The 42,606-nt window shown below is 67.4% G+C and carries 37 protein-coding genes; 21 read left to right on the top strand and 16 right to left on the bottom strand.

Annotated features, from left to right (window positions below; genetic code table 11):
• Positions 1-273: 273 nt before the first annotated feature.
• Positions 274-2,316 (bottom strand): PhoX family protein, encoded by a 2,043-nt coding sequence (locus QH196_RS25155; protein WP_280418301.1) that lies wholly within the window; start codon positions 2,314-2,316, stop codon positions 274-276.
• 125 nt (positions 2,317-2,441) lie between these two features.
• Positions 2,442-5,333: a leucine--tRNA ligase gene (leuS, locus tag QH196_RS25150; protein WP_280418300.1), complete on the bottom strand. Its 2,892-nt coding sequence runs from the start codon at positions 5,331-5,333 to the stop codon at positions 2,442-2,444.
• Between the two features lie 629 nt (positions 5,334-5,962).
• On the opposite strand from leuS, the gene QH196_RS25145 reads away from it, so the two are divergent.
• The gene (locus QH196_RS25145) at positions 5,963-6,385 is read left to right on the top strand and encodes an SdpI family protein (RefSeq protein WP_280418299.1); all 423 of its coding nucleotides are present in this window, start codon (positions 5,963-5,965) and stop codon (positions 6,383-6,385) included.
• A 3-nt stretch (positions 6,386-6,388) separates the two neighbouring features.
• On the opposite strand, the gene ggh is transcribed toward QH196_RS25145, so the two are convergent.
• Positions 6,389-7,729, bottom strand: a complete 1,341-nt coding sequence (gene ggh / locus QH196_RS25140; protein WP_280418298.1) for a glucosylglycerate hydrolase — start codon at positions 7,727-7,729, stop codon at positions 6,389-6,391.
• Positions 7,730-7,973: 244 nt separating this feature from the next.
• Between ggh and QH196_RS25135 the strand changes: the two genes are divergently transcribed.
• The gene (locus tag QH196_RS25135; RefSeq protein WP_280418297.1) at positions 7,974-8,675 is read left to right on the top strand and encodes an SDR family oxidoreductase; all 702 of its coding nucleotides are present in this window, start codon (positions 7,974-7,976) and stop codon (positions 8,673-8,675) included.
• A gap of 251 nt (positions 8,676-8,926) precedes the next feature.
• On the top strand, positions 8,927-9,577 hold the full coding sequence (locus QH196_RS25130) for an ammonium transporter (protein ID WP_280418296.1): 651 nt from the start codon (positions 8,927-8,929) through the stop codon (positions 9,575-9,577).
• A 273-nt stretch (positions 9,578-9,850) separates the two neighbouring features.
• Here the strand turns inward: QH196_RS25130 and QH196_RS25125 are convergent, their stop codons facing one another.
• Positions 9,851-10,147, bottom strand: coding sequence for a hypothetical protein (locus tag QH196_RS25125; protein ID WP_280418295.1), 297 nt, complete (start codon positions 10,145-10,147; stop codon positions 9,851-9,853).
• Between the two features lie 458 nt (positions 10,148-10,605).
• On the opposite strand from QH196_RS25125, the gene QH196_RS25120 reads away from it, so the two are divergent.
• Complete coding sequence (locus tag QH196_RS25120) at positions 10,606-11,238, top strand: ammonium transporter (protein ID WP_280418294.1); 633 nt, start codon at positions 10,606-10,608, stop codon at positions 11,236-11,238.
• A gap of 84 nt (positions 11,239-11,322) precedes the next feature.
• Here the strand turns inward: QH196_RS25120 and QH196_RS25115 are convergent, their stop codons facing one another.
• A complete protein-coding gene (locus QH196_RS25115; RefSeq protein WP_280418293.1) occupies positions 11,323-12,117 on the bottom strand; it encodes an LLM class F420-dependent oxidoreductase in 795 nt (264 codons plus the stop codon).
• Between the two features lie 399 nt (positions 12,118-12,516).
• Between QH196_RS25115 and QH196_RS25110 the strand changes: the two genes are divergently transcribed.
• A complete protein-coding gene (locus QH196_RS25110) occupies positions 12,517-12,765 on the top strand; it encodes a hypothetical protein (RefSeq protein ID WP_280418292.1) in 249 nt (82 codons plus the stop codon).
• 33 nt (positions 12,766-12,798) lie between these two features.
• Here QH196_RS25110 and QH196_RS25105 read toward each other — a convergent pair whose 3' ends face one another.
• The 4 genes from QH196_RS25105 to QH196_RS25090 are packed head-to-tail and all read right to left on the bottom strand — an operon-like array spanning position 12,799 to position 16,668.
• A complete protein-coding gene (locus QH196_RS25105; protein WP_280418291.1) occupies positions 12,799-14,223 on the bottom strand; it encodes an MmgE/PrpD family protein in 1,425 nt (474 codons plus the stop codon).
• Complete coding sequence (locus QH196_RS25100) at positions 14,220-15,053, bottom strand: cyclase family protein (RefSeq protein WP_280418290.1); 834 nt, start codon at positions 15,051-15,053, stop codon at positions 14,220-14,222. The genes QH196_RS25105 and QH196_RS25100 overlap by 4 nt, the downstream gene beginning before the upstream one ends.
• Positions 15,050-15,889, bottom strand: a complete 840-nt coding sequence (locus QH196_RS25095) for an HpcH/HpaI aldolase/citrate lyase family protein (RefSeq protein ID WP_280418289.1) — start codon at positions 15,887-15,889, stop codon at positions 15,050-15,052. Before QH196_RS25095 ends, QH196_RS25100 begins: the two co-directional genes overlap by 4 nt.
• Complete coding sequence (locus QH196_RS25090; RefSeq protein WP_280418288.1) at positions 15,886-16,668, bottom strand: IclR family transcriptional regulator; 783 nt, start codon at positions 16,666-16,668, stop codon at positions 15,886-15,888. Before QH196_RS25090 ends, QH196_RS25095 begins: the two co-directional genes overlap by 4 nt.
• A 253-nt stretch (positions 16,669-16,921) precedes the next feature.
• Between QH196_RS25090 and QH196_RS25085 the strand changes: the two genes are divergently transcribed.
• The 5 genes from QH196_RS25085 (at position 16,922) to pip (ending at position 23,508) form a co-directional block, all read left to right on the top strand.
• Positions 16,922-18,289 carry an FAD-dependent oxidoreductase gene (locus QH196_RS25085; protein WP_280418287.1) on the top strand — a complete coding sequence of 456 codons (1,368 nt, stop codon included), beginning with the start codon at positions 16,922-16,924 and terminating at the stop codon, positions 18,287-18,289.
• 60 nt (positions 18,290-18,349) lie between these two features.
• Positions 18,350-19,810, top strand: a complete 1,461-nt coding sequence (locus QH196_RS25080; RefSeq protein ID WP_280418286.1) for a dihydroorotase — start codon at positions 18,350-18,352, stop codon at positions 19,808-19,810.
• Between the two features lie 11 nt (positions 19,811-19,821).
• The gene (locus QH196_RS25075; RefSeq protein ID WP_280418285.1) at positions 19,822-21,030 is read left to right on the top strand and encodes a CaiB/BaiF CoA transferase family protein; all 1,209 of its coding nucleotides are present in this window, start codon (positions 19,822-19,824) and stop codon (positions 21,028-21,030) included.
• A 31-nt stretch (positions 21,031-21,061) separates the two neighbouring features.
• The gene (locus QH196_RS25070) at positions 21,062-22,354 is read left to right on the top strand and encodes an MFS transporter (protein ID WP_280418284.1); all 1,293 of its coding nucleotides are present in this window, start codon (positions 21,062-21,064) and stop codon (positions 22,352-22,354) included.
• 182 nt (positions 22,355-22,536) lie between these two features.
• A complete protein-coding gene (gene pip, locus QH196_RS25065) occupies positions 22,537-23,508 on the top strand; it encodes a prolyl aminopeptidase (protein WP_280418283.1) in 972 nt (323 codons plus the stop codon).
• Between the two features lie 127 nt (positions 23,509-23,635).
• On the opposite strand, the gene QH196_RS25060 is transcribed toward pip, so the two are convergent.
• A complete protein-coding gene (locus QH196_RS25060) occupies positions 23,636-24,064 on the bottom strand; it encodes a hypothetical protein (protein WP_280418282.1) in 429 nt (142 codons plus the stop codon).
• Between the two features lie 354 nt (positions 24,065-24,418).
• On the opposite strand from QH196_RS25060, the gene QH196_RS25055 reads away from it, so the two are divergent.
• Positions 24,419-25,123, top strand: a complete 705-nt coding sequence (locus QH196_RS25055) for a TetR family transcriptional regulator (protein ID WP_280418281.1) — start codon at positions 24,419-24,421, stop codon at positions 25,121-25,123.
• Positions 25,124-25,150: 27 nt separating this feature from the next.
• Here QH196_RS25055 and QH196_RS25050 read toward each other — a convergent pair whose 3' ends face one another.
• Complete coding sequence (locus QH196_RS25050) at positions 25,151-25,717, bottom strand: hypothetical protein (RefSeq protein ID WP_280418280.1); 567 nt, start codon at positions 25,715-25,717, stop codon at positions 25,151-25,153.
• A 530-nt stretch (positions 25,718-26,247) separates the two neighbouring features.
• Between QH196_RS25050 and QH196_RS25045 the strand changes: the two genes are divergently transcribed.
• Positions 26,248-27,321 carry an ABC transporter ATP-binding protein gene (locus QH196_RS25045; RefSeq protein WP_280418279.1) on the top strand — a complete coding sequence of 358 codons (1,074 nt, stop codon included), beginning with the start codon at positions 26,248-26,250 and terminating at the stop codon, positions 27,319-27,321.
• Positions 27,322-27,434: 113 nt separating this feature from the next.
• Here QH196_RS25045 and QH196_RS25040 read toward each other — a convergent pair whose 3' ends face one another.
• On the bottom strand, positions 27,435-27,932 hold the full coding sequence (locus tag QH196_RS25040) for a winged helix-turn-helix transcriptional regulator (RefSeq protein ID WP_280418278.1): 498 nt from the start codon (positions 27,930-27,932) through the stop codon (positions 27,435-27,437).
• A 105-nt stretch (positions 27,933-28,037) separates the two neighbouring features.
• On the opposite strand from QH196_RS25040, the gene QH196_RS25035 reads away from it, so the two are divergent.
• On the top strand, positions 28,038-29,207 hold the full coding sequence (locus QH196_RS25035) for a thiolase family protein (RefSeq protein WP_280418277.1): 1,170 nt from the start codon (positions 28,038-28,040) through the stop codon (positions 29,205-29,207).
• 10 nt (positions 29,208-29,217) lie between these two features.
• Here the strand turns inward: QH196_RS25035 and QH196_RS25030 are convergent, their stop codons facing one another.
• Complete coding sequence (locus tag QH196_RS25030; protein WP_280418276.1) at positions 29,218-30,492, bottom strand: SGNH/GDSL hydrolase family protein; 1,275 nt, start codon at positions 30,490-30,492, stop codon at positions 29,218-29,220.
• Positions 30,492-31,526 carry a saccharopine dehydrogenase NADP-binding domain-containing protein gene (locus QH196_RS25025; protein WP_280418275.1) on the bottom strand — a complete coding sequence of 345 codons (1,035 nt, stop codon included), beginning with the start codon at positions 31,524-31,526 and terminating at the stop codon, positions 30,492-30,494. The genes QH196_RS25030 and QH196_RS25025 overlap by 1 nt, the downstream gene beginning before the upstream one ends.
• A 127-nt stretch (positions 31,527-31,653) precedes the next feature.
• Here QH196_RS25025 and QH196_RS25020 point away from each other — a divergent pair, with 127 nt between their 5' ends.
• Complete coding sequence (locus QH196_RS25020; RefSeq protein WP_280418274.1) at positions 31,654-32,571, top strand: AraC family transcriptional regulator; 918 nt, start codon at positions 31,654-31,656, stop codon at positions 32,569-32,571.
• A 96-nt stretch (positions 32,572-32,667) separates the two neighbouring features.
• Positions 32,668-33,648, top strand: a complete 981-nt coding sequence (locus QH196_RS25015; RefSeq protein ID WP_280418303.1) for an o-succinylbenzoate synthase — start codon at positions 32,668-32,670, stop codon at positions 33,646-33,648.
• A 61-nt stretch (positions 33,649-33,709) separates the two neighbouring features.
• Here the strand turns inward: QH196_RS25015 and QH196_RS25010 are convergent, their stop codons facing one another.
• Together QH196_RS25010 and QH196_RS25005 are read right to left on the bottom strand one after the other, a co-directional pair.
• Positions 33,710-34,240: a TIGR04338 family metallohydrolase gene (locus tag QH196_RS25010; RefSeq protein ID WP_280418273.1), complete on the bottom strand. Its 531-nt coding sequence runs from the start codon at positions 34,238-34,240 to the stop codon at positions 33,710-33,712.
• Positions 34,241-34,373: 133 nt separating this feature from the next.
• Positions 34,374-35,243, bottom strand: a complete 870-nt coding sequence (locus tag QH196_RS25005; RefSeq protein ID WP_280418272.1) for a DUF2786 domain-containing protein — start codon at positions 35,241-35,243, stop codon at positions 34,374-34,376.
• 241 nt (positions 35,244-35,484) lie between these two features.
• Between QH196_RS25005 and QH196_RS25000 the strand changes: the two genes are divergently transcribed.
• From QH196_RS25000 to QH196_RS24975, 6 genes are all read left to right on the top strand, one after another.
• Entirely contained in the window at positions 35,485-36,768 is a 1,284-nt protein-coding gene (locus QH196_RS25000) for an ABC transporter substrate-binding protein (protein ID WP_280418271.1), read from the top strand.
• Positions 36,769-36,917: 149 nt separating this feature from the next.
• Positions 36,918-37,844, top strand: a complete 927-nt coding sequence (locus QH196_RS24995; protein ID WP_280418302.1) for a carbohydrate ABC transporter permease — start codon at positions 36,918-36,920, stop codon at positions 37,842-37,844.
• Positions 37,841-38,728 (top strand): carbohydrate ABC transporter permease, encoded by an 888-nt coding sequence (locus QH196_RS24990; protein ID WP_280418270.1) that lies wholly within the window; start codon positions 37,841-37,843, stop codon positions 38,726-38,728. Before QH196_RS24995 ends, QH196_RS24990 begins: the two co-directional genes overlap by 4 nt.
• 62 nt (positions 38,729-38,790) lie before the next feature.
• A complete protein-coding gene (locus QH196_RS24985; RefSeq protein WP_280418269.1) occupies positions 38,791-41,130 on the top strand; it encodes a transglycosylase domain-containing protein in 2,340 nt (779 codons plus the stop codon).
• Positions 41,131-41,309: 179 nt separating this feature from the next.
• A complete protein-coding gene (locus tag QH196_RS24980) occupies positions 41,310-41,771 on the top strand; it encodes a GyrI-like domain-containing protein (protein WP_280418268.1) in 462 nt (153 codons plus the stop codon).
• A gap of 6 nt (positions 41,772-41,777) precedes the next feature.
• A complete protein-coding gene (locus QH196_RS24975) occupies positions 41,778-42,203 on the top strand; it encodes a GyrI-like domain-containing protein (RefSeq protein WP_033246556.1) in 426 nt (141 codons plus the stop codon).
• Positions 42,204-42,606 lie beyond the last annotated feature (403 nt).

Genomic DNA, 42,606 nt, shown 5'->3' with positions numbered 1-42,606 from the left:
AGAGCGCGACGAGAAAACGGTCCGCGTGGATCACCGCGCCGTCTGCGGTCACCAGTTCGACGGGGCCGTCGACCAGCGCAGGCCCGTCCTCGGTGAAAACGATCCGGGTCGGTTCGGCTCCCGCCGTGGGCGCCGTGCCGGGTTTTCCCCGCCTGGGCCAAACCCCCCGGGGGGCCACCCCCGCTCACCCCCCCCCCCGGCGGCAACCCGCCGGGGGCGGGCAGGTCTCGGCCGGAACCAGGTGGCCCGGCCGGAACCGTTGCGGCGCAATGCTTACTCGACGCCGATCCGTCCGCCGCCGACCTTCCAGACCGCGACCACGGACGGGCGCGGCTGCGAGGTGCCGCCATCCGGCCAGTGCGAGGCCGGTGCCTCCACCGAGGCGTCATCGGTTTCGCCCGGATGCTGCACGCAGACGATGACCCGGTCCTCGGTGATCACCGGACCGCAGGTTTCGCCGCCGACGGGGACCGACAGGAACTGTTTGGTCTCGCCGCGGCGGTCGCCGTCGAGGACCACCGCGAACAGTCCGTCGTTGGCGTCCAAGGCGTTGCCGTCGGTGCTGATCCAGAGGTTGCCGTACGGGTCGAAGGCGAGGTTGTCCGGGCAGGAGATGGGGCTGACCTTCGTCTTGTCGTAACCCGCGAAGTAGGTGTCGGCGGCCGCCGGGTCACCGCAGACCAGCAGTAGCGACCAGGTGAATTCGGTGCCCGCGTGATCGTCGGTGAGCTCGAGGACCTGCCCGTTCTTGTTCTCGTTGCGCGGGTTGGCCTCGTCGGCGGCGGCCTCGCCGTCGGTGCCGCGTTTGCTGTTGTTGGTCAGCGCCACGTACACCTTGCCGGTTTTCGGGCTGGCCTCGAAATCCTCGGGCCGGTCCATCTTGGTGGCGCCCACCTTGTCGCCGGCGAGGCGGGTGAACACCGCGACCTCTTCGGCGGTCATCCCGTCCACCAGCGATTCCCCGTGGCCGTCTTCCCCGGTGCGCAGGATCGGGATCCACTGCCCCTTACCGGTGAAGCCCTGATCCGAGGGGACGGTGCCCGAACCGTCGATCCGGTCGGGGTGATCGCCGGTGAGTTTCGCGACGTACAGGGTTCCGGCGTCCAGGATGGTGCGGTTGTGGCGGCGGCTCGCGGCGCCGGTGCCGGGTTCGATCTTGCGAGTGGAGACGAACTTGTACATGTAGTCGAAGCGTTCGTCGTCGCCGCTGTAGGCGACCACGGTGCCGTCGGCGGTGACGTGGATATTCGCCGCCTCGTGCTTGAACCGGCCCAGCGCGGTGTGCTTGACCGGCGTGGACTGTGGATCCCACGGATCCACCTCGACCACCCAGCCGAAACGGTTGGCCTCGTTGGGTTCGGCCGCGATATCGAAACGTTTGTCGAACTTCTCCCAGAAATGCGGGGAATCGGATTCGCCGATGCCGTAGCGGTCCAGCCGTTCGGCGGTCACCGGATCGGCGGCCTTGCCGATGAAATAGGCGTTGAAGTTCTCTTCCCCGGAAAGCACGGTACCCCAAGGGGTTACGCCTCCGGAGCAGTTGTTGATCGTGCCCAGCACCTTGGTGCCGGTGGGGTCGGCGGTGGTTTTCAGCAGCGCGCTACCCGCGGCAGGGCCGGTCAGCTCGAACTCCGTTGTCGCGGTGATACGCCGGTTGTATTTGCCGAAAACCGGTTTCAGCTGCCCGGTTCCGGGCTCGCCGTGCACCTCGACCACCGACAGGCCGTGCGCGGCCATGGCGATTTCGACCTGCTCCTTACTGATGGTCTCGGGCTTGTACCCGGGGAACATGAACACCTCGGTGGAGTATTCGTGATTCACCACCAGCAGGTATTTGCCGGGCTCCCCTTCGATCGGCAGCAGTCCCGCGAAATCGTTGTTGTAACCGAACTGCCTGGCCTGGGCGGCGGGAGTCTGGCCGTAGAAATCGAATTCGGGCGCATCCTCGAACAGCGGATCCCCCCAGCGGATGACCACGCCCTGTTCGTAGCCGTCCGGGATGACGACCGCATCCTCGGTGTTCGGCGCGACCGGCGCGAACCCGGTCCCCATTCCCTGCCCGCTTTCGGCGCTACCGGCCCCGGCGTCGTCACCGCAGGCCGCGAGGGTGCCGGCGGCGCCGATCGCGACCACCGCGGCCGCGCCGCCCTGCAGTACCCGACGGCGGGAGATCCCGGCCACGATATCCCCGAAGTAGGTGTTCGACGAGGTGTTGGGTACCTCGTGGAAGCAGGCGTTACCGCATTTGTACTGGCAGGTCACGCGCGACCGGGAGCCGGCGGGTTGGTGTGCGACGAAGAGCGCAAGAGGTTTCACAGTGGACTCCTGTTCCGGGCTGAACGCACGCACGCTAGCCGACGCAGGCAAGTCCGAGGAGTCTCGCAGATTAACTACCGGCCAACACGGTAACCCGGGGATTGCCGGGTCACCGTGTCGCCCGATCACGCGACGATATTGACCAGCCGGCCCGGCACCACGATCAGTTTGCGCGGCGCCTTCCCGCCCAGCAGCGCGGCGATCTTCTCATCGGCCAGCGCGGCCGCCTCGATCGCGGCCTGATCGGCCTCCGGATCCACCTGGATACGGCTGCGGACCTTACCGTTCACCTGGATCGGGTACTCCACGGTTTCCGCCGTCAGCAATGCCGGATCGGCCACCGGGAACGGGCCGTGTGCCAGCGAACCGGTGTGGCCCAGGCGTTCCCACAGTTCTTCGGTCATATGCGGGGCCAGCGGCGCCAGCATCAGCACCACCGGTTCCACGGCCGAACGGGGCGCGCCCTTCGGGTAGGCCTTGGTCAGGTGGTTGGTCAGCTCGATCAGTTTGGCGCCGGCGGTGTTGTCCCGCATGGCCGCCAGATCCTCGTCGACCCCGGCGATGGTCCGGTGCAGCAACCGCAACGTCTCATCGGACGGATTGTCCTCGGTGACGCGGGTCGCGCCGGTCTCCTCGTCCACCACCAGCCGCCACACCCGCTGCAGGAAGCGGTGCGCGCCGATGACGTCCTTGGTGGCCCAGGGGCGGGATGTATCCAGCGGGCCCATCGACATCTCGTAGAACCGGAACGTATCCGCCCCGTACTGTTCGCAGATCTCGTCGGGGGAGATGGCGTTCTTGAGCGATTTGCCGATCTTGCCGTACTCCTGGTTCACCACGATCTCGGTGCCGGCGGCGTCGGTCCAGTAGAACGTGCCATCGCGTTCGACGACCTCGGCCGCCGGAACATACGCGCCACGTGCGTCGGTGTAGGCGAAAGCCTGGATATAGCCCTGGTTGAACAGGCGCCGATACGGTTCGCTACTGCTCACTTCTCCCAGATCGAACAGCACCTTCTGCCAGAACCGGGCGTACAGCAGGTGCAGGACGGCGTGCTCCACACCGCCGACATACAGATCTACGCCACCCGGATCGTCCGCGCCGTGCTCGGCCGGGCGCGGACCCAGCCAGTAGTTCTCGTTCTCTTTCGCACAGAACGCCGCGGAATTGGTGGGATCGGCGTAACGCAGTTGGTACCAGGAGCTACCTGCCCAGTTGGGCATGACATTGGTATCGCGGCGGTAGGTGCGCGGTCCGTCACCCAGATCCAGTTCCACCTCCACCCAGTCGGTGGCCTTGGCCAGCGGCGGGGAAGGTTCGGAATTCATATCGTCAGAGTCGAAGGTGACCGGGGCGAAATCGTCCAGTTCGGGCAGCCGCACCGGCAGCATGGATTCCGGCAGGGCGTGCGGGGCGCCGGATTCGTCGTAGACGATCGGGAACGGTTCACCCCAGTACCGCTGCCGCGCGAACAGCCAGTCCCGCAGCTTGTACTGCACCGTGCCGGCGCCGCGGCCGTCGGCCTCCAGCCGGGCGATCACGGCGGCCTTGGCGTCGGCGATGGACAGCCCGTTCAGGTAGTCGGAGTTGATCGCCGGGCCGTCACCGGCGTAGGCCTCACCGTCGAAATCTTGCGGCGGCTCCACGGTCCGGATGATCGGCAGGCCGAATACGGTCGCGAAATCCCAGTCGCGCTGATCCTGCCCCGGCACGGCCATGATCGCGCCGGTCCCGTACCCACTCAGCACATAGTCGGCGATGAAAATAGGCACCTGTGCGCCGTTCACCGGGTTGGTGGCGAAGGCCCCCAGGAAGACGCCGGTCTTCTCCTTGCTCTCCTGCCGCTCCAGATCCGATTTCGCCGCGATGGCCTTACGGTAGGCGGCAACGGCGTCGGCCGGTGTCGCGCTGCCGCCGGTCCAGCGGGTATCGGTATCGGCCGGCCAAGCGGCCGCGGTCAGCGCATCGACCATCTCGTGCTCCGGCGCCAGCACCATGTATGTGGCGCCGAACAGCGTGTCGGGGCGGGTGGTGAACACCTCCACATCGCCTGCCGCCGTGGCGAACTCCACCCGGGCGCCCCGCGAACGCCCGATCCAGTTGCGCTGCATGGCCTTGACGTTCTCCGGCCAATCCACATGGTCCAGATCGTCGATCAGCCGGTCGGAGTAGGCGGTGATCCGCATCATCCACTGCCACAGCTGCTTACGGAACACCGGGAAGTTACCGCGTTCGCTGCGGCCGTCCGCGGTGACCTCCTCGTTGGACAGCACGGTCCCCAGACCGGGGCACCAGTTGACCATCGAATCGCTTTGGTACACCAGCCGGTACGAGTCGATCAGCGCCCGCCGCTCGGCGGCGGACATACTCGCCCAGTCCTTGTCGCCGGGCGCCGGGCGGGCACCCGAGGCGAACTGCCGCTCCAGTTCCTCGATCGGCCGGGCCCGGCCGGCCTCCTGGTCGTACCAGGCGTTGTAGATCCGCAGGAAGATCCACTGCGTCCACTTGTAGTACTCCGGGTCGGTGGTGGCGAAGGACCGCCGCCGATCGTGCCCCAGGCCCAGCCGGTCCAGCTGCCGCTGCATGGTCACGATATTGGCCTCGGTGGTGGCGCGTGGATGCGCGCCGGTCTGCACGGCGTACTGCTCGGCGGGCAGGCCGAACGCGTCGTAGCCCAGCGCGTGCAGCACATTGCGCCCGTGCATCCGATGGTACCGCGCGAACACATCGGTGGCGATATAGCCGAGGGGATGCCCCACGTGCAGCCCCGCCCCCGACGGGTACGGGAACATGTCCTGCACGAACAGCTTGTCCGCCGGCACCTCCCCCGCCAGCGGACCCACCGGGTTCGGCGCATGGAACGTGCCGCGCTCGTTCCAGCGCTCCTGCCACCGGCGTTCGATCTCCCCGGCGAGCGCAGCGGTGTACCGATGGGCGGGCGTATCGTCACCCCGGACCGGGGTGCCGTTGTCTACCGAGCTCTGCCCGGCCGTCTCGGTTGCGCGGGAGTCCTGCACGGTCCTGCCTTCTCTAGCTGCTGATGGGGAGAAATCCGTCGTCGACAGCCTAAGACTTGCCCCCTGACAAGCCCAAAAGGGTGGGTGTACAGATCGTGCCCGGCCACCGGGCCGAATGCGAGACGGCCCGCGCCGCGGCCCCGCGTACTGCGCACAGACAGGAAGTCGGATACCCACGACCGATCGCGCCGCCGGCGCGGCGGCAGTGCAGCCCTCTGCCAGGTAGCCCCCGTGTTCGTGCACGGTTCACCGCGGCCGGGGCGCTGCACGCGGTCAGGCCGCGGCCGGCCGGCGCCTGCGGCAGCACCAGCCGGCCGTGACCGCTGTTCTCGTCCACGGCGACCTCCACATGGCAACCGATCTGAGTGAGCCGGCACGCGGATGCCCCGGCGGGTAGTGGACACCGCCCGCGGAATCACCGATGGAAGCGGCGAAGCAAGCTCGCATCTTCCTTCCTCGCCCTCTCACGATCGATCACGACCGGAACGGCGCGGCACTTACCCGGCATACGATGGGCTGATCCCGGCCGACAGCCGCGCCCTTGCACGAAGGTGTGACCTGGGTCTACTCCCTGCGAGTGCCCCCGGCCGAGGCGCGGCCCGCCGAACCCCCTGCGGTATTCTCGGCTGGTGCTTGTCGTCGCGATTCTGCTGTTCGTCCTGGCCCTCGTTGCCCTGACGACGGGCGTACTCGGCTTCTTCGGCCGGCTGCCCGGCAACCGCTACATCGGTGTGCACACCGAAGCCGCGCTGCGCGACGAGACCGCGTTCCGCACCGCGAACCGGATCGCCGCCCCCACCTCGGTGGTTTCCGGCGCACTGCTCGCCGCGGGCGGGCTGGTGGTGCTGGCCGCGACAACGCTCACCGGCATCCTCGTAACCGTGGGCGTACTGGTCATCGCGCTGTTCACCCTCGGCGCGGGCGCCAATGCGGGCGCGCGGGCCGCCGAGGCCATCGCCCCGCCGCCGGAGACCGGCGGCTGCGGCGGATCCTGCGGGGGATGTTCGCTGAAGAACACGTGCGAATCGGCCGCCAGCTCACAACCCGCCTGATCCTCAGCCCAGCCAGTCCAGCACGCTGGCCGCCGTCCACGACTGCTGCATACTGCCCAGCGGTTCCCCGGTGAAGGGTTCGTAATACTCCGCGAAGCTGCCGTCGCTGGCCTGGCGCAACGCTTCGGCGCGTAGCAAGAAGGAACGCTCCGCCCAGCCGCGATGGGCGAAAACCCAGGAGAAAAGCCAGCTCATCACCGGCCACACCGGGCCACGCCAGTACTCCCGGGGACGGAAATCCTTCGATACCGGTGACGTGGAGGGCGGTAGCGCGTAACGCAGGTCGGGGTGGCCGCAAAACCGTGGGCCCTCGAAGATCCGCAGCAGGCTGCGCTCGGTGGCCCGCGGCAACCCGCCACTGATGAGGGGCGCGAACATCGCCAGGGTTTCGGTGGTGATCCAGCGGCCCAGCCGGGTGTCGTAATCGCGGGCGGCGCCGGTGCGGGTATCGGTGGTGGCGATCACGCCGGCGCGGAACCGGTCGGCCCACGCGAAAAGCTCCCGGGTATCGGCCTTCGGCTGGTGGTATTCCTCGCCGATCTGCCCCAGCACCTCGCAGGCCATAGCGAAAATCGCGGTGACGAACACATCCTCCACGGCGAAATGCATCACCGAACTCAGTTCGGCGTCGTCGTAGCGGGCACGCCGCATCTGCTCCACCAGCCACAGGTACCGGTCGTATTCGCGGTCGGTCGGGCGCTGGGTGGGGTCATCGATGACGAGCACATCCTCGCGCCGATACGGCGGCAGATCCGCGCCGGGCAGAACATTGTCGTAAGCGCGGTCCCAGCGCGGCGAATTGTCCATCCCCGATTCCCAGCCGTGATACAGGGTGATCCGGCCGTTGCCGAGCGGGTCGCGGGCATGCGCCAGCCAGCGATGCCAGCGCACCAGATCGGACCAGCGGCGATTCAAGAACTCCTCGGCCACGGCACGCGTGCTGCGCCCGTGCCGGCGCGAATGGTCCAGAATCCGCTGCACCGCGATGGCATGCACCGGCGGCTGGGTGATCCCGGAGGTATCCGGACCGTCGGGCGCCTGCACCGCCAGCAACCGGCATTCCCAGCGGGCCGGCCCCGGGAAATAACCGTCCACACCGTTGGCGAACACTATGTGCGGGATCATCCCGTTCTTCCACTGCGCGGAAAGCAGCGTATCGAGTTCCATCACCGCGCGTTCCACGCTCAACGGCGCCAGACCCACCGCGACGAAGGCCGCGTCCCAGCTCCACATATGCGGATACAGTCGCGGGGCGGCGCTGGTCATGGTTCCCAAATCGTTGCCACGCAGCAGATATGCCGCGCGGGCGGCGAGCTGCGTCGGGGTGAAGCCGGGATGTGCCATCTCTATATCTTGCTCGCTGTCTCCTGGGCGCCTTCGGTGCCGCGAGGTTCGAGGGGGCGCAGATCAGGGCATGCCTGGAGCAATTGCTCGCCGGTGATTCTGCTGTGTCGGGGTCGGTGGTGCTCGAGGCCGGCCATAGTTGTTTTACTCGGGTGGGGTTTCACCTGGATGTTGGCTCTGTTAATCCGCGCGGCGGGGGTGGGGCCTGGGCGCGCGCAGATCTGTGCGGCAATAGACTTCTGCTGTGCAACGTGGAGCTGAAGGGACCGGCCGGGAGCAGGCCGTGGCATTGGTCACCGGGGCGGCGCGCGGGCTGGGGGCGGCGATTGCGCGGGAGCTGGCGCCCGACCACGAGCTGCTGCTCGGGGCACGGACCGCCGCGAGCCTGGAACCGATCCTGACCGAGCTGCCCGGCGCGACGGGCTGGCCGGCCGAGCTCACCGATTATCCGGCCGTCGCTGCCGCGGCGGCGCCGATCGAGCGGCTCGATGTCCTCGTGCACAATGCCGGTATCGCCGACCTGGGCACTATCGCCGACACCTCGGTACACCAGTGGCGCGAAACGCTCGAAGCCAACCTGATCGCGGTGGTGGAGCTGACCAGGCTGTTGCTCCCCGCCCTGCGCGCGGCGCACGGTCACGTAGTGCTGATCAATTCGGGGGCGGGGCTGCGCGCGAACGCCGGATGGTCCTCGTATGCGGCCAGCAAGTTCGGTCTTCGGGCATTCGGGGACGCGCTGCGGCTGGAGGAACCGTCGATCCGGGTGACCTCCGTCCACCCCGGACGGATCGATACCGATATGCAGCGTGAGATCGTGGCCGGGGAGGGGCGGGCCTATGATCCGGCCCAGTTCCTGCGTCCGGAAACGGTCGCCCGCGCGGTGCGGACCGCGATCGACACCCCTCGCGACGGTCATCCCACCGAGATCGTGCTGCGCCCACGCTGATCCGCCCGAAACCGATTCGCAGCGGATAGCTGGACATTCACCGATTCGCCGATATACAGTGCGGCCCACTGCGCTTGGTACCACCGGATTTCCGCGAAATCCGGCCACCCGGAAGCCCTCCGGGGCGTAGTGTCCCGAATGTTCGATTACGCCGGTGAGCAGGTAATTCCTCCCGGCTACCCGGACAGCGTGCTCGTACCGGCTGTAAACCATCCTTTGCGACGAAGTGATCAGATCGGACGTGTGAACTCATGAGGATCCGCATGTTTGCCGCGGCCATCGTGCCGCTGATAGCCACCGCGACCTTCGGCGCCGCCACCGCCTACGCGGCGCCCGCCACCACCCCGGATATCGGTTACCGCACCGAACTGGCCGGCAAAACCGTTGTCACCACCCTCACCCACGGCACCTTCGAAGTGGACGGTGAAAACGTCGATATCGTCGACGAATCCGGCGCCACCGTGGTCACCCTGCCGCTGGCGGTCCGCGAGGGCGGCACCGAATACCCGCTACCGCACGCGGTCCGGGACGACGGCCGGGTCCTTGAACTCGCCGCGGTCAAGGATCCGGCGACGGCGCGACCTGCCGCCGAATTCGTGGCCTCACCTCAGGAGAATCTGGCAGCCCAGAACAATTTCGCGTCGCAGTTCGGGATCGCCACCGCCATCGGCGGATTCGTCGGTACCGCGATCGGCGCGCTCGTGGGTCTCACCGGAATCGTCACCGGGCCGGGCGTTGTCGCCAGCGTTATCGCCGGCGCCACCATCGGTGGAATCATCGGCACGATCGCCGTCGGTGGTCCCACCCTGGTCATCGCGGCAGTGGAGCTGGTCAACACCCTCAATGCGCCACCGGGCACCACACAGTGGGCGCCGAAGAAACAGGCGGCTCCGCAGAACTGACACCCGGATCGACCGCGGGACGCACGACGTATTCATCGGGACCCACCGTTGCGGCAGGTCCCGATGGATACAATCGAATCCTGATATGCCGGGAACAGTTGTTCGCCAAGCAATTCCATTGTTACCGGCCGCCGATACGAGAGGGTCGGGGCGTTACCGGACCCGAAGGCCGTGACCATTACGCCGGTGCGGCCGCGACCGGCGCCGCCCGGCGTGCACGGGCCCACGACAGCGATCTTGGTGACCGGTTCCGGAGGCCCGGTGGCGTCGGGGTCAGTGTTCGTCGTAGTGGCCGTCGTGCGGGGCGTGGCGATGGCCGTCGTGGATGTAGTCGACATGGTCGCCGTGCGGGACGGCCACATGGCCGCAGCCCTCACCGTGCACATGGTCGTGGCCGCCGTGTTCGGTATGCGCCGCGGGCTCGCATTCGTCGTAGTGGCCGGCATGCTCGCGGTGCAGATGGCCGTCGTGGACGTAGTCCACGTGGTCGCCGTGCGGTACCGCGACATGGCCGCAGTCCGGTCCGTGTTCGTGCTCGTGTTCGGTGTGCTGAGCATGTGCCGTTGTCATGAGCGTTCCTTCTTTCCTCGAAACGGTCAGCTGGAACTACGCACACAGTTACATTATCAAGTGCGCATCAGTGCAGATAGCCACATGTTCGCCGATCTCATGGCCCCGGCCGCGTACGACACGCATACGGAGGGGGATTCCGGGCTGGCGCGGGTGGTGGGCCCACTTTCCGGAGTGCGATACGGAGACCGCCACGCCGGGACCACCGGCGCTGCACCGAGGCCTGGTCAACTCGATCCCGCAGGCACTGCTGAGTAGCCGATTCATCCCACCTTTAAACTTTTTCGGAGAGAATTCCCCTAAAATATGTCGCACTTGCGCCCTCGGCGGCGTAGTGTCTCAAACGTTCGAAACCGCCGGGACCCAGCCGTTTCGGTCCGGCGGAACTCGGTCGGCGCGGTCGTCCCGACGGTCAACCACCCTTGGCGATACCGTGATCAGATCGGACATATGAACCAATGAGGATCCGCAAGATTGCCGCGGCCGTCGTGCCGCTCATAGCCACCGCTACCTTCGGTGCGGCCACCGCACACGCAGCGCCGGCCACCGCGCCCGATATCGGTTACCGCACCGAACTGGTCGGCAAAACCGTTGTCACCACGCTCACCCACGGCACCTTCGAGGTAGCCGGGGAAACGGTCGATATCGTCGACGAATCCGGCGCCACCGTGGTCACCCTGCCGCTGGCGGTCCGCGAGGGCGGCACCGAGTACCCGCTGCCGCACGCGGTCCGCGAGGAGGGCCGGGTCCTGGAACTCACCGCAGTCAAGGATCCGGCGACGGCGCGTCCGGCCGCCGAACCGGTGGCTTCCCCGCGGGAGAATCTCGCGGCCCAGGACAATCTCACCTCCCAGATCGGCCTGGCCTCCGCCATCGGCGGGCTCATCGGGACGGTTGTCGGCGCAGTTGCCGGCCTGCTCATCACCGTTCCGACCGGCGTCGGAATACCCGCCGGAATCGTCACCGGCGCGGCCCTCGGCGGTGTAATCGGCACGATCGTCGTCGGCGGCCCGACCCTGATCATCGCCGCGGTGGACATGATCAATACCTTCACCGCACCCCCCGGCACCACGCGCTGGGCGGAGAAGTAGGGAACCGTCCGGTAAAGATCCCCGGAATACGGTACGGCCCTGCTCTGATCTGTTCAGGGCGGGGCCGTACTGCGTATCAGCAACTCAGGCGATACCGCTGACCGGCTCCGGGTTGGTCTGGTCCCGCCAGGCGACCGCCTCCCGGACCTGGGTGAGGTCGTAATCCGGCCCGTTGATACCCACGGTGAACAGCGTCGCCCCCGCGGCGTGGTAGGCGGGTGCCGATTCGGTCCCCGGCCAGGCCACCGACCGCTCGATTTTCGCCGGTTCCGTGCCCACCCGGGAGCAGTGCTCCTCGAGGACCTGGCTCTTGTGGGTGAATACATCCAGTTCACCGAAGCTGTGCCAGATATGGGCGTACTCGGCGACCAGCCGCAGCGTTTTCTTCTCACCGCCGCCGCCGATGAGGATCGGGATCTCGCGGACAGGCTGCGGGTTCAGTTTCCCCAGCCGCCCGGTGATCCGGGGCAGATAGTCCTTGAGCAGATCCAGGCGGCTGCCCGCGGTGCCGAAGTCGTAGCCGTATTCGTCGTAGTCGCGCTCGAACCAGCCCGAACCGATCCCCAGGATGAGCCGGCCGCCGCTGATCTGATCGACGGTGCGGGCCATATCGGCGAGCAGATCGGGGTTGCGGTAGCCGCCGCCGGTGACCAGCGCACCGATCTCGACCCGTTCGGTCTGCTCGGCGAACGCGCCGAGCATGGTCCAGCATTCGAAGTGGGCGCCGTCCGGGTCGCCGTAGAGGGGATAGAAGTGGTCCCAGTTGAACACGATATCCACACCGGCGTCCTCGGCCCGCAACACCGCGTCGCGAATGAGTCCGTAATCGGGGGCGTGCTGGGGTTGGAGTTGAATTCCGATCCGAACCGGTCGGCTCATCTGCATGACTCCCTCGTTGTCGGGTTGATCTCCCGGACCGAGGCTACCGGCGGGGCACCTCCGGGGCCGGTTTGTTCGCCGTGGGCGCAGCGATGCCGACCGCCGCCCGCCTGAGAACCGACTCGGCGAGGAGCTGCCCGCAGTACCTGGTGCCGGGCGACCGTGGTCCGGCATTCTTTCCGAAACGGTGCAATTCGGTGTTGTTTCGAGTTCTTTGTATATTCGACAAATCGGGCATATCGGCCGAATTTCGTTCCCGCCGATATAGCGCCGCTGCCAAACCGCCGGTCCCGTTGAGCGGTATCGCATTTCCCGGTGTTGAGAATATCGGTACCGTCGGCACAAGGCCGGTGATCGTCGGAATCACCGGCCGTGACCGAAATATTTCGAAGGTAGGTAATGCGTAAAACGCTGCGACTCGCTATTGCAGGAATCGGGATCGTCACCGCTCTCGGACTCACCGCGCCGGCCGGCTGGGCGGACGCTCCGGCTCACAATCGGTCCGGAACCTCGTCGCCACAGGCCGTCTCCGACCTCGACCCGACGGGCGGCTGGGCGTTTCTGCTGGAATGCCTCACCACCGGGTCGGCAAATTCCGGCGTAGATGGATGGTGCCCCGGCGGAAAACTGCCCGAGGGCGGTATCTGAACCCGGACCGCGGCACAGCCGGTCGCGCTGGGATCAGCCGCGTACCGCCGCCATCAGCGTGCCGAGCGATTCGGCCGTGGTGAGCGCGAGCGCATACCTGGCAACCGCACGAGCGGCGTCCGGCGCCAGCCGTTCTTCGACGTTGAGGTCGAACTTCAGCGTGAGTTCATCATCGGAGAGCGGGTTCGCCGGGCCGCCGCGATTGTGCTCCACGCGCGCCTGATGCCATGAACCGTCCCGGGTGCGTACTCGTAGCACTGCCGGGAACTGGTGCGGGTAGATCTCGTCGCAGCGGTCATCGCCGAAACTGGTGACCAGCCGCGCCAGTTCGAGCGTACGCGGGTCCTGCGCCGCCGCATCGGTGAAATCGGCGTGACCCACACCGAGACCCGATCCGCCGAGTAGTGCGCGAGCCACAGTGAAGGGGCCCGAGAAGGCCGCGTGATAACCAGATTCGGGCGCGGCCTTTGCCGCGGGCGGTTCGGCGATGGTGCGCAGTACCGGTTTCGGGACGCCGAGTTCTATTTCCACGATATCGGCGGGGTCGATATCGCGACGCAGAATGCGGGCCGCATCGATACCGGCGTGGGTGAAATGGTTGCAGGGGTACGGCTTGAAGAATATGCCGGGTAATTCCCAATGCTCGCCGAGCCGGTCGAGAACCTTCGCGGTATTCGCCCGGTCGCCACAGAAAGCGTGCAGGAAACCGAAGCGGCCCTCGATCACGGTGGGCGGGCCGGTGAGGCCGTGCCGGGCGAATTCCGCGGCCGTGACACCGGAATGGGCCGCCCAACCGCAGTGCGCGCGTTTGACCGTGCCACCGGTCCGGTTGGCTTCCAGCAGCCCCGCACCGAAACTGGCGGCGATACCCATCGCGTCGGCGATACCTTCGACGTCCAGGCCGTACAGCATGGCCGCGGCGGCCGCCGAGCCGACAGCACCGCAGATCGACGTCGCGTGCTGGCCGCGTTCGAAGAACTCCGAATTGCCGAGTTCCTCGTCGTAGCCGCCCATTCCGAGCCGGACCGCGATTTCGATACCCACGCCCGCCGCGTCGAGTACGGCGGGGCCCGCGGCTCCGGTCGCTTCGCCGACCGCGAGCGCGGCGGGAACCACCGACGCCGACGGATGCAGCACCGACGGCAGGTGGGTGTCGTCGGAATCCATCGAATGGGCGAGGGTGCCGTTGATCAGAGCCGCGGTGGCGGCCGGGAACTGTTCCCCGGTGCCGATACCGGTGGCGCGGGGGGCACCGGCCCAGTCGCGGGCCACCGCGGTGACGGCACGGGCCGAAGGCTGGTCCTGCGCCGCGAGCGAGTTACCGAGAACGTCGAGAACGCGGCGCGCGACATCTTTGCGCAGTTCCGCGGACAGCCCGTCGGTGCGGGTCCGGTCGGCCAGCGCTGCCAGGCGGCCGACCACCGTGCCCGCGAGGTCGTGGCGAGCGGTTGTGCTCATCGCGACACCACCGCGACCGGACGTACGGGCGATCCGGTGCCGCCGGTGATCCGCAGCGGCGCCATGACAAAAGTGAACTCGGTGAGCCCGCGCGCACTCGCGGCCTCGAGGTCGAGGTGTTCGATGATGTGGATACCGTTCTCCACCAGCAGGATCCGGTGCACCGGAAGGACGCTGTGACCCTTACCCGGGGGAATATGTTCGAACGCGGTGGTATCCGCGCCCGCCGCCACGATTCCCGCGTCCGCCAGCCACTGTGCGGCCCCGACCTCGGCGCCCGGGACCCCGTCCTGCTGGCCGAGGTAGCGCTGGGCGTCATCGAAGTGGCGGGCCCAACCGGTGCGGATGAGCACGACATCGCCGCGACGCGGGGTCACGCCGGCAGCGTCGGCGGCATCGCGCAGATCCTGTTCCGTGACGGCCTGGCCGGCTTCGAGGGCATCGACGCCGCGTACCCGCGGAATATCGAGCAGCACACCGCGGCCGAGCATGAACGGGATGTTCTCCGCGCCGTGCTTCGAGTGGCGACCGCCGCGCTGCGCTTCCTCGGCGTCGATATCGCCGTGCAGTTTGCCGCAGTGGCTGACGTGCGAGAGAGCGTCCACATGGGTGCCGACGTGGCCGCCGGTCACGATGATCTCGTTGGAGGCCGAACCGCCGTCGGGGCGGACCATATCGCCGTGCCGGCGGATCAGGGTCATCCGGAAACCGGGATGGTTGGGCGAACACGGCATACCCGTTGTGTAGGGATGCCCGAGCTCGACCACGTCGAGTTCGCTGTCCACCACGGCACTCAACAGTGCGTCGGCGGTAACGGTTTGTCCGGTCATACTCTCACTCCTCGTGCTGCTGTGGCCTGTGCTCGGTCGAGGACCACGCGGGCGTTCGCGACCACGGCAGGGTCGATGAATCGGCCGTTCTCGTCGAGAACCGCGGATTCGCCCGCCGCCATGGATTCGGCCGCGCGGTCGACGATGCGGCGCGCCCGGTCCTGTTCCTCCGCGGTCGGCGTATAGGCGGTATTCACGATGTCGATCTGGTTGGGATGGATAACGGACCGGCCGAAGAACCCCTGGGCGCGGCCCATCCGCGACGTTTCGGCCAGACCTGCCGGATCATCCACAGCCGTCCACACGCTCTGGACCGGCGACGACAGTCCGGCGGCCCGCGCGGCGGTGACGATCCAGCCGCGCGCCCAGGCCAGGCCTTCGGGCTCGGCGCGCATATCGGCGGCAAGATCCGCTTCGCCCAACGCGATTCCGGTGACCCGGGGGTGGCAGCGGGCGATCTGCGGGGCCGCCAGCAGGCCGGCGGCGGATTCGATGGTGGCGTGTACGGGGCAGCGGAGGCGTTCCGTGGTTGCGGCGACCGATTCGGGGTCGTCGGATTTCGGCAACCGGACCCCGGCGGGCTCGGGGCCATCGGCGAGTGCGACCAGCTCGCGGTCGAGCCACTCCGACCCGATCGCGTTGAGCCGCAACCAGACCTGCCGTTCCGGCGGCGCTGCCCCCAGGGCTTCGAGTGCATTGGCGAGCGCCTGGTCCTTCGCCCCTACCGGGACCGCGTCCTCGAGGTCGATCACCACGGCGTCGGCGGCGCTTTCGACGGCCTTGCCGATCCGGTCCGCGCGGTGCCCCGGCACGTAGAGCCAGCTGCGCGGGATCATTTCGCCGTCACCGCCGGCCGGTGGCCGAGGGCGCGGGACACCCGCTGGGCCGCTTCGCGCAGCGCGTTCTCGTGCCGGCCGCAGGCTTCTTCGGTCATCCGGTAGCTCGGTCCGCAGACCGAAACGGAGCCGATCACCGCGCCGTCGGCGCCGAACACCGGTGCCGCGATGGAGCCGGCGCCTTCCTGCCGTTCACCGGTCGACCGGCACACTCCCTGTTCGCGGGCTTCGCGCAGGGCCGCGCGCAGCGCGTCGGCGTCGGTGATGGTGGTGGCGGTGAGTCGCGGCAGCGGCCGGGACAGCAGGTCTTCCTGCTCCTCCTGCGAGAGGTGGGCCAGGATGATCCGCCCCGACGAGCCGCTGTGCAGTTCGAAGCGGCGGCCGAGTTCCACGGTCATCTTGATTTCCTGCGTGCTCTCGACCTGGTCGAGGTATACCCGCCCGCCCGGCAGGCGTCCGGTCACCGTGGCGGTCTCGCCGGTGGCGCGCTGGAGCTCGACGAGCGCATCCCGGGCCATCCGGCGCAGCGGGGAGACGTCCAGGGCCCGCGCGCCCAGGGTCGCGGCGGCGGGACCCAGCAGGTAGCGGCGGGTTTCGGGCTCGTAGAGCAGCAAGCCGCATTCCACGAATGTCGTGAGGATGCGGTGCGCGACGGCCTTGGAGATACCGGTCGAACGGGCGATCTCCGAGACGCCGAGCGCGCTGGATCGCCGGCCGAACTCGAGCAGTACCTCCGCTGCCCGTGCGGCGGATGTGGTGCCGCCACTCGAGGGCTCCATCGTGGCTCCGTTCTCCGGGGTGGATTCGTGGTCCGCCGGCTCCGCCGCATAGGAGGAGTCCGACCTGGCGATCAAGCGCTGAACAAGTTGTACCGCTTAGCGAAACGATTGTCTAGCCACCTTCTGCAACCACGTACCAAGTTTCCGACGAGTAAATCCGCTCAACAGGCACTTGTGCGCAGATTGCCGAACGTGCATAGTGCAGGGGACCACATTCTTGCGTTCCGCTAGCCGGAACACGATAGGAGGAAGCGTGGACGGTCCGGATTTCGATCTCGTCGTCGCCGGTGCGGGCGGCGGACTGGTCGCTGCGCTGCGCGCCGCCGAACTCGGCGCGAATGTTCTGGTGCTCGACGCCGACGAGCATTTCCAGCGCGGCAACAACACCTCGATGTGCACCGCGATGATCCCGGCCGCCGGAACCCGCTGGCAGGAAGCGGCCGGAGTCCAGGACAGCCCGGACCGTTTCCTCGACGATATCGCCCGCAAGACCGAGGGCACGGCCGACCGCCGCATCGCCCGCGCGCTCGCCGAGACCAGCGCACAGCTGGTCACCTGGCTGGCCGACAACCAGGAACTCGAACTCGAACTGGTCACCGATTTCCGCTACCCCGGCCATACCGCCGACCGCTGCCACAGCATCCCCGGACGGCACGGCTCCCGGCTGCTACGGCACCTGGTGCAGCGTGCACAGGCACATCCCCGGATCGAGCTCATCGCGCCCATGAGCCTGCGCAACGTGCACACCAGCGGCGGGCGGGTCACGGGGGTCGAGATCGCCACCCCCGACGGCAACACCGAAAACCTGACCACCCGAGCCGTCCTGCTGGCGACGAACGGGTTCGGCGCCGATCGCGACCTCGTGCGCCGGCATCTGCCCGAAATCGCCGGCGCCCACTACCACGGCGGCCAGTTCAGCCGCGGCGACGCGCTGCGCATCGGCGGCGAACTGGGTGCCGACAGCGCCTTCCTCGACGCCTACCAGGGCCATGCCGCGCTGTCGTCGCGCAGCCAGACGCTCATCGGCTGGGCGACCGTCGTGCACGGCGGCATCATCGTCGACAGCACCGGCCGCCGCTTCGCCCCGGAAACCACCGGCTACTCCGAGTTCGCCGCCATTCTCGCCGGCCGGCCCGGCGGTACCGGCTGGATCGTCATCGACGAGCACATCGAGGAACTGTGCTCGGTATTCGACGATTTCCGCACCGTCGCCGAGAGTGGATCGCTGATCCGATCCGCCACCGCGACCGGGCTGGCCGAGAGCATCGGAGTGCCCGCCGCGGCCCTCGGCGACGAACTCGCCGCGGCCCGCCGCGCCGCCGCCGGGGAAGAACCCGACCGGCAGGGCCGCACCGACGCCCGCCATCCGCTGACCGCGCCCTACATCGCGATCGCCATCACCCCCGCCCTCTTCCACACCCAGGGCGGTCTCGTCGTCGACGAACACGCACGAGTACTCGCCGGCGGCGCCCCGATACCCGGCCTGTACGCCTCCGGCGGCGCCGCCATCGGTATCTCCGGCCACGGCGCCGGCGGTTACCTCGCGGGCAACGGCCTCATCACCGCACTCGGTCTGGCCTTCCTCGCTGCCGAGCACGTGAGCAGCGCCGTCGCCGTCTGACAACAACGACACGGCGCCCACACAACAGAACAACTGTCCAGATATTCGCCAGGAGAAGAAATGACCACCTACCTGATCAAGAACGGCACCGTCGTACGCACCGAGGACACCGCTCCCGCCGAGGGCGAGACCGCGGATATCCTCGTCGTCGACGGCAAGATCGCGGCGATCGGTCCGGATCTGAATGCCGAAGGCGCCGAGATCGTCGACGCGACAGGCAAACTGGTCTTTCCCGGCGTTGTCGACGCACACCAGCACTGGGGTATCTACAACCCGCTGTCCGAGGACACGCAGACCGAATCGCGCGCCAGCGCGCAGGGCGGCGTGACCACCGCGCTCACCTATATGCGCACCGGCCAGTACTACCTCAACAAGGGCGGCGCCTACGCCGACTTCTTCCCCGAGGTACTGGACGCCTCGGCGGGCCGCAGCTATATCGACTACGCCTTCCACCTGGCGCCGATGTCGAAACAGCATATCGGCGAGATCCCCGAGCTGGCCGCGGACCAGGGGGTCACCTCGTTCAAGATCTTCATGTTCTACGGCAGCCACGGCCTGCACGGCCGCTCCGCCTCACAGAGCGATTTCCTGATGATCCCCGAGGACGAGCGCTACGACATCGCGCATTTCGAGTTCGTGATGCGCGGCGTGCAGAAGGCCCGCGAGCAGTTCCCCGAACTCGCCCCGCATATCTCGCTTTCGCTGCACTGTGAGACCGCCGAGATCATGAGCGCCTACACCAAGCTCGTCGAAGAGGAAGGCACACTGACCGGCCTCGCCGCCTACAGCGCCTCCCGCCCGCAGCATTCCGAGGGCCTCGCGGTGACCATCGCGTCCTTCCTCGCCGACGAGACCGGCCTGCCGAATATCAACCTGCTGCACCTGAGTTCGGCCAAGGCACTGAAGGCCGCCATGAAGATGGCCGAAGCCTTCCCGCACGTGAACTTCCGCCGCGAGGTCACCATCGGCCATCTGCTCACCGATATCGACAACGCGAACGGTCTGGGCGCCAAGGTGAATCCGCCGATCCGCCCGCGCGAAGACGTCGAGGCGCTGTGGGAGCATCTGCTCGCCGGGAACATCGACTGGGTCGTCTCCGACCACGCCTGCTGCAAGGACGAGGTGAAATTCGGCGAGGACCGCGACGATGTGTTCGCCGCGAAATCCGGTTTCGGCGGTACCGAATACCTGCTGCCCGGCCTGATCACCGAGGGCCGCAAGCGTGGTCTTTCGCTGCGCCGGATCGCCCAGCTCACCGCCTCGAACCCGGCCGACCGCTACGGCCTGCCCGGTAAGGGCCGGCTCGCCGAAGGTGTCGACGCCGATATCGCGATCGTCGACCCCCATCGCACCTGGACCGTACGCGCTGCGGACTCCGAATCCACCCAGGAATACACGCCGTTCGAAGGTTTCGAGCTCGGCGCCGCCGTCACCGACACCTTCGTGCGCGGTAACCGGGTCCTGGCCGACGGTGTGGTCACCGGCGAACCCGCCGGCCGCTACATCTCCCGGCCGTACTGAGAGGTGTGCAGTTGACCTCCGAGAAACAGCCGACCGGCCCGCTGCGCGGTATCAAGGTCCTGGATGCCTCCACCATCCTGGCGGGACCGCTCACCGCGCAGATCCTGGGCGATTTCGGTGCCGAAGTCATCAAGATCGAACATCCGCGGAAACCGGACGGGATGCGCGGGCACGGGCTCGACAAGGACGGGGTTCCGCTGTGGTGGAAGATGGTCAGCCGCAACAAGCAGACCATCACCCTGGACCTCGGCACACCCGACGGGCAGGCGATCTTTCGCGATCTGGCCGCCGAGGCGGATGTGGTGGTCGAGAACTTCCGGCCGGGCACGTTCGAACGCTGGGGTCTTTCCTACGCCGAACTGTCCCAACGTAACCCGGGCCTGATCATGTTGCGGGTCACCGGATTCGGCCAGCACGGCCCGTACGCGAAACGTCCCGCGTTCGGCACCCTGGTGGAATCGATGAGCGGTTTCGCCCATCTCACCGGCCAGCCCGACGGACCACCCACCCTGCCCGCCTTCGGACTCGCCGATTCCATCGCCGGCGTGGCCGGTTCGTCGGCGGTCTCGATGGCACTGTTCGAACGCGAACGCAACGGTGGCACCGGCCAAGAGGTCGACCTCGACCTCCTGAGCCCGATCATGACCGCCGTCGGGCCCGGGGTCATCTACGCCGACCAGCTCGGAATAGACCAGCAGCGCACCGGTAACCGGTCGCAGAACAACGCCCCGCGCAACCTGTACCGCACCGCCGACGATCACTGGCTGGCGATCTCCACCAGCGCGCAGGCCATCGCCGAACGCGTGCTGCGCCTCGTCGGGCATCCCGAAGTGATCGACGAGGAATGGTTCGCCACCGGACGCACCCGCGCCGAACACGCCGACCTCCTCGACGAATACGTGGGCGGCTGGATCGCCGAACGCACCCGCGACGAGGTCACCAGCATTTTCGAAGAAGCCGGTGCCGCCGTGGCGCCGGTGTATCGGCCGAGCGATCTGCTGAAAGATCCCCAGGTCGTCGCCACCGACATGGTCACCACTGTCGACGACGACGAACTCGGCCCCATGCGCATGCAGAACGTCATGTGGCGCATGACCAAATCCCCCGGTGCGATCCGTCACACCGGTCGACCCGCCGGTGCCGATACCGACAAGGTCCTCATCCACCTCGGGCGAACCCCCGAGGACATCGACGACCTGCGGGCCCGCGGGGTCATCTGACCCCGCGACTGCTTCATCCGAGGAGTTCGCTATGAAATCGCGTTGGTGGACAATAGCCATCATTCTGGGCCTGGTGGTGGTGAATTACGTCGATCGCAGCGCCATCTCGTTCGCAGCCACCGATCTGCGTGACGAATTCGGGATCACGTCCGGCCAGTACGGCGTCATCAGTTCCGCATTCTCGATCGGCTATATGCTGTTCGCCCTGCTCTCCGGGCCGCTGGTCGACCGGTTCGGGTCCCGGAAAGTGCTCATGGTGGGCATGTTCATCTGGGCCGCGGCCACGGCACTGACCCCGTTCGCCGGTGGATTCATCGGCCTCATCCTGCTGCGCATCCTCCTCGGTGCCGGCGAAGCCCCCTGCTTCCCGGCGGCGACCCGGCTGGCAAGCCGCTGGCTGCCCGCCCACGAACGGGGTAAAGCACTCGCCCTCATCGGCGGTGTCGCCGTCTCCGGCAGCCTGCTCATCGGCGGCCCGATCCTCACCCAGCTGATCGCGCTCACCGGCTGGAAAGGCATGTTCTGGGTGCTGGCGGTCGCCGGGATCGTGTGGGTTGTCGTCGCCTACCCGTTCCTGAAGAACTCGCCCAGCGAGGCGTCGTTCGTCTCGAAAGAAGAACTGGACTACATCCGGTCCGGCCAGACCGACGGCGAGGACAGCGGGCACGAATCCAGCACCGACTGGGGCGAGATCCTGCGCAACCGCAACCTGTGGCTGGTCGGCCTCGGCTACTTCGCCTGGGGTTTCATGTTCTGGGCGTTCATGTACTGGCTTCCGCAGTACCTGGAACACGAATTCGGGCTGTCCATCAAGGAAGTCGGCGCCTTCTCGGTGGCGCCGTGGGCGGCCGGTGTGGTCGGCGCACTGCTCGGCGGCATCCTCGTCGACCGGGTGTACAAACGCACCCAGAGCATCCGCTCGCGGTTCTTGATCATCGGTGTGGCGTTGCTGCTCGCCGGTGTCTCGATCCTGCCGATCCTGTTCTTCGGCAGTAACCTCACCATCGCCCTGATCTGCATCTCGGCCGGTGTCGGCTTCGGGTTCATCACCGGCGGAATCTGGTGGGTCGCCTCGATCGACGCGGCGCCGACTCAGCCGGGCACCGCCGCCGGCTTCGCCGACGCCTGCTTCGCCCTCTCCGGCATCATCGCCCCCTCGGTGATGGGCTTCATCGTGGGTCGTACCGGAACCTACAACGGCGGATTCCTCGTCATGACCGCTCTGTGCTTGATCGGCGCGGCGGCCATGCTCTTCTTCACCAAGGAGCCGGAACGCACAGGTCCGGGAACAAACCAGGAAGGTGAATTCGCCCCTGCGAAATAAAACGCGTCCGGCGTGTCACTCGCATGCCGGACAAGCGGGCACCGCGTGATCGATGAGGGTTCACGCGGTGCCGTCGCACCGAACTCCGGCGCCGCTCTCGCCTCCCTCCAGAGAGCGGCGCCGGACCCGTACCGCTGAGAAGTGGTCCAGAGCGAGTCCGAGTTTCGCTACCGTTGGCCGTTGTGCCGACCTCGCAGCCGAAACTGCCGTTCCCCGACAGCGCTCCCTATGCGTCCGGGCTGCTCGATGTCGGCGACGACAACCAGATGTATTGGGAAACGAGCGGGAATCCGCACGGGCGACCCGCTCTCGTCGTACACGGCGGCCCCGGTGCCGGCGGCAGCCGAGGAGCGCGCCGGACGTTCGACCCGGACCTTTTCCGGGTCGTGCTGTTCGATCAGCGCGGCTGCGGTGAGAGCCGGCCGCACGCCTCGCTCCCATCGACCGATATGGCGCACAACACCACCGACCATCTGATCGCCGATATGGAGCGGCTACGGGAACATCTCGGTATCGAACGCTGGCTGCTCTACGGCGGTTCGTGGGGTTCCACGCTGATCCTCGCCTACGCCCAGCGTCACCCGGAGCGGGTCAGCGGGATCGTGCTGGTCGGTGTGACGATGACCCGCCCGCAGGAAGTCGACTGGCTCTACCACGACCTCCGATTACTGCTGCCGATCGAATGGGAGCGGTTTCGCGACGGCGTCCCCGCAGATGACCGGGACGGAAACCTGGTCGAGGCGTACCGGCGGCTGATGGAACACCACGATCCGACAGTCCGCGAGACGGCCGCCCGCAACTGGTGCGCCTGGGAGGACGCGGTCATCGCCCACGAAACCTCCGGCGCCCCCGGCCAATACACCGCGCAACCGGATGCCACGCTACTGGCGTTCGTCCGGATCTGCACCCATTACTTCGCACACACCGGATGGCTCGACGACGGTCAATTGCTACGCGACGCACACCGGCTCGCCGGAATACCGGGCATCCTCATACACGGCCGCCTCGACCTCTCCGCACCGCTGCGCACAGCCTGGGAACTCGCACGCGCCTGGCCGGACGCCGAACTCCGGATCATCGACGACTCCGGTCACACCGGCAGCCCAGCCATGCGCGATGCCATTTTCGACGCGATCGATCGATTCGCTCGCTGATCGGCCTCGGGCCGGGACGAAAACCGCATTCAGGGTGGTCGCGGTGAGCACACGCAGTTCCGCCCGTCCAACTCGTCGGCAGGTCGGTAAGTTCTCGAGGCTGGTGTCGCCGGGTGGGCGTGGACAGCTACTCTCCGCGCGCGAATCCGATGGCCGCGGTGATCTCCGCCAACTCACCCGCCCGGGTCTCGTCACCGCCGAGTACTTCACGGAATTCGAGAATCGAATCCCGCACGGATCCGCGCCGAAGGTATCCGGCCAGTTCGTTGCGCACGTACTCATCCGCCGGTAGTCCGGCCGCGAGGGCACGATCGGTCAGCACATCCCGCACATCCACGGGCAACTCGTATTCCCGGACCGCCGACAGGTCTCCGGAACCTGCCCATCCCGGACGCTGCTCGCGCAGGAAATCCACCACGTCATCGATCGGCGCCCGCCGCCGCGCCAGCGCGATCAACTCCCGGCGCATCTGCGTCCACATCTGCACACCGGCCGCGCCCGCCCGTCGTCGCAGCACATCGGCGGTCGCCGCGGGAAGTTCGTCGATCAGCGTCATACCGCCAACGTACACAGGACGGCATACCAGCGCCGAGACTTGTTGACCGGGATCGGCCGCGCACGGAGCGCCCGGCATACGCGTCCACGCCGGCCTCGAGATATTCCGCGTCGGCGCCCGGAGCCGGCCGGCTGACATAGGCTCGGGCGATAGGGACACGTGGGAAGGATCCGGGTGCTCTTCGCGGCAGTCGCGGTCATGGTGGTTCGGTCCGATCGCGGCCGACGGTGATCGTTTCGCACTGTATGTCACCGCGTTCGACGGCGTCCTGCGACGTGTGCGGCCGCCCGCGGAAGTGGAGCCCACTCCGGTTCGGCGGGCCTGACTGCGAAAATACCGGGTTACCATAGCCCGGTGAATGGGTCCGGCGAGATGGACGCCGCGGCGAGGATTCTCGATGCCGTCGTCGAGATCATCGAGTCCGACGGTTACGACGCGGTGCAGTTGCGGGCGGTCGCCAAACGAGCCCGGGTCTCGCTGACGACCATCTACGGCCTGCACGGCAACCGGGACGAGCTCATCTTGGCGGCGGTCGAGGCGTGGATGGCGAACCACTCCTACGTCGAACTGTCGCCACCGCCCCACGATGAGCCGCTGGCCGACGGGCTGATGCGCCTGGTGCGGCGGGTATTCCAGCCATGGGAAGACAGCCCGCGGATGGCACACGCCTTCTACCGGGCCCGCACCACAGCCGGTGGGGACCGGCTCGACCGGCAGGGTTTCGAAGTTGTCCTGCCGGCCGCCGCGCATCTGCTCGAGGGTCTGGATCGCGACTACGTCGCCGATATCGCGGTGGTCCTGATCAATCTCTGTTACACGATGGTGGGCCGTTTGGTCGACGGCACGGCCGACGTCCCCACCATCCTGTCCACGCTCGAGCGTGTTGTGTACCGGCTGACCAGCGATAATTCCAAGCTCGCGACGCAGCAGCCGCAGCCCGGAACAGCAGCGACCGGACCGGCGCTGGACTTCTCGCTGTTCTCGCTGTACGGGCCCGGTATCGAGCGGCCCGGCGCAGCACCGGAAGGACAGGACCGCCCTCGTACAGATCGGTCCTGACCGGATCCCGGACGGCGGGCGGGACGCCTAACGCGCTCCAGGCTCGGACCAGAGCAGTTCGGCGGCCGATTGCCGGCCCGCGGGAAGTCCGGCCGCTGTCAGTGCTTGCCGTTTGAACGCCTGACCGGCCAGGCTGACCCGATGGGGTGTGATCACCGCGAACTCCGGGCCGGTCCCGGCCGCGGACTGTTCACCCCACAGATAGGTCCGGCCCGTGCCATCGCCGCGGCGGGCGCTGACCGCAGCCCTGGCCTTCTCGTCGGCCGCATATATCCCGGCGGAAACCGCCAGCACCCCGAAGCCGTCACACCAGCCCGGAACGACCGGGATATCGCCGTAGTCCGCGGCTTTCGCACCCAGAATCTCCAGTGCCCGGCTATCGCCCGGCGGTGTGAAAACGATTGTTTCGCAGCCGGCGAGTGCCCGGTCGAAAATCCAGCCGCCCAGGCAATCCACGACCTCGGCGACCGAGGAGCCCAGGACGACTCCGGTATGCCGCGGTATCCGCCGGGGCCTGGTAGCGGCACCCGATCGTGCGGGGGCGCGGGTTTCGGAACTGTCGAAATCATCGGCAACGGCCAACTGCACTGCCATCTTGCTATTCCGTTCTATCGAACTACTACGCCACCTCGATGCGGCCCGCGAGCACGCTGCGGTCCGGGCGGTGAACTCCCGGCCACCGGCGCCCACGCTGCCCGGAAAATTCGGTCCCCGCAGCGCGAGCAGGGTGACAGTAACACGGTTATCACCTGTTCATCGGCCGTTCGGAACAACTGAAAGCGGCTGATTCCCGCCACTGTCCACAGCCAGCCGAAACACCACGAAAAGCGGCCTGGACGCGGGTTGCACACGGCCGGGCAGCCCCGGAGGACCGTCTCGGCGCACACTTCTCGCGCCCACCCCGGCCGCCCCGATCCGGCGGTCCCGGCCCACCGAATCACCCGCGGCGGGCGCCCCCGAACGGGTGGACAGCGAGGGTGTTCGCTGGCACGATTTGCTCCGGAAACCTACAGACCATGCGGAGCTCGAGAACACCAGCGGTAGCCTCTGACGCCATGACCACGCACAAGTTGCGGATTCGCTCCACTTCGCGTGTTCCAATCGGTGAAGGGAAGTGAACAGCCGTGGCCACGGTGACCTTTGATCGCGCCAGCAGGCAGTACCCGGGTGCGAAGACGCCCGCCGTCGATCAGCTCGAGCTCGAGATCTCCGACGGCGAGTTCCTGGTATTGGTGGGCCCGTCGGGCTGCGGGAAGTCGACCTCGCTGCGAATGCTGGCCGGGCTCGAGGAGGTGACCGGCGGGCGCATCCTCATCGGGGATCGCGATGTCACCGATACCGACCCCAAGGACCGCGATATCGCGATGGTCTTCCAGAACTATGCGCTGTACCCGCATATGACGGTCGCCGAGAACATGGGCTTCGCGCTCAAACTGGCGAAGGTCGACAAGGACGAGAAAAAACGCCGGGTGCTGGAGGCGGCCCGCCTGCTCGACCTGGAGCCGTTCCTGGACCGGCTGCCGAAGGCGCTGTCGGGTGGTCAGCGGCAGCGGGTCGCGATGGGGCGGGCGATCGTGCGCAATCCGCAGGTGTTCCTGATGGATGAGCCGCTGTCCAACCTGGACGCGAAGCTGCGGGTGCAGACCCGCACCCAGATCGCGCAGTTGCAGCGCCGGCTGGCGACCACCACCGTCTACGTCACCCACGACCAGGTGGAGGCCATGACCATGGGCGACCGGGTCGCGGTCATGCGCGACGGCCTGCTGCAGCAGTGCGCCTCCCCGCGCGACCTCTACCGCGACCCGGCGAACGTCTTTGTCGCCGGCTTCATGGGTTCGCCGGCGATGAACCTGTTCACGCTCCCCGTGTCCGGCGGCGAGGTCCGGGTCGGGGGTTACACCTTGCAGCTGCCCAGGTCGGTGGCCGACGAGGCGGGCACCTCCGTGACGATCGGGATCCGCCCCGAACACCTCGACACCGGCGAATCCGGTATCGAAATCGAGGTCGATGTGGTCGAGGAACTAGGTTCCGACGCCTTCATCTATGGCCGCCCCGCCGACCACACCGCCGGTGTCGAGACGATTGTCGCGCGCACCGACTGGCGCAATCCGCCCGCCAAAGGCAGTCGGGTACACCTCACTCCGGGCACCGATCACGTCTACTTCTTCGCCGCCGACGACGGCCGCCGCCTGAACTAGCCGGAAGTACCGATTCGGCGAGGGCGCTTGCACCTCGATATCGGTTCCTCTCGTGTCCTGTGTCGAAGACAACCCTCGATGCGCCGAGCGTGCCGCGGCCGAAGTCTGCTGCCCTACCCGCGCCGCCGGGCTGCCCGCCATTCCTCGTTGAGGCGCACACCCAGCTCGTCGACCCCGATTTCGCGGCCGGATTCGCTGCGGACCTGCACCCGGACCGGGTCACCGGTGGCGGCTTCGACCAGGTCCAGCGGTGGGGGGCCGGGCTGGAGGTAGGTGTTGCCCCATTGCATGAGGGCGAGCACAACCGGGAGTAGGTCGCGACCCTTGCGGGTGAGGATGTACTCATGGCGGGTGCGTTTACCTTCCTCCTGGTACGGCTGTTTGGTGAACAGCCCCGCCTCGGTGAGTTTGCGTAGCCGACCGGAGGCCGCCGCGTCGGTGATACCGACCCGGGCGGCGAATCCGTCGAAGCGGGTGGTGCCGTAGTAGGCCTCGCGCAGGATGAGGACGGCCGAGCGGGTACCGACCACGTCCATTGCCAGTGCGATCGAGCACTGGTCCGGTTTCCACGAGTTCAGATCGGCCAGGGGGCCTTCCATCACGGCTGCCATGCGCTCATTCTATCTACCCTGGCTTGCCTCGAGTAACGCCAGCGCCTACCCTGGCTTTAGATAACTTTAGCCAGAGCGAGGTCTCTGGTGACGGAAGGAATCACCATGCGAGACGCAGTCATCGTCGATGCGGTCCGGACCCCGATCGGGCGGGGCAAACCCAGCGGAGCCCTGCACTCGGTCCACCCGGTGGACCTCATGGCACACAGCCTGCGCACCCTGGTCGAACGCACCGGAATCGATCCCGCACTGGTCGACGACGTGATCGGCGGGGTCGTCAGCCAAGTCGGAGAACAGGGCGTGAACATGACCCGCCGGGCCGCCCTCGCAGCCGGTTTCCCGGAATCGGTACCCGCCACCACGGTCGACCGGCAGTGCGGCAGCAGCCAGCAGGCCGTGCATTTCGCGGCACAGGGAGTGATCGCCGGTGCTTACGACATGGTGATCGCCACCGGCGTCGAATCCATGAGCCGGGTCCCGATGGGCTCGAGCGCACGGGGCGCCGACGATATATCCGGCGTGGGCTTCGCGCAGCGTTATCCGGAAGGCCTGGTCCCCCAGGGGATCAGCGCCGAACTCATCGCCGCGAAATGGGGTATATCGCGCACCGAACTCGACGAATTCGCGCTCGGCAGTCACGAGAAAGCGGCGCACGCAACCAAAAACGGCCGATTCGACGCCGAACTCGCGCCCCTCGCCGGACTCGAAACCGACGAAGGCATCCGCACCGGATCCACCCTGGACACTCTCGCCGCCCTGCGTTCCGCCTATTACGACGAGACCATGGCCGAGCGTTTCCCGCAGATCGGCTGGAATATCACCGCCGCCTCCGCCAGCCAGATCAGCGACGGAAGCGCCGCGGTCCTGATCACCACCGGCGAACGAGCACGCGAACTCGGCTTGCGCCCACTGGCCCGGCTGCACAGTTTCGCGGTGGCAGGCGACGATCCCCTGCTCATGCTCACCGCAGTCATCCCGGCGACCCGCAAAGTACTCGACCGCGCCGGCCTCACCATCGACGATATCGACCTGATCGAGATCAACGAAGCTTTCGCCTCCGTGGTGTCGGCGTGGAACCGCGAAACCGGCGCCGACCCGCAGCGGGTGAATGTCAACGGCGGCGCGCTCGCCCTCGGCCACCCGCTCGGCGCCTCCGGGGCCCGGCTGCTCACCACCCTGGTCCACGCCATGCAGGACCGCGGCGCTCGTTATGGGTTACAAACCATGTGCGAAGCCGGCGGTCTCGCCAACGCCACGATCCTCGAACGCCTCTGAGCCCCCGTGCCTAGTCGGACTGCCCCGTCAAGACGCCCACGGCGGCGTCGGCCATGGCGGAGTACCCGACTGGACCGGGGTGCAGGTGGTCTCCGCTGTCGAACCGCGCGGCGAGTACGTCGGGGTCCGCCGGGTCGGCCAGCCTACGTTCGAAGTCGACGACGGCGTCGAATTCCCCGGAACCGCGAATCCAGGCGTTGACCGCGTCCCGGACCCGTTCGCCACGTTCGCTGTAATAGGAAGCTCCCCGGTAGGGCAACAGGGTGCCGCCGACGATGCGCAAGCCGTCGGCGTGCGCCATCCGGATCAGCCGGCGGTATTCGGCGATCAACCGGCCGGCACCGACCTCGGGATTCGGGCGCATCCATGGCTCGTGCACTTCACTTGCGCCGATATCGTTGATGCCCGAGAGCAGGATCACGGTGCCGATCCCCTCCTTGTCGAGCACATCGCGGCCGAATCGAGTTATCGCGCGCTGGCCCACATATGGGGAATCCGATACGACACGGTTCCCGCCGATCCCGGTGTTGAGCACGGCGCGCGGCCGACCGGCCACGGCAAGCCGGTCGGCCAGCACGTCCGGGTAGCGATTGTCCATATCGGGCCATGCCCCGGCGCCGTCGGTGAGGGAATCGCCGAAAACGACCACGCCGTCACGGTTCGGCCTGCCGACGACCTCGACACCGGTCAGGTAGTACCACGACCTGCTCGATTCGTTGAATGCCCCACCGTCGATATCGGCGCTGTGATCGCCGATCGCCCGATATGTGGTGCTGTTGGCGAGATAGTGGAAGGTGGCGGGCCCGGTGGGCCGGCCGAGATACAGGGTCACGGTGAGCGATTGCCGCGCGTTGACCGGGTAATCGATGGCATCGCCGGTGAGTTCGGCGCCCAGCGGGATCACCGTGCCCGGTGCACCGCCGAAGGAGAGCGGGCGCACCGTGCCCGAACGTACCGCTGCCCCTTCGGCTGCCTGCGCGATCGTGGCCGCCGTGATCGGCAACGGTCGATCACCGAAGAGATTGGACAGGGTGATCCGTACGGATTCGCCGGCGAGGGTGGGGCGCACGGTCTGGCGGATGGTGTGACCGGCGAAGCCGGCGGCCGACCAATTCGGCCCGAGCACCTCACCGGCCGGTATCTGCGCGGCGGACCAACTGTCGAGCCAGGTTTCGTGTGGCCCACTCGATCCGGAGGCACTGACGTACAACGCGGTACCGGAAAGCGTGATCAGGACGCCCAGCAGTGCCGAAAGCACGACGGTCGGTAGCCTCCGGACACTCATCACCGCACCTGATCCTCGATGCGCCAGGTGATTCCGTGCGGCGCGAGCGCATCGAGGAATTCCCTCGGTGCGAACGCCTCGGCAGCCGCCAGCACCCCGGGGCGCACGGATTCGGTATCGACGAGAGTGGTGGCCGCGGCCACCGCCATGAGTGCGGAGTCGCGGTAGGAGTCGACACCGCTCAGTACCGCGCGCACGGTCGCACCGTCCGCGCCGATCGCGTCCACCACCAGGTCGTATCGCATATCGGCGGTCGGCGACGGTCCTTCCGGCAACGTATCGACGAGGTCCGGGGTCACCCCGCCCACGGCCGCGTGGATGTTCACGTCCAGGACTCCGCTCACGAAGCGGACCGGGGTGTGCCGGGGAATCGTCAGCACCGGTGGTTGCGGGAATTTCGTCACCGCGGTCTCCTCGGTGTCGCCGGGGAACAGCATCGTGGTGTACCTGTCGAGGGGACCGCGCCGCAGCCCCTCGTCCTGATAGTGCCAGCCACCGCTGCGGAACCAGTCCAGGCTCGCCAACAGGGTCCGGGCGCTCCCTCGTGACCCCTCGCCGCCGCTTCTGGTGCGGTGGCTGATCACGATATCCGCCGGTCCGTCGACCTGCCGGACGGCGAGGTTGGCAAGCAGATCACCGGGCAGATTGCTGTCGGTGATCCCGGGGATGGCTGCTACACCCGCTCGGCGGGCCGCCGTGCCGAATTCGTCGAATGCCCGCTTCAACCACAGTTGTTCGCCCGAAAGGTCCACATAGTGTGCTCCCGCAGCGATCGCGGCCCTCAGCACCGGTGCGCCGCGTTCGACATAGGCCGGCAGGCTGCTGATCACCGCGTCGACTCCGGTGAACGCCGCAACAAGAGCTTCGTGGTCGTCGAGTGTGGCAATCCGCCTCTCGGAGCGAGTATCTCGGGCGAGCGTCCGCAGCCGGTCGCTGTCGCGGCCTACCAGGATCCGGTCGGCACCCTGCCGTACCAGCTCTGCTGTGAGGTGGCCCCCGGTGTGGCCGGTGGCGCCGTATACAGCGATCTTCATCTCGAACTCCCGTTCCTGGGTCGATACCGTCGAGAATGAATCTACGGATCATCACTGAGTGCGAGAATGGGTAAAAATCTCGGATACATGTCCAAAACACTCAAATCTATGGCGATATGATCGCGTTGTGGACATCCTCTCCGACGCGGTCTCCGCGATCCGCACCAGCAGTCCGAGCTCCGGCTTGTTCGTCCGGCACGCCCCGTGGGGCCGGCGTTACCCGGTGGTGCCCGGCGCGGGCTTCCATGTCGTGCTGCAAGGGTCGTGCTGGCTGTGCGTGCCCGGCGGCGACGCGATCGCGCTCGGTATCGGTGATGTGGTGTTCATGCCGCGCGGCGCGGACCATGTTCTGGCCGACGATCCCGCCACCCCCGTCACCGAGACTGCCCGGCCCGGTGAACCCCGGGAAATCGCCGGCCCCGGCCCGCGCAGCATGCTGCTGTGCGGCGCGTACGCACTCGATCGGCGCCATCCGCACCCGATGCTGGACGGACTGCCGGAATTCGTGCATCTGCCTGCCCAGCTGGGCAGGCACGCCGGATTGCGTGGCGCGGTCGACCTGCTGGCCGCCGAACTGGCCGGACCCCGCGCCGGAACAGACGCCCTCGTACCCTCGCTGCTGGATACGCTGCTGCTGTACATCCTGCGGGCATGGCTGGAGGACAACGCCGATACCCGACCCACCGGATGGGCCGCGGCATTCGGCGACCCGGCGGTCGCGACGGCGTTACGTGCCGTGCACGCCGATCCGGCACGCCCATGGACGGTGGACAACTTGGCCGCGGCGGCCGGGGTTTCCCGAGCAACGCTGGCCCGCAGATTCGTCGCCACGATAGGCGAAGGACCGTTGTCGTACGTGGCGAGCTGGCGGATGATCCTCGCGGCGAAACGGTTACGCGAGAGCACCGACGCCCTGTCCGCGGTGGCCCGCGCGGTCGGCTACAGCTCGGAATTCGCATTCGCCAAAGCATTCAAACGCCGATTCGGCATCGCCCCTGGGCAATATCGCAAGGAGGCGGAAAGTGCCGAGCCCATCGCCGTCTGACACACAGTGCGTCCACGGCATAGGCCAGGGCGTATCTCTCGGCCGGCCCGCCGGACAGCGGGTGGCCGGCCTACTAACGTGGGGACGGTGACCGAGCTGCCCGAGATCGACTCCATCACCGTCTACGCGATGCCGATGCGGTCGAAGTTCCGGGGCATCACCGTGCGCGAGGGCATAGTCCTGCACGGACCGCGGGGGTGGGGCGAGTTCTGTCCATTCCCCGAATACGACGATCACGAAGCCGCGAACTGGCTGGCGACCACCGTCGAGCAGATCGATGCGGGCTGGCCGGAGCCCGTACGTGATCGCATTCCGATCAACTGCACCGTCCCCGCGGTTGCGCCGGACCGGGCGCATGATCTCGTTACCGGTTCGGGTTGCCGGACCGCGAAAGTCAAGGTTGCCGACCACCCCGGCGCACTGCCCGAAGATCTGGCACGGGTGGAAGCGGTGCGCGCGGCGCTGGGGCCCGGCGGCGCGATCAGGGTGGACGCCAACGCGGTGTGGGATGTGGACACCGCCGTCCGGAGCATTCGTGAAATCAACCGTGCCGCCGATGGTTTGGAGTACGTCGAGCAACCTTGCCGGACGGTCGGAGAACTCGCCGAAGTCCGCCGCAAAGTGGATGTTCCGATCGCCGCCGATGAATCCATCCGGCGCGCCGAAGACCCGTTGCGGGTAGCCGTCGCCGGCGCCGCGGATATCGCGGTGATCAAGTGCACACCGCTCGGCGGGGTCCGGCGGGCCCTGGAAGTGGCCGAGGCGGCAGGGCTGCCCTGCGTGATCTCCTCGGCGCTGGAGACCAGCATCGGACTGTCCGCACAGCTGGCCCTGGCAGGTGCGCTCCCGGAACTGGAGCACGCCTGCGGGCTGGGCACGGTGACTCTTTTCGAAGGTGATCTGGTGACCGATTCGCTGCGACCGGTGGACGGCTACCTACCCGTCCCGCGCACTGGCCCTCAACCGAATCCCGCCCTATTGGAGAAGTACCGGCATCCGGACCCGGAACGCACCGCCTGGTGGTCCGAACGGCTCGCCCGCGTATGGGAGGTACTGGCGCGTAGGCGCGGTGAGTGAATCGCCCGCGACAGCATCCGAATGCGAGCCGGCGCCCGCACGCCCGCCGCCGAGCACAGGCTCATGCGAGCGAAACGCCGCTGTCGTACAAGGTGATACGCAGGAGGAATCCTGCTTCGGGGCCGAGAATCCCCTCGACCAATTCGACGTATCTGCCACAGAATTCCGGGCCGTGGGCGGCGACCGCATCCGGGCGTGGCTCCAGATGGTGTGCGATTTCATGCAATACCACCAGCTCCCGCAATGCCCAGGGGCCACCGTCGCGTCGGGACCCATCAGCGTGGACGGGTACGGCGAGCACACCGCTACCGGGTTCGTAATGGGCCGCAACGGTTCCCGCCCGGGCACGCACCCGAATCGACGCCGCGGCCCGCTCCCATTTCGCCACCACCCAATTCAGGGCGAGAACGCGGACGCAATACTCCTGCACCGATTCCACCGAGGCGAATTTCCGTTCCACCGGCAGCGTCAGGCGCGAACTGTGGACTTCGACGGTGCGGCGCCCGAATTCGTCGGCCCGGTCGAATACCGCGCGCACCAGCTGTTCGGCGTCATACACCTTGGCGCGCTGAGAATCCCGCCTGCCGGTCATATCTGGCGCCGGATGAATTCGGCAGCGGCCCCGGCGATTGCAGTGCGCACGAGGATGCCGGTGGCGGGTACTCGATTCACTCGGCCCCGCGGTGTGCGGGCCGTACTCCCCCGAACCCGGTTCCGCAACACCACTACCCGCCCGCGCCCTCGAGGCGCCCACGGGCCGCGTCCAGTTCCGGCGAAAAACCCAGCCGCGCCACCCGGCCCGCACGGTCCCCGGCCTGCCGGGCATCCGGTGCGTAGCCGGTGGAGGCTTGCGGACCGCGCCAGGTGCCGCGGGCTTCGGAGTTGCGGCTGTAGAAATCGGCCAGTTCGAGCTCCTTACCGCGCAGTGCGAGCGCGGTCCCGGCGGCCTGTTCTGCGGAGACCGGTTCGTCGGCACCGGTATTGCGCGTGGTGGCCGCCCGTTCGACCTCTTTCTTGGTCTCGGCCAGACGCGCCCCGACCCGCGCCGCGAACGCCATCTGGAAGTTGAGCCGGGCGGTGACCCCGGCCACCGGAACCCGGACCACCCGGCGCACCCGCCGCCCGCGGCGTCGTTCGACGACCACCTTCTCCATCGTCGCCGACCGGTGGGCCCCGGATTTGATGTACCGGTCCGACGCCTGCACCATCTGCACCAGCAGGTTGGAGTACAGGGCCTCGCAGACGTCGATATCGGCGGCGTACCCGTAGGCGTACACCTGGGTGGAGGTGCGGGCGACATCGCAGCGCACATCGTTGGCGTCGGCGATGGCCACGAACAGCTGGACGTAGGTGCGCAGGCCTTTGCGGCCGGGTTCGCCGATCGGGATCACCCGCTGGATGAGCGTCGCGCCGCGTTCGCGGTCCCGGGTGTGGGTCCGCGCCACGGCCAGGTCGATCGAGGAGCGGGTGGCCAGGCGCTGGGCGGCGGCGAGGAAGGCCTCGGCCTCGTGTTCGTTGTCGGTGGATTCGGCTTGGCGCAGCAATCCGCCGATCCTGGTGAGCAGGCGGTCGGATACTGCGTTCGCGGCGGACATCGCGACCCAGCCTAATCACGCCGCCGAACTGTGCCGGCCGAAGGGCGCGACAGCGGAGACAAGCAGCACACCGACCGGAGCGCGACCCGCCTACCTGTGGTTTATGCGGATTCCGGAACCGCCCGGCACCGACCGGGCAGTGAGCGGGAGCTCCTTCGCCACAGGAGTACCCCACACGCGACGTTCACACCATGTATGTTGCCTTGTGCTGCCGCTCACGTGTCGACCCTGGAGTTCCGCGATGGCTTTCAAGAAGGTGCCGTCTCTACGTGCCGCGCTCGTGCTTTGGCCGATCGCGCTGCTGACTGTGACCTTTGCCACCGCCTGCAACACCAGCGATACCGATGAGCAGCTCAGCAGGAACCAGGACGGCCGCGGCCCGATCACCTACGTCGAAGGTAAGGACACCACCGAAACCGGTGCGGTGAAACAGCTGATCGATCGCTGGAACGCCACCCACCCCGACGAACAGGTCACCTACAAGGAGCAGTCCAACGACGCCTCCGCCCAGTACGACGATCTGGTCGAACATATGCGGGCGAAATCGCCGGACTACGATGTGGTGGCCCTGGACGTCCCGTGGACCGCGGAGTTCGCCGCCAAGGGCTGGATCCAGCCGCTGGAGGGCCAGTTCGCGATCGATACCGCGCCGCTGCTGTCCCCGCCGGTCGCCAGTGCCACCTACAACGGCACCCTCTACGCCGCGCCCCGCAACACCAACGGTGGGCTGCTGTTCTACCGCAAGGATCTGGTTCCCACCCCGCCGCGTACCTGGTCGGAGATGCTGGCAAGCTGCCCGATCGCACGGGCGCAGCAGATCGGCTGCTATGCGGGCCAGTTCGCGCCGTACGAAGGTTTGACGGTGAACACCGCGGAGGTGATCAACGCCTTCGGCGGCACCTTCGTCGGTACCGACGGCCGCACCCCGACCGTGAACAGTGCCGAATCACGAGCCGGACTCCAGCAGTTGGTGGACGCCTACAAAGCCGGTGATATCCCCCGCGAAGCGATCACCTTCCAGGAGCCGGAGAGCGGCGCCGCATTCAACCAGGGCAAACTCATGTTCCTGCGCAGCTGGCCGTCCACCTACGGTGACGCCGCCTCCGAATCGTCGGCGGTCAAGGACAAATTCGGTGTGGCGCCGCTGCCCGGCGATACCGGGATCGGCGCCTCCACACTCGGCGGCTACAACGCCGCGATCAGCGCGTATTCCGAGAACAAGGCCACCGCACTCGATTTCCTGAAGTACCTGATCAGCGAGGAGGCGCAGCACATCATCGCCTCCGGCGCACTGCCCTCGGTGCGGGCCTCGATCTACGACGATCCGGCGCTCATCGCCAAGATGCCGTACCTGCCCGCCCTCAAGGAAGCCATCGCCAACGCGGTGCCCCGACCGGTCACCCCGTTCTATCCGGCGGTGTCCAAAGCCATTCAGGACAACGCATATGCTGCCCTGACCGGAACCAAGTCCGTGAACGACGCGATCATCGGCATGCAGAAGGGTATCGAGACGGCCGGATCGTAGTTACTTGTTCAACCGGACCCGGCGAGCCAGGAGAGAGAACGGTGTCGGATCCTTCCGGAACGGACGCGCAGGCGTCGGTCCGTACAGATAAGCCCGCGAACGCAACGCGTACCGGCGGGACGGCCCTGAAGTTGCGCGACGACGTGCGGATGACGGGCAGGGCGTGGCTGTTCGTCGCGCCGGTACTGATAGCCCTCGCCGTGGTCATCGGGTATCCGGTGTTGCGGGCGCTGTGGATGTCGTTCCACTACGACGATCAGCTCGACGCCGTCACCGGCCGCTTCGTCGACAACGGGGAAAGCACCTTCTACAACTACCTGCACTGGCTGGTCGGCCAATGCCAGGTGATCACCGGCGGTGTCACCGAATGCCCCACCGGCAATCTGGGCTCCGAATTCTGGGGCGCGGTCGGGGTGACCCTGTTCTTCGCGGTGGTGACGGTGACGCTCGAGGTCGTGATCGGGCTCGGGATGGCGATCGTCATGGGTAAAACGTTCCGGGGCCGGGCGCTGCTACGCGCGGCGGTACTGATCCCGTGGGCCATCCCCACTGCGGTGACGGCGCGGCTCTGGGAATTCATGTTCCAGTACGACGGCCTGGTCAACACCATCTTCGGCACCGAGATCCTGTGGACCTCCGATACCTGGCCCGCACGTTTCGCGGTGATCGCCGCCGATGTGTGGAAAACGGCGCCGTTCGTGGCGCTGCTGCTGCTGGCGGGGTTGCAGATCATCCCGAAGGATGTGTACGAGGCGGCCCGGGTCGACGGCGCCTCGGCCTGGCAGCGGTTCACCCAGGTGACGATGCCGCTGCTGAAACCGGCGCTGCTGGTCGCGGTGCTGTTCCGCGCCATGGACGCGCTGCGCATGTACGACCTGCCCGCCATCATGACCGATAACCTGCCGGCCACCCGGACCTTGTCGGTGCTGGTGGTCGAGCAGACCCGGCAGGGTCCCAACAGCGCGGCGGCGCTCTCGACGATCACCTTCCTGTTGATCTTCGCGGTGGCCTTCGTCCTGGTGAAGGTACTGGGCGCGAACGCGGTGCGGACGCAGGAAGAGCAGCGGAAGGCATGACCGCGGTGACTACACAGCAAACCGGTTCCCCCGCCCGGCCCCGCCAGTCCTGGAGGCGGCGGCTCGGCTCGGCTCGTATCTATGTGGGCGCGCTCATCGTGCTGCTCTGGGGGCTCGGACCGTTCTATTGGATGGCGGTGACCGCGTTCCGCGATCCCGCCTACACCTTCGACCCCACGCCGTGGCCCACGCACATCACGCTCGATAATTTCCGCGACGTCTTCGACACGAGCCGGGGTAACGATTTCGGCAAGGCGCTGCTCAACAGTGTGATCATCGGCGCGGCCAGTACCGCGATCGCGCTGGTCATCGGGGTGATGGCGGCCTACGCGCTGGCACGGCTCACCTTCAAGGGCCGCTATCTGGTGTCCGGGGTGATCCTGAGCGCTTCGATGTTCCCGGTGGTCGTCCTGGTGACCCCGCTGTTCCAGCTGTTCACCGATATCGGCTGGATCGGCAAGTACCAGGCGTTGATCCTGCCCAATATCTCGTTCGTGCTGCCGCTGACGGTGTACATCCTGGCGTCGTTCTTCGCCGATCTCCCGTGGGAACTCGAGGAGGCCGCCCGGATCGACGGGGCCACCAAATTGCAGGCTTTCCGGCTCGTGATGCTGCCGCTGGCGGCCCCGGCGGTATTCACCACCGCGATCCTGGCGTTCATCGCCGCGGTCAACGAGTATCTGCTCGCCCGGGTGCTCTCCGGTAGCGACACGGAACCGGTAACAGTGGCCATCGCGCGGTTCTCCGGGAACAATCCCCAGGTAGAGCCCTATGCGTCGATTATGGCGGCGGGCACGCTGGTAACCGTACCGCTGGTAATTCTGGTACTGGTGTTCCAGCGACGCATCATCTCCGGACTGACCGCAGGCGGGGTCAAAAGCTGATCACTGGGTATCCTGGGGTCGGGCGGTGGTGCGCCTGAGTTTTTCCGACGCTCCGGGAGGAGATGATCGTGAGCTCGTTCCAACCCCCGCGTGGCCCCAACACTCCCAGATCGCCGCAATACCCCTCGCTCGCCGGTTGGAACCAGCTCGACACCGGTGGGCGACCCCGGCCGCCCCGGCCCCCGCAGTACCGCCGCCCGCCCCGTTCCCGGGGCCAGCGCATCCGCCACCTGCTCCTGTGGCTGTTCATCATCCTGGTCGCCGTCCCCGCGCTGCTAGTGGCGCTGGTGTACTGGAGCGCGGAGATCCCGGCGGCCGGTACCGTGCCGGTGAACCAGACCGCCACCATCACCGCCTCCGACGGCACCACGGAGCTGGCCAAGGTGGTGCCGCCCGAGGGCAACCGCACCCCGGTACCGCTGGAACAGGTGCCGGTGCACGTCCGCGACGCCGTACTCTCCGCGGAGGACCGCAACTTCTACGACAACCCCGGTTTCTCCCCCACCGGCCTGCTACGCGCCCTGCGCGACAACGCCCTGGGCCGGGCCGATGCGGGCGGCGGCTCCACCATCACCCAGCAGTACGTCAAGAACGCCTTTCTCGGCCCCGAGCGAACGGTGAGCCGTAAGGCGCACGAGCTGATCATCTCCGCGAAGATGGCGCGGGAGTGGAGTAAAGACGAGATCCTGCACGCCTACCTCAACACCATCTATTTCGGGCGCGGCGCCTACGGGATCGAGGCGGGTGCGCGGGCCTATTTCGGTAAGCCGGTCGCCGAACTGTCCGTTGCCGAGGGAGCGGTACTGGCCGCACTCATCCGCTCGCCGTCCGGGCTGGACCCGGAGACCAAACTTCCGCAGCTGCTGCAACGCTGGAACTATGTCGTCGACGGCATGGTCGCCATGGGGTCCCTGGCGCCCGGTGAACGCCCCACGGTGGTTTTCCCGCCCACGATCCCGCCGCCGGTATTCGACGAGAACATCGTCGAACGCGGCCCCGAAGGGCATATCAAGGCCCAGGTGCTGCGTGAACTCGCGGCCGCCGGGATATCGCAGGAAGAGGTGAACACCGGCGCCCTGCGTATCGTCACCACGATCGACGCCAAGGCGCAGCAGGCCGCACAGGCGGCCGCCGACGAAAGTCTCGCCGGGCAGCCACCGGAACTGCGCAGCGCGGTGGTCTCCATCGACCCGCGGTCCGGGGCGGTACGCGCCTACTACGGCGGCGCCGACGGTATCGGTTTCGATTTCGCCCAGGCCCCGGTGCAGACCGGTTCGGCGTTCAAGACCTTCGCGGTGCTGGCCGCGCTGCAGCAGGGAATCCCGCTGTCCCGCGCGTTCGACAGCGCACCGGTGGACGTCAACGGCGTCGATGTGCGCAATGTCGAGAACGAATCCTGCGGGACCTGCCCGCTGTCCGAAGCGTTCAAACGTTCGCTCAACACCAGTTTCTACCGGCTCACCCTGGCCATGAACAACGGTCCCCAGGCCATCGCCGATGCCGCGCACCAGGCCGGGATACCGCACGATATTCCCGGCGTGCCGGGTAAGTCGCTGACCGAGATGGGTGAGCAGCCCATGCCGTCGATCGTGCTGGGCACCTACCTGGTGCGCCCGCTGGATATGGCCTCGGCCTATGCGACCATCGCCGGTGAAGGCCGCTATCACCCCCCGTATTTCGTACAGCGGGTGGTTCGCGGCGACGGCCGGGTCCTGCTCGACCGCAGCAGCGACCCGGAGCAGCAGACCGGGGAACAACCGCCGCCCTCCGAACAGCGGATTCCCCCGGATATCGCGGCAAAGACTGCCACGGCCATGCGGCCGATCGCCGACTACTCCAACGGGCACGGGCTGAGCGGGCGCCCCTCGGCCGCCAAAACCGGCACCACCCAGCTGGGTGATACCGGGCAGAACAAGGACGCCTGGATGGTCGGTTTCACGCCCTCGCTGTCGACGGCGGTATGGGTCGGCACCGAACGCAATCTGCCGATCATGACCGCCGGCGGCGGCCGCATCTACGGCTCCGGGCTGCCCGCCGATATCTGGAAACAGACCATGGACGGTGCGCTGGCGGATACACCCGTGGAGCAGATCGGCAACCCGGCCCCCGCCCCACCGCCGGCAGCGGCACCCGGCACGAACCAGCAGCCGTCGGGCAACCCGTACGACATCCTCAACCCGCCTCCGCAGCCGGAACCGGAGCAACAGCAGCAGCCGTTCATCGTGATCCCGCCGGCCTCCGAACCGTATGTGCCCGAACCGGAGTACGCACCCGAACCCGCGCCCCAACCCGAACCACCCGCCCCTGCACCGCCGATCATCGCGCCGCCACCGCCGCCGGCACCTCCGCCTCCGCCGCGAGTGGTCGAAATACTGCCCGGCGTTACCGTTCCGGTGCCGTGATCCACGGATTTCCGCTCGGGATACCGGCGAAGGAACGGTCGGCATGGCAGCATCGTTGGCCAGAGTGAGATGTCGCCCATCCGACCGACCGGCACCGGGCCCACGCTCGTGCCGGGGCGGGCGTGCGGGAGGATATGCGCTGGAGCGACGACGGATGACGAGACATAGGGGCTACGCCGGTGGAATTCAATGTCGTTGACCGCCCGGAAACGCTGGTGGCGGGAATGGTGCTTCGCAGCCCAGCCCTCGCCGTGGAAGGGCCGCGCCGTAAGAAAGTGGAGGAGGCCTGGAAGCTCAATCTGTCCCGTGCCTTACCCGGACCGCCGGCCAGTGCGTTCGTCGATCATGCCCCCGAGATCAATTCGTACCTGACCCATATCATCGGCTACCGCTGCCGCAGCCTCGACGATCTACTACCCGGTGATGTGCTCGCCCGGATCCCGGCCGGACGGTACGCGCGGTTCTCCCTCAGCGGTGAGAATCTGGGCGAAACCATCGTGACCCTGTGGCGCGCCATCTGGGACGCCGAAGCCGCCGGCCGTCTCGTGCGTTCCTACACCGGGGACCACGAACGGTATCCGGACGAGCACACGGTGGAGGTTTTCGTGGCACTGGCAGAAGACGATTCGGCGGGCAGGTAGGAAGCTGTGGATTTCGAAATTGTCACCCTCGACGAGAGTATGGTCGCCGGCCTCACCGTTCCGCTGGCCGGCCGTGAGGTATCGGCCCGCGATCTGGACCTGGTCAACTTCACCTGGGATCGCTATCTGAGCCGGGAGAAGGAAGTACCCCGGGTCGCCGCCTATATCGGCCAGGACGATCATGCCGTGGCCGTCCTCGGCTACGAGATCACCGGCTTGGCCGACCTCGACCCCGGCGATGTGCTCACCCGGGTCCCGGCCGGTCGCTACGCGAAATTCGTGGTCACCGAGAAGCCCTACGATCTGCTCCGCACGGCCTGGGCCCGAGTCCGGGAAGCGGAAAAAGCAGGCACGATCACCCGCTCCCACACCGCCGAACTCGAACGCTACACAGGCCCCACCTCAGTAGAGGTCTACGTATCCCTCGACTGAGCGCCGATCATTAGCTCCTCCCTGCAAACACCCGGCGGCGGCCCTGAGTTCGGCAAGCACTCGAGCCGCGCCCCTCGACGCAACCACGGTGGCGCCGAGTCCAGCGAGGCCATCGAAGGGTTCGGCCCGTCCATGCTTTCCGCCCGCGAGACAATGCGGCGCAGCCGCGAGTATCGCGGGCTGAAGCACAACGCCAAAGGGGGCCAAACCCCGGGCCCCGCAGGGGCGCCCAAAAAAACAAGTAAGTTTTTTTGTGGTTTTGGCGGGGTGCGGGGGTGGAGTGGTGGGTAGCCGGAGAAGGTTTGTGGGGGGGGGGCCGCGCCCGCGGGGGGCCGCCCCCCGGGGGGGGGGGGGGGGGCCGCCCCCCCCACGGGGGCGCCCCCCCCCCCCCCGCGCGCCGGGG

This window comes from Nocardia carnea, from assembly GCF_029868325.1.
GTDB lineage: Bacteria > Actinomycetota > Actinomycetes > Mycobacteriales > Mycobacteriaceae > Nocardia > Nocardia carnea_C.
The sequence above is the reverse complement of the archived record's forward strand: the minus strand, read 5'-3'. Positions and strand labels throughout refer to the sequence as shown.

Coding starts and splice junctions, on each gene's coding strand:
- ggh (WP_280418298.1), bottom strand. CDS start 7,729: ATGGCACATCCCGGCTTCACCCCGACGCAGCTCGCCGCCCGCGCGGCA.
- QH196_RS25130 (WP_280418296.1), top strand. CDS start 8,927: ATGAGGATCCGCATGTTTGCCGCGGCCATCGTGCCGCTGATAGCCACC.
- QH196_RS25125 (WP_280418295.1), bottom strand. CDS start 10,147: ATGACAACGGCACATGCTCAGCACACCGAACACGAGCACGAACACGGA.
- QH196_RS25120 (WP_280418294.1), top strand. CDS start 10,606: ATGAGGATCCGCAAGATTGCCGCGGCCGTCGTGCCGCTCATAGCCACC.
- QH196_RS25115 (WP_280418293.1), bottom strand. CDS start 12,117: ATGAGCCGACCGGTTCGGATCGGAATTCAACTCCAACCCCAGCACGCC.
- QH196_RS25110 (WP_280418292.1), top strand. CDS start 12,517: ATGCGTAAAACGCTGCGACTCGCTATTGCAGGAATCGGGATCGTCACC.
- QH196_RS25105 (WP_280418291.1), bottom strand. CDS start 14,223: ATGAGCACAACCGCTCGCCACGACCTCGCGGGCACGGTGGTCGGCCGC.
- QH196_RS25100 (WP_280418290.1), bottom strand. CDS start 15,053: ATGACCGGACAAACCGTTACCGCCGACGCACTGTTGAGTGCCGTGGTG.
- QH196_RS25095 (WP_280418289.1), bottom strand. CDS start 15,889: ATGATCCCGCGCAGCTGGCTCTACGTGCCGGGGCACCGCGCGGACCGG.
- QH196_RS25090 (WP_280418288.1), bottom strand. CDS start 16,668: ATGGAGCCCTCGAGTGGCGGCACCACATCCGCCGCACGGGCAGCGGAG.
- QH196_RS25080 (WP_280418286.1), top strand. CDS start 18,350: ATGACCACCTACCTGATCAAGAACGGCACCGTCGTACGCACCGAGGAC.
- QH196_RS25070 (WP_280418284.1), top strand. CDS start 21,062: ATGAAATCGCGTTGGTGGACAATAGCCATCATTCTGGGCCTGGTGGTG.
- QH196_RS25060 (WP_280418282.1), bottom strand. CDS start 24,064: ATGACGCTGATCGACGAACTTCCCGCGGCGACCGCCGATGTGCTGCGA.
- QH196_RS25050 (WP_280418280.1), bottom strand. CDS start 25,717: ATGGCAGTGCAGTTGGCCGTTGCCGATGATTTCGACAGTTCCGAAACC.
- QH196_RS25040 (WP_280418278.1), bottom strand. CDS start 27,932: ATGGCAGCCGTGATGGAAGGCCCCCTGGCCGATCTGAACTCGTGGAAA.
- QH196_RS25035 (WP_280418277.1), top strand. CDS start 28,038: ATGCGAGACGCAGTCATCGTCGATGCGGTCCGGACCCCGATCGGGCGG.
- QH196_RS25030 (WP_280418276.1), bottom strand. CDS start 30,492: ATGAGTGTCCGGAGGCTACCGACCGTCGTGCTTTCGGCACTGCTGGGC.
- QH196_RS25025 (WP_280418275.1), bottom strand. CDS start 31,526: ATGAAGATCGCTGTATACGGCGCCACCGGCCACACCGGGGGCCACCTC.
- QH196_RS25010 (WP_280418273.1), bottom strand. CDS start 34,240: ATGACCGGCAGGCGGGATTCTCAGCGCGCCAAGGTGTATGACGCCGAA.
- QH196_RS25005 (WP_280418272.1), bottom strand. CDS start 35,243: ATGTCCGCCGCGAACGCAGTATCCGACCGCCTGCTCACCAGGATCGGC.
- QH196_RS25000 (WP_280418271.1), top strand. CDS start 35,485: ATGGCTTTCAAGAAGGTGCCGTCTCTACGTGCCGCGCTCGTGCTTTGG.
- QH196_RS24995 (WP_280418302.1), top strand. CDS start 36,918: ATGACGGGCAGGGCGTGGCTGTTCGTCGCGCCGGTACTGATAGCCCTC.
- QH196_RS24990 (WP_280418270.1), top strand. CDS start 37,841: ATGACCGCGGTGACTACACAGCAAACCGGTTCCCCCGCCCGGCCCCGC.
- QH196_RS24985 (WP_280418269.1), top strand. CDS start 38,791: ATGATCGTGAGCTCGTTCCAACCCCCGCGTGGCCCCAACACTCCCAGA.